The organism is Kitasatospora sp. NPDC004723 (genome assembly GCF_040609255.1).
In the GTDB taxonomy this organism is placed as follows: domain Bacteria; phylum Actinomycetota; class Actinomycetes; order Streptomycetales; family Streptomycetaceae; genus Kitasatospora.
The window spans coordinates 1-57,261 of record NZ_JBEXJT010000040.1 but is presented as its reverse complement, the minus strand read 5'-3'; the positions used below and the strand labels follow the sequence as shown (position 1 = coordinate 57,261).

Sequence of the window (57,261 nt, the reverse complement as noted above, 5' to 3'; positions counted from 1 at the left end):
GCCGGAGAGCGCGACCGCCGCACAGAGCAGCGCGTAGGGGCCGAAGAGCCCGGCCAAGCCGACGCCGATCCCGGCGGCCGCGGTGGCGGCCGGGATCAGCCAGGGCATCGCCCAGCGGTCGGTGAGCGCGCCGAACAGCGGCTGCACGATCGAGGAGAGCAGGGTCGCCGCCAGCACGACCCCGGCGGCGGAACCGTAGTCGAGGCCGCGCTCGGCGACCAGGAAGGGGACGAGCGCGGGCACCACGCCCTGGTAGAGGTCGACGGCGGCATGGCCCGCCGCCAGTACCGCGATCGGGGCGGCGCCGGAGGGGACACGGGATCGAAGAGTGGTCACGGAGCGATCCTCGGCCCGGCAGACGGTGGCGGACTTCCGATAAAATGCCGGACGATGCCGACTTTCCGCCAATCTGACGGTTCACCCGATCTGACGGTCACCCGACCACTGGCCGCCGGTTCGACCGTCTCCGAGCACCGGCACGAGGTGCACCAGATCGTCTACGCGGGCCGGGGCGTGCTCGCGGTGACCACCGCCGCGGGCACCTGGGTCGCCCCGGCGACCCGGGCGCTGTGGATCCCCGCCGGGACCGGCCACCGGCACCGCGCCTACGGACCCACCGTGCTCCACACCGTGGGCCTGCCGCTGGGGCACAATCCGCTGCGGCTGACCCGCCCGGCGGTACTGGCGGTGGGCCCGCTGCTGCGCGAACTGCTGATCGCCTACAGCAGTCCGGGCACCGAGGGCACGCCCGAGGGACGGCGGATGCTGGCCGTCCTGCTGGACCGGCTGCGCCGCGCCCCCGAGCAGCCGCTGCACCTCCCGGTGCCGCGCGACCCGCGGCTCGCGGCGGTCGCCGCCCTGCTCGACGCCGACCCGGCCGACGGCCGCGCCCTCGGCGAGCTCGGCCGGGCGGCCGGGGCCGGTGAGCGCACGCTGAGCCGGCTCTGCCGCGAGGAGCTGGGCATGACCTTCCCGCAGTGGCGCACCCAGCTGCGGCTGCACCACGCCCTGCGCCTGCTGGCCGAGGACGTCCCGGTCACCGCGGTGGCGCACCGCTGCGGCTGGGCCTCGGCCAGTGCGTTCATCGACGTCTTCCGCCGCACCTTCGGCCACACCCCGGCCGCCCACCACCGCTGACGTACGCCCTACGGTGCCAGCCGGACGATCTCCCCGATCTCCAGCGCCGCGTGGACGGCGCCGTCCGGGGTGACGGTGATGCCGTGCGGCTCGGCGCCCTCGACCGGCAGCGGGTGGCCGGCGTAGCGGCCGTCGGGGGTGAGGGAGCCGATCCGGCCGGCTCCCCACTCGGTGAACCAGAGCCGGCCGTCCGGGGCCGCGGCGATGGCGTGCGGGCGGGCAGCGCGGTCGGGCAGCGGATGCTCCGTCACCTCGCCCGCGACGGTGATCCGGCCGATCTGGCCGGCCCCGATCTCGACGAACCAGAGCGCGTCGCCGGCCCGGGCGATGCCGACCGGGGCCGCGCCCTTGGTGGGCAGCGGATGCAGGGCGACCTCCCCGTCCGCGGTGATCCGGCCGACCGCCCCGCCCTGGTTGAGGGTGAACCAGAGGGCCCCGTCCGGTCCGGCCGTGATCATCGACGGGTAGCCGCCGGAGACCGGCAGCGGATGCTCCGTCACCTCGCCGTCCACGGTGATCCGCCCGATCCGGTCGGCGTTGAGCTCGGTGAACCAGAGCGCCCCGTCGGGCCCGGCCGCGATCCCGTACGGACCGCCCGCGGTGGGCAGCTCGTAGCAGCGGGCCTCGCCGTCGACGGTGATCCGGCCGATCCGGTGGTCGCCCGTCCGGGTGAACCAGAGTGCCCCGTCGGGACCCGCCGTGATCACCGAGGGCGCGCACCCGGGCGCGTCGAGCCCGTACCGGGTGACGCTCCCGTCGGCCGCCAGCCGCCCGACCTCCCCGGCGTGCACCAGGGTGAACCACAGGGCTCCGTCCGGCCCGACGGTGAGCCCGTACGGTCCGGCCGCCCCGTCCGACACCACGAACCGTTCCACCGTCGTCCTCCCCACCGTCGTCCTCCCCACCGTCATCCTCCGACCAGCGCCTCTCCTCGGCCCTCCGGCGATCCTCCGCCCCGGCCAGGGCACTCTGCCCCACCCGTCCGGCACCGGCAACCGGAATTTCGCGGCGACGGGCCTCCGGTCCGACCGGCAGGCGCAGGCCGCGGCCGTCCGCCCGCCTACTCCTGATACCCCTCAGCCGGGTCCGCGACGGGTTCGGTCCCGTCGCCGTCCCGGTCCCCGCGCCGCCCGCGGCCGGGGGCGCCGCGCAGGACGGAGACAACCCCGAGCCCGGCGGCGCAGACCGGGACGGCCAGCAAGGCTCCGATGATGCCGGCGATCCCGGAGCCGGCCACCACGGCGACCATGATGGTGGCCGGGTGCAGCTCCACTGTCCGGCTCTGGATCAGCGGCTGGAGGACGTTGCCCTCGACGACCTGGACGGCGACCACCACACCGAGCGCCCAGAGCGCCGTTCCCACGCCGCCGTCGGCGAGGGCGACCAGCACCGCGACCGTGCCGGAGAGGAAGGCGCCGACAAACGGGATGTAGGCGCCCATGAAGACCAGCGCGCCGAGGCCGGGTGCGCCGGGGACTCCGAGGACGAGCAGTCCGACGGTGATGAAGAAGGCGTCGATGAGGGCGATCAGGGTGGTGCCGCGCATGAAGCCGGCCATCGCCTCGAAGGCCCGCTCACCGCAGGCCACCACCGTCTCGGCGGTGCGCTCGGGCAGGTAGGAGCGGATGGTCTCGCCGGTGCGGTGGCCGTCGCGGAGGAAGAAGAAGACCAGGGCGAGCGCGAGCACACCACCGGTGGCCACCTGGGTGGCGAGGCCGAGGCCGGTGAGCACGCTGTCGGTCAGGGTCGTGACGAGGGTGCTGGTCTCGCCCTTGGCGTTGTCCAGCACGTGCCGGATCTTCTCGCCGAAGGGGCCGAGCCACTCGGCGAGCCGGTCGCCGGCCTCCTGGAGGGCGGTGGCGATCTGCGGGGCGCTGTGCACCAGGGAGTTCACCAGCAGGGCGATGACCGTGCCGACGGCGGCCACCAGCACGGCGCAGGTGAGTCCGGCGGCGAGGGAGCGGCTGACGCCGCGTCGGACCATCCACGGCATCACGGGCTGGAGCAGCGAGGTGCCGAGCAGCGCCAGGATCACCGGCACGGTGGCGGCCCGCAGTTCGACGAGGGCGAAGACGACGAGCGAGGCGACGGTGATCAGCAGCACCAGCGCCGCGGACCAGGCGGCAGCCGCCCGGACCGGGGCCGGCAGCATCAGATAGGGGCGTCGGTGGTCGGCGGGTGGCCGTTCGGACGGAGTCTGCCCCGGCATCCGTTCCTCCGTCCGGTCGATCGGTCCAGGTCTGCCCCATCTCAGCAGATGATCCGATCATGCGCCTGTTTTATCCCTTGGGGACGGCGCCCGCCCCGGCGGTCACGGCACGTCCGGGGCGGGCGGGCCGGCGCTCAGTCGCGGCGCTCGAACAGCCAGGCCTGCCGCTGGTCCTGGACCTCCAGCGGCCGCAGCGCGGTGCGCGGCGGGAAGATGTCCAGCACGCTCAGGTCCAGCGCCAGCTCCTGGCCGTCGACCGGCCCCCCGGGGACGACGACATGGAAGGAGGACCGCTCGGCGGCCTGGTAGAGCGCCCATTCGAACGCCTCCTCGGTACCCCGGACCTGCTGGTTCACCTCCGGCGGGCCGTCCAGGCCGACGTGGTCGCCGTGCCGGAGGTTCCTGATGACGACGTTTCCGTTGTCGCGGGCGGTCACCTCCCACTCCTGCTCCCCGGGCTCACCGGTCGGGTTCAGGACGACCACGAACTCCTTGGAGGCCTGGAGGGTGAGCAACTGCTCGGTGGGCTTGGCGATCGCGTAGACGCCATTGTGCACAGGGGCCACGGCCGACTCCACTTCGGTAGGGGTGGGTCGATTCAAGCCAGTCGAGCCGGTACGGACACGGAGCACCGCCGCCGGCCCACTCCAATGAGTCACCGCGCCCGCACCTCCGTCCGGCCGTCGAACGCGCTATCCGGCCTCCTCGAAGCGGACCGGACCGTCGCCGCCCGCGAAGGCGAGCACCCGTTCGGCCTCGGCCAGTGCCGCGTCCCGGTCGGCCCGGCCGAGCGGCGTGAACGGGCGGACCGTCACCGACCGGGCCCCGGTGCCCTCCTCCGACAGCTGCCAGCTCCCGGCGACCAGGCCGTCCACCAACAGGGTGCCGAGCACGATGCCGTTCTGGGTCATCACCCGCGGCCGGTACGCCTCGGGCAGCACCCGGGTGCGGTCGGCGTGCGAGAGCAGCAGGTTGTCGAACGGGGCGACCAGCCGGACCGGGGCCGGGGCGTCCGGGCCGGGCCGGGGCGCCTCGGGCAGGTCGTACAGCAGCCGGCCCTGCTCGTCGCGGAAGGTGACCAGGCCCGGGGCGAGCCGCTTCAGCACCGGCGCGAGCCGGCTGAGGCCGCACCACTTCTGCAGGTCCGCGACGGTGGCCGGGCCGAAGGCGGCGAGGTAGCGCAGCGCGAGGGCGTCCGGCGCGGGCACCGGGTCGAGCGGCCGGCCGAGCCAGGCCTCGGCGGTGGTGTGCGCGGCGGGACCGCCGCGACCCCACAGACCGCGCGGCGGGACCTGCACCAGCGGCAGCAGGCAGCGCGCGGCCTGGGCGAGCGCGGCCGGATCGCGGTCGGGGCGGGTGGCGGCCAGTTCGGTGCCCAGCCGCAGGAAGGTGCGCGGCTCCGCCTCGACGAGGGCGCGCGCCTCGACGGCCAGCGCGTCGAGGTCGAGGCCGGCCAGCCGCTTGCCGTAGGTGGTGCGCAACTGCTGCTCCAGCAACGGCTGCAGCAGGGGCCGCAGGGTCAGGCAGTCCTCGGCGGTGACCAGGTGGATGGTGCCGCGCTGGAGGGCGATCCGCACGGCCCGCCGGGTCTCGATCAGCCCGGTCAGCGCCTCGGGGGTGAAGCCGTCGAGCCGGGCGAGCAGACCGAGGTAGGGCGGCTGCGGGGCGGCCTGGGCCTGGAGGCCGCCGAGGTGTTCGATCATGTCCGCCGGGGTGGCGGCGCTGCGCTCCAGCAGGTGCTGACGGGCCAGCAGCGCGCGGCCGAGCGCCCGTCGGCCCAGCACCCCGCCGTCGTCCCCCCGCGGGCCCCCGGTCACCGGCGGCCGTCCAGGACGGAGCGCAGCAGGGCGATCCGGTTGCTGGTGATCGAGTCGACGCCGGCCTCGTTCAGCTTGCGCATGGTGCGGCGCAGGTCGGCGGTCCAGGTGGAGACGGCCAGGCCGGCCTGGTGGGCGGCGGCGGTGAAGGCGGGGGTGGCCAGGCCGAACGGCGGGTTGATGTACCGCGGGCGCAGGTCGTCGAGCAGGGCGCGCACGGGCAGCCGGGGCTGCTTCCAGGTGAGCGCGATCTCGGCGTCGGGCGCCAGCGCCCGGACGGCCAGCATCGCGGTGGTGGGACCGCAGAAGCCGACCCGCTGCTCGGCGCCGAGATCGGCGACGACCTCCCAGGTGGCGGCGGCCGGGCCCGCGTCGTCGAGGTCGATGAGCAGCTTGGCGCCGGGCGCGGCGGCGGCGGTGGCCTTGAGCGCCTCGGCGAGGGTGGGCACGCGGTACCGGCCGTCGTCGAAGGCGTCGAGCTGTTCGGCGGTGAGCCGGGCGAGCGGGCGCGGGTCGCCCCAGAGGCGTTCGAGGGTGGCGTCGTGCAGCAGGACCGGGACCCGGTCGCGGGTCAGTTGGACGTCGACTTCGACGGCGTCGGCTCCGGCGGCGAACGCGGACTCCACGGAGGGCAGGGTGTTCTCGCGGTGGCGGTACGGGTCGCCGCGGTGGGCGACGGCGAGGACGGGGCGGCGGCGGGCGGCGGAGGCGGTCATCGGTCCGTTCATCGATCCGTTCTTCGGTCCGGTCAGCGGTCGAGCAGCGGTCTCGGCGGGCGGCGGTCCTGACGGGCGGCGGTCCCGGCGGGCGGCGCCTCGGTGCGTGGGCCGGGCGGCCGGGCGGCCGGGGTCAGCGGAGCTTGCGCGCCAGCCACGGGGTCAGGGTGTACAGGGTGACGGCCTCACGGTAGCTCCGCTCGCCCGGCACGGTGACGATCATGGTGCAGGAGGGCGGGAAGACCCGTTGCCTGAGGTGGACCAGGCCGGTCCAGACCGAGTTCAGGAAGGCCGGGACGCTGTCCCGCGGCACGTCGAAGGCGATGGTGTCGACGGTGACCACGGCCTCGTCGTGGACGAAGAGGCGAACGGTCACCTCGGGCGGTCCGGTGATCTCGACCAGCGCCTCGTGCGGGATCCCGGCCGGTTCGTCGGCGCCGACCAGGCCGGCGAAGGTCTGGTCGCGGCCGATGTCATGGCTGGTCCGCACCGAGCGGCCGTGCCGGGCGGCCATCGCCTCGATGGCGAAGACCGCGCTCTGGGTGGACGGCAGCGCTTCGTGGGGCATCGGTGGTCCCTTCCTCGGGGCGCTCAGCGGCGTTCGATCATCACATTGGTGGACTTGATGACTGCCGTGGCCGCCGCTCCCGGCACCAGCTCCAGCTCCTCCGCCGACTCCCGGCTGATCAGCGACACCACCCGGAACGGTCCGGCCTGGATCTCCACCTGGGCGGCGACATCGCCGAGCACCACGTCGGTGACGATGCCCGGGAAGCGGTTGCGGGCCGAGGAGGGCCGGCCCTCCGCGGCGGCCGTCTCGGGGCGGGCCAGTTCCCGCGCGAAGGCGGCCAGCTCGGCGCCGGCGATGATCCGGTGGCCGTGCTCGTCGCGCTCGGCGGTGATCCGGCCGGCGTCCACCCAGCGCCGCATGGTGTCGGCGCTCACGCCGAGCAGCGCGGCGGCCTCGCCGATGCGGTACGGGTTGGCCGGTGCCCCGGGCTGGCCCATGGTTGCGACTCCTGACGGTGGTGCGGACGGTCGGCCGGCAAGCGGGAGCCCCTGGTCCACCCCCGCCCGGTCGCGGCCCGCGGCCCATCCTGCCGTACCGGCCGACCGCCGGCGCACACCCCCGTAGGGGCTGCCCTCGGACTCCCGCCCGCCGAGCCGCGTCCGGGCCCGCACGCCCCCGGGCGGACGACGGGAGTTCGGCGACGGGAGATCGAGGACGGGAGTTCGAGGACGGCGCCTAGGGTTCGCCGAAGAGGTCCCGTCGGGCGGCGTCGCCGGCGGTGAGCACGGCGCCGCCGAGCACCGCGCCGCCGCCCGCCTCGCCGGGGCGGACCTCGGTGCGCAGTGGGGAGAGCCCGGCGAGCCGCCGCTCCACCCGGGCGGCGAGCTCGGCGCCGCCGGCCCGGCCGATCTCGCCGCCGAGTACGACGCAGCCGGGGTCGAGCACCACGCAGACCGCGGAGACGCCGAGGGCGATCCGCTCGGCGAGCTCGTCCAGGAACGGCCCGCCCGGCAGCCCGTCACCGAGGGCGTCGAGGGCCGCGCGGACGGCGGTCTCGGCGGCCGCGGCGTCGTCGGCCGCCCCGGCGGGCAGCCCGTGGGCGCGGGCCAGCGCGCAGACGGCGGCGCTGCCGGCGAGGCTGTGGAAGCCGCCCTCGCAGCTGGTCGCGGAGGGCAGGGAGACGGTGCCGGGGACGGGCAGGAAGCAGATCTCACCGGTGCCGCCGCCGGCGCCGCGGCGCAGCTTGCCGTCGAGGACGACGGCGGCGCCGACGCTGTGGCCGAGCCAGACGAGCACGAAGTCGTCCCGGCCGCGGGCGGCGCCGATCCGGTACTCGGCGCGGCCGGCGAGGTTGACCTCGTTCTCCAGGATCACATCGGTGCCGGGCAGGTCGCGCAGGGCGGCGAGGAGCTCGACGTGCCAGGCGGGCAGCACGCCCGTGGACTGCAGCCGGCCGGTGGCCGGGTCGACCAGGCCGGGGGCGCCGACGGCGACGGTGTGCAGGTGCTCGACGCCGGCCCGGCGGGCGGCGTCGAGCAGGGCGGCGACGATCCGGTCGGCGGCGGCGCGGTGGGCGGCGGCGTCGGGCCCCGGCTCGGCGACGGCGATCTCGGCGGCGGCCAGCGTCTGCCCGGCCAGGTCGGCGACCACCAGGGTGACGCCGCCGGAGCGCACGTCGACGGCCCCGAGGTGGGCGCGGGAGGCGACCAGGGCGTAGAGCCGGGCGTTGGGGCCGCGGCGCTGCTCGCCGCGTTCGCCGACGACGGCGACCAGTCCGGTCCGCCGGAGCCGGTCGAGCAGGTCGGCGACCGTCGGCCGGGAGAGCCCTGTGAGGTCGCGCAGCTCGGTCGCGGTGAGGGGTCCCTGCTCGAGCAGCAGGTTGAGCGCCAAGCGGTCGTTGATCGCCCGGGCGGTGCTCGGCGTGGCCGTACGCGCGGTGGTCATGGCCGGACATCCTTCCAGAGTGTTTCTATCAGGGTCCCTTCCTGATAATTTATCGAACCGTCGCCGCTGCCACGTCGACGGGCACCACCGCACCCCCACACCACCCCCAGGGCACCGCCGCGCCGCGCGCGGCCGGGAGGGAAGAACCGGATGACCACCAGCCCGACCACAGGACCATCATTCGACGACCCGGGCGCCGCACGCCGGGCCCGCATCGCCGTCGCCCTCGCCTTCGCCGTGCACGGCGCCGTCGGCGGCACCTTCGCGAGCCGGATCCCTTGGCTCAAGGACCACCTCGGCCTCTCCCCCGGCCAACTCGGCCTGGCCCTGGTGATGCCGGCCATCGGCTCGTCCCTCGCGATGCCGCTGGCCGGCCGGATCGTGCACCGCTACGGCGGACGGGCGGCGGTGGGCGGACTGCTGGCGCTCTGCTGCCTGGGTCTCCCGCTGCCCTCACTGGCCCCCTCCCTGCCGGTGCTCTGCCTGTTCCTGCTGGCCTACGGCGCGGCGGCGGGCATGTCGGACGTCGCGATGAACGCGCAGGGCGTGGAGATCGAGCAGCGGATCGGCCGCTCCATCATGTCCGGGCTGCACGGCATGTGGAGCGCGGGCTGTCTGGTGGCGGCGGGCGTCGGCATCCTGGCCGCCCATCAGGACTTCGACCCCCGGGTGCAGATCGCCGTCACCGCCGTCGTCCTGCTCGCCCTCACCCGAGCCGCCTGCCGCGCGCTGCCGGATCTGCGGGCGCCCGAACAGGCCGAGGCGCCACCGCGGTTCGCGCTGCCGCCGCGCAGTTCGCTGGCGATCGGACTGGTCGGCTTCTGCGCGGTGTTCGCCGAGGGCGCCTCGATGGACTGGAGCGGCGTCTACCTGCGTGAGGTCACCGGCGCCTCGCCCGCCGTGGCGGCGGCCGCCTACACCGCGTTCTCGCTCACCATGGCGGTCAGCCGGCTGGCCGGCGACGCGGTGATCCGCCGGCTGGGCGCCGTCCGGGCCACCCGGCTGAGCGGTGCGATCGCCACCGCCGGCGGGCTGCTGGTGGTCGCGGCCGACCGGCCCGCGCTCGCCGTCCCCGGTTTCGCCCTGATCGGGATCGGCGTCGCCGTGGTGGTCCCGCTGGCCTTCGCCGCGGCCGGCCGCAGCGGCGGCAACCCCAGCCAGGCCATCGCCGGCGTCGCCACCGTCACCTACACCTCGAGCCTGATCGCCCCGGCGATCGTGGGCGGGCTCGCCCAGGCCACCTCGCTGACCGTCTCCTTCGGTGTGGTCACCGCGCTCTCCGTGGCCCTGCTGCTGAGCGCGGGCGCGCTGCGCCGGGCCGAGGGGCGGGCCACGGACGGCCCCGACCCGGAAAGCGTGATCACTCCGGAATCGAAAAACGCTTTCGGAAAAAATACCCCTGCGATATGATGAGAAATTCCTCGGAGAATTCTCGCTAGCATCTCGAACCGCCGGGCGCGCACACCGCGCGCCCGGCGGTTCCGCTGTTGCGAAGGATTTCCGATGTGCTACGAGGCCGAAGCCGCCCCGCCCGTCTTCACCCCCGCGACCCACACCCTGGCCGAGACCGCCGACCTCACCCTGACCTCGGCCGACGGCACCGCTTTCGGCGCCTTCCTGGCCCGCCCGGAGCACCCGGCCGGGCCGGGCGTGCTCGTGCTGCCGGACAACAAGGGCCTTTCCGCTTTCTACCGGCGAACCGCCGTCCAGCTCGCCGAACAGGGATTCCCGGCACTCGTCGTCGGCTATTACGGCCGCACCGCCGGAGCCGACCCGAAGGGCCGCGCGCCGGAATTCGGCGAGCTGCCGAACCTGCTGCCGCACCTGCTCGCCCTCACGCCCGAGGGCCTCGACGCCGATCTCACCGCGGGCATCGGCCGGCTGCGCGCGCTGGGCGCCGCCAAGGTCGTCGCGCTCGGCTTCTGCTTCGGTGGCCGCCAGGCCTTCCGCGCCGCCGCACCGCGCTTCGGCCTGGCCGGCGCGGTCGGCTTCTACGGCTACCCCGACACCGTCAACGGCGCCCCGGGGCCGACCCAGCTCGCCGCCGGCTTGAGCGCACCGATCCTCGCCTTCTGGGGCGGCGCCGACGAGCACATCCCGCCGAGCACGGTCGCCGCCTTCGACGCCGCGCTCACCGAAGCCGGGTGTGAACACGAGTTCATGACTTTTCCTCAGGCTCCGCACAACTATTTCGAACTGACGGCTGTCCAACACCGCGACGCCGCAAGGGAGTCGTGGTTCCGACTCCTCGGCTTCCTGTCCGAGCGCACCACCCGTCGCACCTCAGGAGGGCATCCGTGACCGAAGACGCCCCCGCGCGAAGACGCCGCCTCGGCGCGGCCCTCGGCGCACTCGCCACCGCCGCCGCGGCCGTCGTGGTCTCACCCGGCGCCGCCCATGTCACCCTGCCTTCCTTCTGACAGCGCCCCCGGTGCCGGGACGCGCCGCCGTCCCGGCACCGGGACCGATCACCCCTGAGGAGTCCCATGTCCATCCGCCCCGCCGCCGTCCTGCTCGCCCTCAGCACGGCACTCGCCCTCGCCGCCCCCGCCGCGCAGGCCGACACCTCCCACCCCACCCCGCCCTCCGAACCGTTCGCCATCACGAACCTCAACTCCGGCAAGTGCCTGGAGGTGGCCGACTGGCGCACCGACGACGGCGCCCCCGTCCGCCAGTGGACCTGCCACGGCGGCGCCAACCAGAAGTGGTTCCGGGTCGCCGGCGGCATCCTGGTCAACGTGAACAGCGGAACGTGCCTGGACGTCCCCGGCTACAGCACCGAGCCCGGCACCCAGCCCGTGGTGTGGCGCTGCAACGGCGGCACCAACCAGCAGTGGGCCGAGAACCTGATGCACTCCGGGACGCGCCGCTACGCGAACGTGAACAGCGCGCTCGTGCTCGACGTCGCCTTCGGCAGCAAGGAGGACGGCGCGCCCGTCATCCAGTGGAACCCGATCGACGTGCCCGTCGCCTACAACCAGATCTGGATCCCCTCGAACTTCACCTCGGGCCCGACCTCCTGACCACCCGCCCCCGGCCGGCAGTGGAGTGCATCCAGTCACCCGGGAGATCACCGTGCGCACCTACCGCAGCACCCGGGCACCCGGGCACCCAGGCCGTCCAGTGGACCTGCAACCGCGGGCTCGACCAGGCCTGGTACGTGCACGACCTGGACGTCTTCGGGAACAACCCGGACGCCGGGCGCCGGTCGGCCGGTGGTGGCGCAGTACCGACGACAACCAGCGCTGGCGCTGACCCCTCCCCGCGCCCGGTCCGCCCCGCACCCGTGTGCCGGACGGGCCGGGCGCCCGGTTAGGCTCGGGCCGTGCCCGAACCCGTGACCTCCCCGCCTCCGCCCGGTCCCGCCCCGGCCGACCCGCCGGAGCGTTCGCCGTGGCCGCGGTTCGCCCTGCTGGTGGCGATCCTCGGCGCGGCGACGGCCTCGCTGCTGCTGTGGAGCCCGACCGCCCTGCTCGACGGCAGTCTGTTCACCGGGACGCCCTGGTACTGGCGCGTTCCGCTGTTCACCGCGGTGTACGCGGTCGGCACGGTGGCCTTCTTCCCCCGGCCGGCCCTGAACGCGGCCGCCGGGCTGCTGCTCGGCGTGCAGCAGGGACTGTTGCTGGCCGTGCTGGGCACCACGCTCGGGGCCGCGGTCGCCTTCGGCCTGGCCCGCTGGCTGGGGCAGGACGCGCTCCGGCGCTTCCTGCGCGGGCGGATGCTGCTGGCGATCGACCGGCGCTTCACCGACCAGGGGTTCCGCAGCGTCCTGCTGCTCCGGCTCCTCCCCGGCCTGCCGTTCCAGGCGGCCACCTACGGCGCGGCCGTCTCCGGGGTCCGCTTCCCGGCGTTCATCCTCGCGACCGCGCTCGGGGTGGTCCCGGTCACGGCGGTCTACGTCGCCGCGGCGGCCACCGCGCGCGAGCCGGGGTCGACCGGTTTCCTGCTCTCGGCCGGGCTGATCGGGCTGATCGGCGTCGCGGGCCTGGTCCCCGTGGTGCGGGCGGCCGTCCGGCGGCGGCGCGCGGTCCAGGCCTGAGCGCGGGGCGCCCGGGGCGGCACGCCGGGCGCGGGACACGCCGATGCGCTCGGCCGGACGGGGCCGTTGTCGGTCCCGTGTGAAATCGTTCCCGCATTGTTGACAGAAGGTCAATTGCCCGGTGGACCCGACCGATATCTTCTACGCGCGCAACCGTACGTCCTTCTCCCGCGTCCTTCTGATGCCCGGGTCCGCCCGGACCGTCGGCGCGGCGCGACTCGTACGGACGGCGCGAGCGGGCACGACACCGGTGATCAGTGCGATACTCGGACAGTTCCGACGAGTGGATGACGTGTCAAAAGGGCACGCGCACCGGGGGACCTGTATCGGAACAGAGGCAGGGAGGCGCGGCATGGGAGCACTTCGCGACGAGCACCACAACGGGTGGCTGATGCCCTCCGGGAGCTACCCGGCCGCGGTGTACGAGGACGAGTGGGTCGAGCAGGAGACGGTACCGTCCTCCCCCGCCCCCACAAAGATCGTCTCCCTGCGGCCGACCGGATTCGAGGCGGCCCGCACGGTCGGCGAGCACATCCGGGCGAGCACCCCGGTGGTCATGGACCTCACCGAGATGGAGGAGGCCGAGGCCAAGCGCATGGTCGACTTCGCCTCCGGTCTGATCTTCGGCACCCGTGGCGGCATCGAGCGGATCGCCCGCCGGGTGTTCCTGCTCACCCCGGCGGACGTCGAGGTGATGGTGATCGACCGCCCGCTCGACGAAACCGGCTTCTACAACCAGAGCTGACCGGCCGGGACGGGCCGGAGGACAGAGAACCGGGGACGGCAACCGCCGTCCCCGGTTCTCTGTCGTCCGGCCCCGGTACGCTCACGCCTCGAACGAGACGCCGGAATCAATTCTGAGACACCCACGTCTCATGTGACGTACACTCGTTCCATGGCCACCGACCGTGACTCCGTGCTCGAAGCCGCCGTCGGCGTGCTCTCCCGCCGCCCGACCGCCCACCTCGACGAGATCGCCCGCGCCGCGGGCATCAGCCGCGCCACCCTGCACCGGCTCTTCCCGGGGCGGGAGGCGCTGATCCGCGAGGTCGGCATGCTCGCGCTGCAGCGCCTCGCCGCGGCGTTCGACACCGCCGCCGTCGAGGAGGGCGACGCGCACGACGCGCTGCGCCGGCTCACCGAGGCGGTCGTCCCGGACGCCATGCTCTGCGCCTACCTGACCGGCGAGAGCCAGCTCTACGACGACGAGGCGGTCAACGAGCTCTGGGAGGCCCAGATGGCCCGGCTGCACGCGCTCTTCCTGCGCGGACAGCAGCAGGGGGTGTTCCGCATCGAGCTCTCCGCGGCCTGGCTCAGCGAGGCGTTCTTCGACCTGCTCGCCGGGATCGGCTGGGCCGTCCAGGACGGCCGGCTGGCCCCGCGCGACGCCACCTCCTCGCTGGCCGAGCTCTTCCTCGGCGGCGCCCTGCGCACCCCGCGACCGCACTGATCCCCCACCCCCCGTCCACCGCACCTCGGCCCGGAAACCGGATACCGATACCCATGAGCAGCACCGTCCACCTCCGGCCCCGCCAGCGCTGGACCGGCCTCGCCGTCCTCGTCCTGGCCGTCACCCTGGTCGCCGTCGACGCGACCGTCCTGTCCCTGGCCATCCCCTCGATCAGCGAGACCCTGCGCCCCAGCGGCACCCAGCTGCTCTGGATCGGCGACGCCTACTCCTTCGTCCTGGCCGGCCTGCTGGTCTCGATGGGCTCGCTCAGCGACCGGATCGGCCGCAAGCGGCTGCTGCTGGCCGGTGCCACCGCGTTCGGCGCCGCCTCGCTGCTCGCCGCGTACGCGCCCAGCGCCGGCTGGCTGATCCTGGCCCGGGTGCTGCTCGGCGTGGCCGGGGCGACCATCATGCCGTCCACCCTCTCGCTGATCCGCACGCTCTTCCCGGACGACCGCGAGCGGGCCACCGCGATCGGCATCTGGGGCGCCGCCGCCTCCGCCGGTGCCGCGCTCGGTCCGGTGGTCGGCGGCGTGCTGCTGGAGCACTTCTGGTGGGGCTCGGTGTTCCTACTGAACATCCCGGTGCTGGCGCTGCTGCTGGTCTTCGGCGCCTGGCTGCTGCCGGAGTCCAAGGACCCGAAGCCGGGCCGCTGGGACGTGCTGAGCGTGCTGCTGTCGCTGGCCGGGGTGATCGGCGTGGTCTACGCGATCAAGGAGGCCGCGGCGCACGGTGTCGCCCGCTGGGACGTGCCGGTCGCGGGCCTGCTGGGCGCGCTGGCGCTGATCGTCTTCGTCCGCCGCCAGCTGCGGCTGGAGACCCCGCTGCTCGACGTCCGGCTCTTCCGCAACCGGCGCTTCACGGCCGCCGTGCTGGCCTCGCTGATCGCGCTGGTCGGGCTCTCCGGCGTGGTCTTCGTGACCTCCCAGTACCTCCAGCTGGTCCGCGGCTACCCGCCGCTGAAGGCGGGGCTGGCCGAGCTGCCCGCCTTCGCCGGCGCGATGGCCGGCGGTCTGCTGACCGCCTGGCTGGTGCGCCGCACCGGGGCCCGGGCGGCGCTCACCCTCGGTCTGCTGGTGATGGGTGCCGGGATCGGCATACTCGGCTGGGTCCAGCAGGACACCACCTACCTGGTGATGGCCGTCTCCTTCCTGCTGGTCGGCACGGCCGAGGGCGTGGTCTACACGCTCGGCGCGGACCTGGTGCTCGGCGCCGCCCCCGCCGACAAGGCGGGCGCCGCCTCGGCGGTCTCCGAGACCGCCTACGAGCTGGGCACCGCGCTCGGCATCGCCCTGGTCGGCTCGCTGGTCGGCACGCTGTACGTGGACCGGCTGGTCGTCCCGGCCGGGACCGACCCGGCGGCGGCCGCACAGGCCGGGGCATCGCTGGGCGGCGCGGTGGAGGCCGCGCACGGGCTGCCGGACACCCTGGCCGGGCCGCTGCTGGCGAGCGCCAAGGAGTCTTTCGTGCACGGCCTGAACACGGCCGGGATCGTGGCGGGCGTGATGCTGCTGGGCGCGGCGGTCCTCGCCTGGCGGCTGCTGCGGGGGCTGAGCGGCGGATCGGCGGCGGAGCCGTCGCAGGAGACGGCGACGGTGCGGGAGCAGACGCCGGAGAAGGCGAGCGCCTGATCCAGAACGGTTCCCCGTACCCCCACCGGGGGTGCGGGGAACCGTCATGTCCGGCGAAGTCCCGGGCAGCCCGGACGAGCGGCTCGGACGGGCTGCTCGGACAGGCTGCTCGGACAGGCTGCTCAGACGGTGCCGAAGGGCAGTTCCAGCTCCGCCCAGACCACCTTGCCGTCCCGGGTCAGCCGGCTGCCCCAGCGCTGGGCGAGCTCGTTGACCAGGAACATGCCCCGGCCGCCCTCGTCCTGCTCGGCGAAGGGGCGCAGCTGGGGCGTCTGGCCGCCGGTGTCGGCGACCTCCACGGTGAGCACCCGGTCACGGAAGAGCCGCAGCCGGCGCGGGGCGTCGGCGTGCAGCAGGGCGTTCGTGACCAGCTCGCTGACCAGCAGCTCGGCGTAGTCGCAGAGCGCGCTCAGGCCCCAGGCGTCGAGCGTGGCGCGGGTGAAGCGGCGGGCCTGGCCCGGCAGCCGGCCGCCGCCGGTGAGCGGGAGGGTGGCGACCCGGTCGGCGGGCAGCGGCAGTACCCGGGCCATGATCATCGCGATGTCGTCGTCGCTGCCGCCGCTGACCAGCGCGCCGAGCACGGCGTCGCAGTTCTCCTCCAGGGTCCGGCCGGAGCCGGACAGGGTGCGGGCGAGCAGGTCGATGCCGTCGTCGAGGTCCTGCCCGCGCCGTTCGACCAGGCCGTCGGTGTAGAGGGTGACCATGCCGCCCTCGGGGAGCGCGAACTCGATCGACTCGAAGGCCACCCCGCCGACGCCGAGCGGCACGCCGGGCGGCATCTCGACCCGGCGGGGCGTGCCGTCCGGGGCGACCCAGACGGGCGGCAGGTGGCCGGCCGAGGCGACCTGGAGGGTGCGCTCCAGCGGGTCGTAGACGGCGCAGATACAGGTCGCGAACTGGCCCTCGCCGATGCCTGAGGCGGTCTCGTCCAGCCGGGTGAGCACCTGCTCGGGCGGCATGTCGAGGGTGGCCAGGGTGCGGGCGACGGTGCGCAGCTGGCCCATGGTGGCGGCGGCCCGGATGCCGTGGCCCATGACGTCGCCGACGACCAGCGCGACCCTGCCGCAGGAGAGCGGGACGACGTCGAACCAGTCGCCGCCGACCTCGCTGGTGACGCTGGAGGGCAGGTAGCGGTAGGCGATCTCCAGGCCGAGGGTGCGGTGGATCTCCTGGGGCAGCAGGCTGCGCTGGAGGGTGAGCGCGGTCTCCCGCTCGCGGCGGTAGAGGCGGGCGTTGTCGATGGCGAGGGCGGTGCGGGCGACGAGTTCCTCGGCGAGGGCGACGTCGGCGGAGGTGAACGGCTCGGGGTTGCGCATGCGGATGAACTCGGCGCCGCCGAGCACCATGCCCCGGGCGGTGACCGGCAGCATCAGGTAGGAGTGGATGCCGGCGGCGAGGCCGGGGGCGACCCGGTCCGGGCTGGCGACCAGTCCGCGCAGCACCTCGGCGTCGACGTGGGCGCGCAGCAGCGGGCGGCCGCTGCGCAGGCACTGGTTGTAGCTGCGTTCCGGGGCGTACTCGGAGACCTCGCCGACGACGTCGACGGCGTGCACGAGCCCGCTCTCGTAGGCCTCGCCGACGGCGAGGGCGCGCAGCTGGACGGGGCGGTCCTCCGGGATGGGGGTGGGTTCGGCGCCGCGCAGCACCGTCTCCAGCAGGTCGACGGTGGCGAAGTCGGCAAACCGGGGGACGACGGCCTCGATGAGCTCCTCGGCGGTGCGCTGGAGGTCGAGGGTGGTACCGATCCGGGCGGTGGCCTCGGCGATGGTGGCGAGGCGTTCCTGGGCGCGGGCGGCGCGGGCCTCGGCCTGGAAGCGCTCGGTGACGTCGATGATCGAGGAGCAGACGCCGAAGACCCGGCCGGCGGAGTCCTCCAGCCGGAAGTAGGAGGCGGACCAGGCGCGGTCGCGGCGCGGGTCGCCGGGGACGCGGCCGTGCGAGCGGGCGTCGACCACGGGCCGGCCGGTGGCCAGCACCTGCTTCATGAGCTGTTCTATCTCGGTGCTGTTGATGCCGGGCAGGATGCTGCTGATCCGCCGTCCGAGGTGGTCGGCGACGGGCAGGCCGTTCATCCGGGCCAGGGACTCGTTGAGCCGGACGTAGCGCAGCTCGGTGTCGTAGACGGCCATGCCGATCGGGGACTGCCCGAAGATGCCGTCGAGGACGGCGAGGTCGGCCTCGACCCGGTGCAGGGCGGCGGTGTCGGAGGCGGTGGCGAGCACCAGCAGGGTGCCGCCGGGGCCGGCGATCGGGTAGGTGCGGAACTCCAGCTCGACGGTGTGGCCGTCGCGGTGGCGCAGTGGGTAGATGCCGGACCAGCCCTTGCCGCCGAGGATGCGCGCGAAGAGTTCGAGGACCTCGGGGCGGCTGTCGTCCTCGGTGAGCAGCCGGGCGGCGTGGCTGCCGACCGCCTCGTCGGCGGTCCAGCCGAGCAGGGCCTCGGCGTCCTCACTCCAGTGCAGGATGAGGCCGTCGTCCTGGAGCAGGGCGGTGGCGAGCGGAAGGAGGCGATGGCCGTCCAGGCGTGCGGGCGTGGCGCCGGCTCCGGGGCCGGTGGCGTTGGTGGCGTCCCACTCGTCTCTCCGCATGATCAGGCTGTACCCCGGTTCGGCTCGTGCCCGGCCGGACGGGCCTCGTGGGTCCGTGCGGCCGGGGTTCTTCTCCAGACTGCACGGACATCGGCCGCCCGGCGACCCCTTGGTGAGGGGCGCGGGTCGTCCAGGTGTACGGGCGTCATGGGCCTACCGGCCGCAGCGTACTCTCCAGAAGGCCCGCCCACTGCCGGATCACTCCGGATCGCCGGGCGCTGTCGTCGGTGAGCAGATTGGCGAGGCCGAGGCCGCGGGCCATGTCGAGGGTGGCCTGCACGGTTTCGCGCACGCCGGGGTGCGTCTCGTCGGCGCCGAGGAACTCGACGGCGGCGCGGTGGGCCTCGCGGCCGACGTGGCCCTCCAGGCCGACGATCCGCTCGCGCAGCGGTTCCTCGGTGGCGGCGGCGACCCACAGGTGGAGGGCGGCGCGGAACAGCGGGCCGGTGTAGAGGCGGACGATCATGTCGACGACCGCCTCGGTGCGGGCCGGCCCGGCGGCGGGCAGTGCGTCGGCGTGGGCCCGGACGGCGGCCAGCCGTTCGGCGGTGACGTGTTCGACGGCCGCGGTGAAGAGGTCCTCGCGGGTCGGGAAGTGGTGCTGGGCCGCGCCCCGGGAGACGCCGGCGCGTTCGGCGACGACGGCGACGGTGGAGCCGTTCCAGCCGAGCTCGGCGAGGCAGTCGACCGCCGCGGCGAGCAGCCGGGCGCGGGTGGCGCGGCTGCGGTCCTGCCGGGGGGTGCGGGCGGCGCCCGGGTGGGTGGTCATCGGCGGCGGCGGTTCCTGTCCGTGCGGCGGTGTCGGCCGGTCGATCCTCGCAGACGGTGGCCCCGCGGACGCTGGTGAGCGGCGGTGCGGCCGGTGGGACGGCCGCACCGGGAGTCGCCGGGCGGCCGGTTCAGCGGGCGGCGGCCGCCTCGCGCTCGCGCAGCTCGCGGCGCAGGATCTTGCCGGCCGCGGACTTCGGGACGGCGTCCAGAAACTCCACGGCCCGCACCTTCTTGTACGGCGCGACCTGGCCGGCCACGAAGGCGGTGACCTCCTGTTCGGTGAGGGCGCTGCCGGGGGCGCGGACCACGAAGGCCTTGGGGCTCTCGGTGCCCTCGGCGTCGCGCACCCCGATCACGGCGGCGTCGGCGATCTGCGGGTGGCTGAGCAGCAGCGCCTCCAGTTCGGCGGGGGCGACCTGGTAGCCCTTGTACTTGATCAGCTCCTTGACCCGGTCGACGATGTAGAGGTAGCCGCGCTCGTCGACGAAGCCGATGTCGCCGGTGTGCAGCCAGCCGTCGTCGTCGACGGTGGCGGCGGTGTCGGAGGGGCGGCCGAAGTAGCCCTTCATCACCTGCGGGCCGCGGATCAGCAGCTCGCCGCGTTCGCCGGTGCCGAGGTCGGCGCCGGTGCCGTCGAGGGCGGTGACCCGCAGTTCGGTGGAGGGCACCATCCGGCCGACCGAGCCCGGGGAGGGGTCCGGGTCGGTCGGGTCCATCACGTGGCAGACCGGGGAGAGCTCGGTCATGCCGTAGCCCTGGAGGATGTGCGACAGGCCGAGCCGGCGGGCACAGGCCTCGGCGAGTTCGCCGTCCAGCGGGGCGGCGGCGCACAGCAGGTACTCCACGGAGGAGAGGTCGAACTGCTCGACGACCGGGTGCTTGGCCAGGGCGAGCACGATCGGCGGGGCGGCGAGCACGGACTGCACGCGGTGGTCCTGCACGGTGCGGCAGAACTGCTCCAGGTCGAAGCGGGGCAGGACGACGACGGTGGCGCCGCAGCGCAGCGGCTGGTGGAGCAGGGCGGCGAGACCGTAGATGTGGAAGAAGGGCAGGACCGCGAGGACGCGCTCGCCGGGCTTGGGGCGGAAGACGGCGTCGGTCTGGGCGAGGTTGGTGGCGATCGAGCGGTGGGTGAGCATCACGCCCTTGGGCAGACCGGTGGTGCCGCTGGAGTAGGGCAGGACGGCGATGGACTCGGCCGGGTCGAGGGCGAGTTCGGGCTCGGGGCCGGTGGCGGCGAGCAGGTCGGCGAGGGAGAGGTGGCCCTCGGCGCCGTCCAGGACGACGATCCCGGCGAGCGGGCGGCCCTCGGCGGCGATCCGCTCGGCGGCGGCGCGGGCGGTGGGCAGGAACGGCGAGACGGTGATCAGCCAGCGGGCGCCGCTGTCGGCGAGCTGGACGGCGAGTTCGCCGTGGGTGGTGAGCGAGGAGACCGGGGTGACGGTGGCACCGGCCCGGGTGGCTCCGAAGAACGCCATCGGGTAGCGGATGCTGTTGGGGCTGAACAGGGCCACCACGTCGCCCTGGCGGACGCCCGCCTCGGCGAGTCCGGCGGCCACCCGCCGGACGGCGTGGGCGAGTTGTGCGTAGCTGACGGTCTCGCCGGTGATCCCGTCGATGAGGGCGGGCCGGTCGCCGTGCCGCTCGGCCTCGCCGAGGACGGCGTCGTGCAGGGCGAGGTCGACGATGCCGACGTCCGGGAACTCGCTGTGGAACACCAAGGCGTGCCTCCTGTGCGGTTGTTGGCGCGGGGCGGGACGGCCGGCTGGAGGTCGTTGCGACCGGCCGTGCGGCGTGCGGACAGGAGCATACGGACAGTGGGCGCCCGGTGCGCCCCAGTGACGGACGTTTGGCGGAGCGCGCGGGGCGCGGGGGTGGCGCGGTATGGCGAATTCCGAGGTGGGGGCGGGTCGAGGGGGTTCCCGCGCGGGGGGTTCGGTCAGATGTCAGAACGATGATGCGACGATCCGTTCGAGACTCCGCGCCGTCGGCGGAGGTCGGTGGACGCAGGCGGGACCTCGGCGGGACACAGGCGGGACCTCGGCGGGACCTCGGCGGGACTTCAGCCGGACCTCAGTAGGACTTCGGCAGGCCGAGGGTGTGCTGGGCGACGTAGTTGAGGACCATCTCGCGGCTGACCGGGGCGACCCGCCCGACCCGGGTGGCGGTGAGCAGCGCGGCGAGCCCGTACTCCTGGGTGAGGCCGTTGCCGCCGAGCGTCTGCACGGCCTGGTCGACGGTGCGGGCGGCGGCCTCACCGGCCGCGTACTTGGCCATGTTGGCGGCCTCCCCGGCGGCGGCGTCCTCGCCCGCGTCGTAGAGCAGGGCGGCCTTCTGGGTCATCAGCCGGGCCAGTTCGATCTCCACCGCGCACTGGGCGAGCGGGTGCGCGAGGCCCTGGTGGGCGCCGATCGGGGTGGACCAGACGGTGCGGGTGCGGGCGTACTCGACGGCCTTGCCGAGCGCCTGGCGGGCGAGGCCCAGGGAGAACGCGGCGGTCATGATCCGCTCGGGGTTGAGGCCGGCGAACAGCTGGAGCAGTCCGGCGTCCTCGTCGCCGACCAGTGCGTCGGCGGGCAGCCGGACGTCGTCCAGGAAGACCTGGAACTGCCGTTCGGGGGCGACGAGTTCCATCGGAATGGGGCGGTACTCGAAGCCGGGCGCGTCGCGCGGGACGACAAACAGCGCGGGCTTCAGCCGCCCGGTGCGGGCGTCCTCGGTGCGGGCGACGAACAGCACGGCGTCGCAGTGGTCGATGCCGGAGACGAACACCTTGCGGCCGGTCAGCAGCCAGTCCGCGCCGTCGCGCCGGGCGACGGTGGAGATCCGGTGGGAGTTGGAGCCGGCGTCCGGTTCGGTGATGCCGAAGGCCATCCGGCGGCTGCCGTCGGCGAGGCCGGGCAACCAGTGGCGCTTCTGCTCCTCGGTGCCGTAGCGGGCGATCACGGTGCCGCAGATCGCCGGGGAGACGATCAGCAGCAGCAACGGGCAGCCGGCGGTGCCGAGTTCCTCCAGGACGATCGCGAGGTCGCCGATCCCGCCGCCGCCCCCGCCGTACTCGGCGGGGAGGTTGACGCCGAGGTAGCCGGACTTGCCGGCCTCGGACCAGAGTTCCTCGGCGGGTTCGTGGGCCCGGGCCCGGGCGAGGTGGTACGCGGAACCGTAGCGGGCGCCGAGGGCCGCGACGGCGCGACGCAGGGCGCGGCGTTCGGGGGTTTCGAGGAGCTGGCTGCCGATGGCGGACATGCGCGGTCCTTCCTCAGACCTCTTCGGGGGACGGTGCGAGCGGCTGCAGGGGCGACGGTGCCGGGGGCTTCACGACGGCGAGCAGGGTGCCGGTCTCGACCTGCCGGCCCGGGGCGGCGCGCAGTTCGACCAGGATCCCGTCGGCGGGGGCGGTGATCCGGTGCTCCATCTTCATCGCCTCCAGCACGAGCAGCGGTTGGCCGGCGGTGACGGCGTCGCCGACGGCGGCGGTGGTGCGCACCACGGTGCCGGGCATCGGGGCGAGCAGCGCACCGGGGTCGGTGCGCACCGGGGCGTCCGCGAAGCGCGGCAGGGCGGTGAGCGCGGTGGCGCCGGCGGGGGTGTCGATGTGCACCCGGTCCCCGTAGCGGGCGACCCGGTAGGCGCGCCGCACCCCGCCCTCGCGCAGCACGACCAGGCCGGGCGCGGCGTCGAGCAGTTCGACGTCCGGGTGGCCCTCGGCCCACAGCCCGGCGCGGGTGAGCCGGTAGCGGACCTCCCGCTCGGCGCCGTCCTCGGTCCGGTAGCGCTTGAGCTGCGGCTGGGAGGGCAGGTTGCGCCAGCCGGAGGGCAGCGCGGTGCGGCGGGCGGCGGCGTCGGCGAGCGCGGCGGCCAGGGCGGCGAGCCGCTCGCCGTGCGGGTCGGGCGGGGCGGTCAGGGCGTCGGCGTGCTCGGTCAGGAAGCCGGTGTGCAGCCGTCCGGCCAGGAACGCCGGGTGGCGCAGCGCACGGACCAGCGACGCCCGGTTGGTCGCGGGCCCGTGGATCCGGGCGCGGGCGAGCGCGTCCGCCAGCCGCCGGGCGGCGGCTGGCCGGGTCGGTGCCCAGGCGATCACCTTGGCGAGCATCGCGTCGTAGTGCGGGGTGATCGCGCAGCCGTCCCCGACGCCGGAGTCCAGCCGGACCCCTCGGCCGGTGAACTCCTCGTGCGGGACGGTGAGTTCGAGGCGGTGCAGGGTACCGGTGGCGGGCCGCCAGTCGTGCGCCGGGTCCTCGGCGTAGAGCCGGGCCTCGATCGCGTGGCCGGTGATCGGCGGGGCGGTCGGACCCGGCAGGGAGCCGCCCTCGGCCACCGCGAGTTGCAGGGCGACCAGGTCGAGGCCGGTGACCGCCTCGGTGACCGGGTGCTCGACCTGCAGCCGGGTGTTCATCTCCAGGAACCAGCCGCGGCCGTCCGGTCCGAGCAGGAACTCGGCCGTCCCGGCGCCGGTGTAGCCGATCGCCTTGGCGGCGGTCACCGCGGCCTCGTGCAGGGCGGCGCGCACCGCCGGGTCGAGCCCGGGTGCGGGGGCCTCCTCGACGACCTTCTGGTGGCGCCGCTGGAGCGAGCAGTCCCGGTCCCCGACCGCCCAGACCGTGCCGTGCGCGTCCGCCAGCAGCTGCACCTCGACGTGCCGGCCGGCGGGCAGGTAGCGCTCGCAGAACACCTCGTCCGGGCCGAAGGCCATGGCGGCCTCGGCGCGGGCGGCGGCGAGTTCGGTCGGCAGGTCGGCGAGGGCGCGCACCACACGCATGCCGCGCCCGCCGCCGCCGGCCGCCGCCTTGACCAGCAGCGGCAGGTCGGCCTCGGTGGGCGCGTCCAGCGCGTCGAGCACGGGCACGCCGGCGGCGGCCATCAGGCGTTTGGCGGCGGTCTTGGAGCCCATCGCCTCGATCGCCGCCGGCTCCGGGCCGACCCAGACCAGCCCGGCCGCCCGCACGGCCCGCGCGAAACCGGCGTCCTCGGAGAGGAAGCCGTAACCCGGGTGCACGGCGTCGGCGCCGGCGGTGAGCGCGGCCTCGACGATCAGCGCTCCCCGCAGGTAGGTGTCGGCGGGCGCCGCGCCGGGCAGCCGGACGGCGGCGTCGGCCTCCCGGACGTGCGGCGCTCCCGCGTCCGGGTCCGCGTACACGGCGGTGGTGGCGATGCCGAGGTCGCGGCAGGTGCGGAAGATCCGGCGGGCGATCTCGCCCCGGTTGGCGACCAGCAGGTTGGTGATCATGTGGTTCTCCCCTACATCCGGAAGACGCCGTAGCCGGTGGCGCCCTCGACCGGCGCGTTGTGGATCGCGGAGAGGCAGAGCCCGAGCACGGTGCGGGTGTCGCGCGGGTCGATCACCCCGTCGTCGTAGAGCCGCCCGGAGAGGAAGGCGGGCAGCGACTCGGCCTCGATCCGCTGCTCCACCACGGCCCGTACGGCGGCGTCCGCCTCCTCGTCGTACGGGCGCCCCTTGGCCGCCGCGGACTGCCGGGCGACGATCGACAGCACCCCGGCGAGCTGCTGCGCGCCCATCACGGCCGACTTGGCGCTCGGCCAGGCGAACAGGAACCGCGGCTCGAAGGCCCGCCCGCACATGCCGTAGTGGCCCGCGCCGTAGGAGGCGCCCATCAGCACGGACAGGTGCGGGACGGTGGAGTTGGCGACGGCGTTGATCATCATCGCGCCGTGCTTGATGATGCCGCCCTGCTCGTAGTCCCGGCCGACCATGTAGCCGGTGGTGTTGTGCAGGAACAGCAGCGGCGTCGAGCGCTGGTTGGCGAGCTGGATGAACTGGGCGGCCTTCTGCGACTCCTGGCTGAACAGCACGCCCTGCGCGTTGGCCAGGACGCCGACCGGGTAGCCGTGCAGCCGGGCCCAGCCGGTGGCGAGACTGGTGCCGTAGCGCGGCTTGAACTCGTCGAAGTCGGAGCCGTCGACGATCCGGGCGATCACCTCGCGCGGGTCGAAGGGCACCTTGAGGTCGCCGGGGACGATGCCGAGCAGTTCCTCCTCGGGGTACTTCGGCGGCTCGGCGGCGGGGTCGGGGCCCGGTCCCGGCTTGCGGTGGTCGAGCCGGGCGACGATCCGGCGGGCCAGCCGCAGCGCGTCCGGCTCGTCGAGCGCGAAGTGGTCGGCCAGGCCGGAGACCCTGGCGTGCATGTCGGCGCCGCCGAGCGACTCGTCGTCGGACTCCTCGCCGGTGGCCATCCGTACCAGCGGCGGCCCGCCGAGGAACACCTTGGCCCGCTCGGCGACCATCACGGTGTGGTCCGACATGCCGGGCACGTAGGCGCCACCGGCCGTCGAGTTGCCGAACACCACGGCGACGGTGGGGATCCCGGCGGCGGACAGCCGGGTGAGGTCGCGGAAGAGCGCGCCGCCGGGGATGAAGATCTCCTTCTGGCTGGGCAGGTCGGCACCGCCGGACTCGACCAGGTTGACCAGCGGGAGGCGGTTGGCCAGGGCGATCCCGTTGGCGCGCAGTGCCTTGCGCAGGGTCCACGGGTTGGACGCCCCGCCGCGCACGGTCGGGTCGTTGGCGGTGATCACGCACTCGACGCCCTCGACGGTGCCGATGCCGGTGACCAGCGCGGCGCCGACCGGGTGGTCGCTGCCCCAGGCGGCGAGCGGGGAGAGCTCCAGGAACGGCGAGTCCTCGTCGATCAGCAGCTCGATCCGCTCGCGGGCGAGCAGTTTGCCCCGCCCTCGGTGGCGTTCGACGTAGCCGGGGCCGCCGCCGGCCAGCGCCTTGGCGTGCTCGGCGTCCAGGTCGGCGAGCCGGGCGAGCATCGCCTCCCGGTGGGCGGTGTACTCGGCGCCGCCGGGGTCCAGGCAGGTGGGCAGGACGGTCACAGCAGGGCCTCCGGGATGTCGAGGTGGCGCGAGCGCAGCCACTCCCCCAGCGCCTTGGCCTGCGGGTCGAAGCGGTGCTGGGCGGCGACACCCTCGCCGAGCAGGCCGGTGATCGTGAAGCTGAGCGCGCGCAGGTTCGGCAGCTGGTGCCGGGTGATCGGCAACCCGGCCGTCTCCGGGAGGAGTTCGCGCAGCCGGTCGGTGGTGAGGGTGCGGGCGAGCCAGCGCCGGCCGGGTTCGTCGCGGGCCCAGACGCCGAGGGTGGCGTCGCCGCCCTTGTCGCCGCTGCGGGCGCCGGCCACCAGGCCGAGCGGGGCGCGGCGGGTGGGGCCGAGGTCCCCGGCTCCGCCCGCCCGCTCCTCCACGGGTGCCGGCTCCGCCGCGGTGACGGGCGTGGTGACCGGCGCGGGCGGGATGCCCACGCGCCGCCCGTCCGGCAGCACGGCGGTGTGCTCGACGGCCGCCGGGTCGACGTACGCCGCCTCGAACACCCCGTACGGCGCGCCCGGTCCGGGTGGCGCGGCGAGGTGGAAGCCCGGGTACCCGGCCAGCCCCAACTCCACGGCCGTCCGGCCGAGTTCCCGGCCCACCCGGTCGGGGTCGCGGTCCCGGGCGGTGAGCCGCAGCAGCGCGGAGGCGGCCTCCTCGGTGGCGGCGTCGGCGTGGTCGGTACGGGCGAGGGTCCAGCGCAGCTCGGCGGGCCGACGCACCAGCGCGTCCTCGAACTGCCGTCGGACGAGTGCCGCCTTCGCCTCGATGTCGAGCCCGGTGAGCACGAACACCACCTCGTTGCGGTGGCCGCCGAGCCGGTTCAGTCCGGCCTTGAGGGTGGCCGGCGGCGGCTCGCCGCGCACCCCGTCGATCCGCACCCGGTCCGGCCCCTGCCCGGTGAGCCGGACGGTGTCCAGGCGGGCCGTGACGTCCGGCCCGGGGTAGCGCGGACCGGCGGTCTCGTAGAGGAGTTGGGCGGTGACGGTGCCGACGGTCACGGCGCCGCCGGTCCCCGGATGCTTGGTGATGACGCTGGAGCCGTCCGGGTGCAGCTCGGCCAGCGGGAAGCCCGGCCGGGTGACGTCGTGCTCGCGGAAGAACGCGTAGTTCCCGCCGGTGGCCTGCGCCCCGCACTCCAGCACGTGCCCGGCCACCGTGGCGCCCGCGAGCGCGTCCAAGTCCCCCGCGCCCCAGCCGAACCACGCGATCCCCGGCCCCACGACCAGCGAAGCGTCGGTGACCCGCCCGGTCACCACCACGTCCGCCCCGGCCCGCAGGCACTCCGCGACACCGAACGCCCCCAGATAGGCGTTGGCGGCCAACAGCCCCTCGGGAAGCCCCAGTTCCGCCCGGCGCGGCAGCAGGTCGTCGCCCTCGACGTGCCCGACCGCCGCGTCCAGCCCGAGGCCCTTCGCCAACTCCCGCACGGCGTCGGCCAGTCGCGCCGGATTGAGCCCGCCGGCGTTGACCACGATCCGCACCCCGCGCTCCAGCGCCAGCCCAAGGCACTCCTCCAGCTGCCGCAGGAACGTCCTGGCGTACCCGAGCGAGGGATCCCTCAGCCGGTCCCGCGCCAGGATGAGCATGGTCAGCTCGGCCAGGTAGTCCCCGGTGAGCACGTCCAGCGGCCCGCCGGTGAGCATCTCGCGCATCGCCGAGAACCGGTCGCCGTAGAACCCCGACGCGTTCCCGACCCGCAGCACCGGCCCCCCGCCCACCGCCCGCACCCGCGACCCCACGTGCACGCCTACCCCCACAGGTGGCCCAACGTTCGCCGTCGGTGAGCAGGTTGACACCCTGTGGCAGAAAAAGCAATCACGCATGCTTGTTTTATGGCCCATCGGCCGGCCCGGGAGGGCCGCTGCGCCGTGTCACCGCATCTGCCGCAACCCTTCGGCCTCCTGCCTGAGCGCGGTGACGCTGAACTCCGGTAGGCCGGCGGCCTCCAGGACGGCCGCGATCTGATCGATGGTGTCCGGGATTCCCGTGGCGCGGACCTGCCGCTCGGCCGCGCTCGTCGCTATCGCGTACTGGTCCGCGCGCCCGACGACGAAGTTGGCGATGGCCTGGGCCGTGGTCGTGATGCCCACGAGCGGGGCCGCGTAGCTCCCGCCACTGGGCACGGTGGTCCCGACGAAGCGCAGGATCGTCCGCAACTCGATCCAGTAGGCATAGGGCTCGCCCTGGTTCTGCGGAGCCACCAGCGACAGCAGCGCGTGGCCCATCTCGTGCAGCGGGACCATGGCGGAACGAAAGTTGACCTCGGCGTCCTGGAGGTTGTCCAGCCAGTCCGGCGGGCACCTCACCAGGATGGCCGGCAGGTGGTACTGCAGCGGTTCCGCGGCGTAGAGCAGGTACTCCGGCATCGGGTACTCCGGAGGAGGGCCGAAGGTCTCGTTGTAGTCGTTCATGCAGGTCTGGATGGTTCGCGCCTGAAGTCGGCCGCGGGGCGTGGCCGGTACGTAGATGGCGTAGTTCGCCTGGCCCAGGTTGACCGAGGAATCCGGACCGAAGCAGAGGAGCCTGACGTTCCCCATGTCCGCCGGCGCGGCGTACAACACGCCGGCGAGCTGGGCGTTCTGGGCGTACCAGGCCCGGAGTCGCGCGTACCGGTCGGTGATCATCTGTGGAAGAGGCATCGCCCACCTCACCTCGCGACGGCTGCGCCCCTCCCCCGCCGAGGAGGCCGGCGGGGCCCTCCATCCATCTACCCACCGGTGGCGGGCGTCCGCATCTCGGCGCGGGAGCGATCGATGTGAGCGTCAACTCCTGGCTCTGCGTAGCCAGTCGAGGCCCCTCCGGATGCGGCGCCGGCCGAATGGGCGCACGCTGGAACGTGACATGGGGGCAGTTGCACTCACCTGCGGCTGTGGAATCCGCGGCCGCACCCGTGCGAACGGAAGGGACGGGGACGTGAGAAGGCAGGCCGAGAGGGTCTACAGCATCATCGAGGTGGCGCGACAGGGCGGGAGGTGGGGGTACTCGGACATCAACTTCTCCGCGCGGCGTCCGGACGGTCCGCCGGAGCCCGGTGCCGGGCCGGGGTGGCGGCAGGTCAGTCCGGTGCCCGTCGCGGGGAGCGGCCTGGCGGCCGCGGGTGCGGCCGACGACCGGCGACGCGTCTACTACCAGGAGCAGGACCGCAGTCTGGTCGGCACGGCGTACGAGCCGTCGTCGCCGGACGGCCGCTGGACCGGGTACCGCGTCCTCACCCGGGAGACCGGCGCCCCGGTCGCCGGCGCGGGCGCCGCGGTGGCGGTGACCGGCCGGATCGGGGCGCTGCGGGTCTACTACCTCGACAGCGGCCCGGGTGAGGAGGGCCGCCACCCGGTCCGGCTGGCGGAACGGGGAGAGGAGTGGACCTACAGCGCGTGCGCCGGGGCCCCGCACGGTTCACCGATCAGCCCGCTGGCCGCGGTCACCACCGAACGGGGAGAGTTCGCCTACTACCTGGACGCTCCGGGACGGCTGATCGAGGCGTCCTGGCTCGGGGAGGCGGGCTGGTCGGTCCGCGACCTGACCTCCGGCGTCGACGGGTGCCCGGCGGCCTCTCCGCTCAGCCGGCTCACCGCCGTCGGGTGCGGGACCGACTCCCGCCTCGTGTACTTCCTCGACGAGGACAACCGCCCCGTCCAGTTGGCGCACACGGTCGTCCCGGCCACGAAGAAGCGCCCCGAGGGCGACGCGGAGTGGCGGGTGCTCCGGCTGTCCGCGTACGGGGCCCCGGCGGCGGCCGCGGGCAGTCCGCCGGCGGTCGTGCTCTCCCCCGAGGGCCACCCGCGGCTCTACTACCTGGACGCCGACCGGACGGTGGTCGAGGTGGGGTTCAACGGCCGCGGCTGGGAGGTCCATCGCGCCGGCACGGAGGCCGACGACGGCGCGGGGGCTCCCGCCGCGGCCGGGGGAAGCTCCCTGGCCGCCGTGCCGGACGGCGACGGCTCGGCGGTCCAGGTGTTCTACCTGGGTGCCGCCGGCCCGGACGAAGGCCCGGACGGATGCGACCACCACCTGATCGAGCTGCGGGGGGCCGGGCGCGGGTGGCGCTCCCGCGACCTGGGCGCCGAACTGGACCTCCCCACCGTCGCCACCGGTGTGCCCAGCCCGTTCGCCGCCATCCGCACCAGTGGCCCGCGGGTCTACTACACCAGCGAGGAGTAGGCGTCGGCCCGCCCGCCCCGCACGCGAAGGAGCCACCCCATGCGCATGAACAAAACCTACCAGGGCGCCCTGAGCGGAACGCTGGTGTCGGTGGACGGGGGCAGCCGGACCAGCATGACGGTCACCAACGGCACCCCGGTGCACCTGCTGGTGTACTGGGTCGGCCTCGACGGCCTCCTGTACGGCCGCAATCCGCGGACCCGGAAGCTCACCCCCGGCCACCCGGGCCAGGTCCTGGACCCCGGAGCGAGCGCGACCTGGACGAACCTCGCCCCCTCGTACTACTTCGTGGCCAAGGCGGGGTACTCGGGCGCCTTCGCCGCGGTCTGGCGGGCCGACCAGGACGACGCCGCGGTGACCCTCACGGGCCGCGACCTGCTGGATCCGGACGACCTCGGGGAGACCCCGGCACCCACCAGGGCCGTGATCGTCCCGCCGAACGGACCCAGGATCCTGGTGGGCGCGGGCACGCTGCCGAACGGCAACCCCGTCACCCGTGAGCAGTTCTGGCAGCGCCTGCCGGAGTCGTACAGTCTCGCGGCGGGTGAGGAGAAGACCGTCAACTACACCCAGACGCAGGGGATGCAGTCGAACTCCTCGGACACCAGAACGGTCACGGCATCGGTGAGCGCGAGCGCCAGTGCCGGCTGGGGGCCGTTCAGCGCCTCGGTCAGCGCCTCGCTGAGCAAGTCCTCGACCAGGACCCAGCAGGTCACCGTGTCCACCCAGACGACGAGCTTCACGTCGAACCAGTACAGCAACGACACCGCCCACGGGCGGATGTGCCTGTTCTGGCAGCTCACGGACGTCCTCACGGTGTTCGATGCGACGGGAACGCCGCTGTCGTCGGTCGTCTCCGCCAAGGGCCCGACAGTCGTCCGGGGGCCGGTCGACGTCGACGCGCTGGACGCCGGGAAGCCGGGCGCGTCCGCGCAGCGCGTCGACGCACCGGACGTGCCCGAGCTCGTCTCCGTACGGCCGGCGGCCGGAGCGCCCCGCCCGACCCTCGCGCAGCGTGCAGGCACGGGCCGCGCTCCGGGCGCGGCGGCGTACACCGGAAGCCGGAGGCCGTCATGACGACAACGGATGCCCGCACCCTGGGTGTGACCCCGGGCGGAGGCTACACGGCGGTCATCGAGGTGGCCCGGGACCCGGACGGCTCGTTCCGGTGGACCAACCTCAACATCGCCGCCGGGAAGGAGGTCGCCCCCGGCATCCTCAGACCCGCCCCCTTCCCCTCCCTGACCGGCGGCTTCGCGGCGACCGGCTGGGGAACGGACAGCCGGCGGGTCTACTACGCGAACACCGACGGTGCCCTCGGCGAGTTCGCGACCGACGGGAGCGGTTGGACCTACCGCAACTTCACCAGTGCCGAGGGAACGCCCGCGGCCGCCTGGAACAGCCCGCCGGCGACCGGTGGGATGCGGTCCGGGGCGATGATGGTCTACTACGCGGACGAGACCGGTCAGCTCGTCATCCTGAAGTTCACCGGTAGTTGGACCTGGGGCGCCAATCCCGCGCTCCCCCGGGTCCCGGAGTGGAGCCCGCTGACCGCGCTGCACAACGGGCGGGGCCGTTTCGTCTACTACTTCGACGCCAACGACCACCTCACCGAGGTGGAGGAGTACGGGGTGGCCGGAAGGTTCACCGATCTCACGACATACCTCGGCCTGCCCGCCGCGTCCCCGGTCAGCGGACTGTCCGCCGTGGGCTGGGGCAACGACAGCCGGCGCGTCTACTACGCGGACCGCGAGGACAACGTCGTCGAACTGGTGGGCTTCGGGGACGAGCGCGGCTGGAGGTGGCAGAGCCTCACCCCGCTGAGCATCAGGCAGGCCAAGGAGGGCAGCCCGCTGGCGGCCGCGGCGAGTTCCCAGGGCCTGGCGGGCGTCGCACTGTGGAACCGGGCGTCCGAACCGTTCTGGGCGGGCCGGGTCGGCGGGTGGCGGAGCCAGGAGATCCGCACGACCGGGGACGGAACCCGTCCGGTGGTGGCCGCCAACAGCTTCGTGGCGTCCGCGGTGGCCGGCGACGGCCGCCCCTGGGTGTCCTACGTGGCCGAGGACAACCACCTCGCCCTGTGGCGGGGGCCGCAGGAGGACCGGCTGTGGTGGGACCTGACCGCCGACCTCGGCCTTCCGGCAGCCGCCAAGGTGGCCACGCAGGGTCCGCTGGCGCTGCTCCACTCCGAGCGCGGTCCGCGGGTCTACTACCTCACCGACGAGCCCGAATTCTGACCGACCCCGCTCCGCGCGCGGACGCGCGGCAGGCGATCGGAGCCCACCATGCGCATGACCGAGACCTACCAGGCGGCCCTCGACGGGACCCTCGCCTCACCCCCGAGGAAGTCCCGGGCCGAGGTCCTCGTCATCAACGACCTCTCGATCCCGCTCGACCTCTTCTACCTCGACCAGTCCGGCAACCTGTGCGGGCCCGCCAACGGGCTGTGGACCGCAGGCATGCCCGGGCTCGTGCTGGAGCCCGACGGCGGCAGCGTGGTGATCAGCGGGGACTGCTGGGCCGACGGCTACTGGCTGGCCAAGTCCCACTACTCCGGTGCCTTCGCCGCCGTCCTGCAGAACCCGCCGGGCAAGAGCACCATGACCTTCTCCGGATCCGACCTGCTGGACCCCAACAACATCGGGCCGGTCCCCGAGCCCACCGCCGACGTGCTCATCCCGCAGGACGGCCCCAGCGTCCTGGTGGCCACCGGTCTGGTCCAGCACGGCGCCACGACCCGCACGCCGGTGACCCTGCCGGGGGACGACCAGGTCGGGCTCGGGAGGGCCGTCACCCGCGAGCAGTTCTGGCACTGCACGGGCGAGTCGTACAGCCTGGCTCCCGGGGAGCGCCGGACCGTCAGCTACACCGTCACCCAGGGCAAGCAGGACAGCAGTTCGGAGTCCGACACCACCAACGCCTCCGTCGGCGTGAGCGCGAGCGCCGGCTGGGGACCGTTCAGCGCCTCCGTCTCCGCCTCCCTGAGCGAGTCCTCCACCACCACCCAGCAACTCACCGTCTCCACCCAGTCGACCTCCTTCGTCTCCAGCACCTACCTGAACCTCGGGCAGTACCCCGAGCTCAACCTCTTCTGGCAGCTGACCGACGTCGCCACCGTCTACGACGGGACCGGACAGCCCCTGGCCTCCGTGATCTCCGGCGAGGCGCCGTCCGTCGTCTCCGGCCCCTGGGAGGTCCAGGAGGTCGAGAAGACGAAGGAGAAGAAGCTGCAGCCGAAGGCCGGCCACGACCGGCCCGCCAGGAAGTGAGCGGACCACGGGTGTGCGCGGCCGTCCCCCGGTCAGGCGCCGTGCCAGGACCTCCAGAGCGCCGCGTAGCCGCCGTCGGCCGCCAGAAGCTCGGCATGGCTGCCCAGTTCGACCACCCGGCCGCCTTCCATGACCGCGACCCGGTCGGCGTCGTGGGCGGTGTGCAGGCGGTGGGCGATGGCGATCACGGTCCGGCCCTTGAGCACGGCCGCGAGTGAGCGCTCGGTGTGCCGGGCCGTGGCCGGGTCGAGCAGGGAGGTCGCCTCGTCCAGGATCACCGTGTGCGGATCGGCCAGGACCACGCGGGCGAGGGCGAGTTGCTGCGCCTGCTGGGCGTCCGGGCGGTACCCGGCGGCGCCGAGTTCGGTGTCCAGCCCGTCCGGCAGCCCGTCCACCCAGTCGATGTCGACGGCGGCCAGCACCGCGCGCAGCTCCTGGTCGGTGGCGTCGGGCGCGGCGATCCGCAGGTTGTCCCCGACGGTGCCGAGGAAGACGTGGTGCTCCTGGGAGACCAGCACGACGTGGCGGCGCAGCAGCGCCGGGTCCAGCTCGGCGACCGGCACCCCGCCCACCGTGACCCGGCCGGCGCGCGGCGCGTCCGCTCCGGCCAGCAGCCGGCCCAGGGTGGACTTCCCGGCGCCGGAGGGGCCGACCACCGCCAGCCGCTCGCCCGGGCGGACCGTCAGGTCGACGCCGTGCAGGACGTCCCGCTCCCCCTGGTAGGCGTAGCGGACGCCGACCACGTCGATCCGGTCGTCGGCGGGCCGCCCGCCACCGGTCGCGGCCGGTGCGCCGATCCCGCCGACACCCTCGACCCGGGCGAAGGAGGCGTGGCCGCGCTGGATCTGGTCGATCCAGAGCATGACCTTGTCCAGCGGCTCGGCGAGCTTCCAGAAGTAGAGCGCGCAGGAGACGACCGCGCCGATGCTCACCGCCCCGGTGCCGCGCAGGGCGCTGCCGGCCAGCAGGATGCCGGCGACGGGGGCGACGTACGAGAAGTCGACCACCGGGAAGAGCACGCTGCGCAGGCGGAGCGTGTGGGTGCGGGTGACCCGGCAGCGCTCGATCGCCTCGGCGGCGGCGGCGATCCGGCGCTCCTCCAGGCCCAGCGCCTCGACCGTCCGGGCCCCGGCGGCAGTGGAACCGAGCACCTCGGCGACCTCCGAGGTGGCGGCGCCCTCGGCGAGGTAGCCGGCGTGGGCGCGGCGCAGGTACCAGCGGGTGGCGAACCAGATCCCGGACAGGCAGAACACCCCGCAGACGCCCAGCAGCGGGCTGACCGCGAGCATGGCGGCCAGGATGAGGACGACCTGGACGAGCGCGACGGACACCTCGGGTCCGGCGTCGCGCAGGGTGGTGCCGACGGTGGCGACGTCGGCGGTGCCGCGTGTCATCAGGTCACCGGCGCCCGCGCGCTCGCCCACCGGGGCGGGCAGGCCGAGCACCCGCTCGACGAAGTCCTCGCGGACCCGGGCCAGGGTCCGTTCGCCGAAGCGGTACGCGGTGTACCGGGCGAAGCGGCCCAGCAGCAGCTGCGCCAGCGCGAAGCCGAGGATGCCCAGGGCGAGCCGGTCGACGTGGCCGGCCCCGGCCCCGCCCCGGACGTCGTCGATGATCCGGCCGAGCAGCCAGGGGCCGCCCAGCCCGGCCGCCGCCGCGAGCCCGTTGAGGAGCAGCATCGCACCGACCGCGCGACCGTCCTGGCGCACCAGGCGCACGGCGGCCCGGCGGACCTCGGCGGCCCCGGCGACCGGGAGGCCCCCGCCGCCCGGCTGGGTCGGAGCGGTCATCGGACGGCCTCCTCGGAGAGCGTGGCTCCGGTGCCGGAGGGTTCCGGCGCGTCCCCACCGCGGGCCACCAGCGCGCGGTAGCCGGGCTGCGAGGCGAGCAGCGCCCGGTGCGGACCGGCGGCCACCAGGCGGCCGTCGGCGAGGTAGCAGACGGTGTCGGCCTGCTCCAGCAGGACGGGGGAGGTCGAGGTGAGCGCGGTGGTTTGCCCGGCCCGCGCCCGGCGCAGCCCGGCCGCCATGGCCGCCTCGGTGTGGGCGTCCACCGCCGAGGTGGGCTCGACCAGCAGCAGCACCTCCGGGTCGGCCAGCAGGGCGCGCGCCAGGCGCAGCCGCTGGCGCTGCCCGCCGGACAGATTGCCGCCCCCGGCTTCGACGGCCGTGTCGAGGCCCTCGGGCAGGGCCTGCACGACGTCCTGCGCGGCGGCGTCCCGCACGGCCCGGGCGATGGCCGCGTCGGTGTGCTCGGAGCGGCCTCCGACCACGGTGCGCAGCGGGCCGGCGAAGAGGTCGGCCTCGTTGTCCGCCACCACGATCCGGCGGCGGACCTCGGCCGTCGCGACCTCCGCGAGCGGAACGCCGCCCCAGGTGGCGGCGGACTCGCCGTACCGGCCGAGCCGGTCGACCACGGCCGCGGACTCGGCCGGGCGGGCGCCGACGATCGCGGTCAGCCGTCCCGGGGCCAGCTCCACGCCGGTGTCGGGGTCGTACAGGGCCGCGGGGCCCTCGGGGGCCGGGCGGAGGGTCGCGGCGTCCTGGACGGCGGGTGCCAGGTCGAGCAGGCGGACCACCCGCCCGGCGGCCACCAGTCCCCGGGTGAGGTCGTACCCGCTCTCGATGAAGCTGGCGACCGGCACCACCAGGACGGCGACGTAGCCGTAGACGGCGACCAGGGTGCCGACCGTGATGGTTCCCTCGGCGGCCATCCGGGCGGCCAGCCAGGTCACCAGGGCGAGGAAGAGGGCGGGCAGCCCGACCGCGAGTGCCTGGATCCAGCTGGTCACGGCGCCGACCCGGTAGCCCTCGGCGCGCAGCTCCCGCGAGCCGTCGCGGTAGCGGCCGGCCAGCAGTTCCTTGCCGCCGATGCCGTTGAGGACGCGCAGGCCGCCGACGATGTCCCCGATCCGGGCGGTCAGCACGCCCTGCTGCTCGCGGTACTGCGCCTCCGCGCCCTGGAGCCGCTCCAGCAGCGGCCCGACCACGACGGCGAGCAGCGGTACGCCGAGCAGGACGACGGCCGCGAGCAGGGCGGAGACGGGAAGCAGCAGCGCAGCCGCGACGAGGTACGCGACGACGGCGCCGACGCCCGGGCCGGTGATCGTCAGCGTCTGGCTGATCCGCGCGACGTCGCCCGTCCCGATGTTGACCACCTCGCCGACCGAGACCCTGCGCGGCAGTTCGGCCCCCAGCCGGGTGGCGTGCGCGACCACGACCTTGACCGTCCGGAAGGTGGCGTCCATCCGGACCCGCGTCATGGTGCGGTGGCGCATGATGCCCAGCCAGGCGTTGAGCGCCGCGACGCCGACCAGTGCGGCCACCCAGCCGGCCAGGACGCCGGTGTTCCCCGGTTGGAGCCCGTCGTCGATCGCGCGCGCCATGAGGTACGGCGGGAGCATCAGGCAGACCATCCAGCAGGTGCCCAGCGCCGCTCCGCCGGCGACCCGCCGGCGCTGACTGACCGCCAGCCACCACAGGTAGCGCGCCGCGCTCCGGTGGCCGGGAGCACCCGGATGCGCGTACGAGTCCATCATGTGGGACACCCTAGGCGCCGCCTCGGAGATCGATCAAGGTCACGGGTGATCGCGATCCAGGGGCCGTTCTGACAGATGCTCAGGTAAAAGGCCTGGTCAAAGGGTGGTCAACCCCCAGCCCCAGTAGGCGATCGGGTGATCCGATCACGCTAAGATCATTTCGCAACACGACGCGAAGGAGAGCTTGTGGCGCGGGTTGCGGTGATGGGCGCGGGCATCAGCGGGCTGGGGACGGCACTGATGCTCGGACGGCGGGGCCACACGGTCACGGTGTTCGAACAGGACACCCGCGAGGCCGGGGACGACCTGCACGAGGACTTCTACCACTGGGACCGGCCGCGGGTGCCGCAGGCCGTCCAGCCGCACTCGTTCCTCGCCCCCGTGCGCACCGTGCTGCGCGCCGAGGCCCCCGACGTCCACGCGGACCTGCTGGCGCGCGGGGCCCAGGAGTACCACGACTTCGACTGGTTCGACGAGCATCCGCCGCACCGCGACGGGGACGAGGAGCTGGTGACCCTGCGCACCCGCCGCATCGTGCTGGAAGCGGCCCTGGCGGCGGCCGTACGGCGGGAGGCCGGCGTCGAGGTGCGACGGGGCAGCCGGGTCCGCGGCCTCACCGTCGAAGCGGGCCGTCCGCCCCGGGTCACCGGCGTACGGGCGGACGCCGGACCGCACCCCGCAGACCTCGTCGTCGACGCGGCCGGCCGCCGCTCGCCCGTGCCCGGCTGGCTGGTCGCGGCCGGCTGCCGCCCGCCCGTGGTCGAGAGCCACCGCGCCGGGATCGCCTATCTGTGCCGCTGGTACCGGCTGCGCGCCGACGGCCCGCGCGACCCCGGCCGGGTGCCGCCCGGCTCGGCCGCGCCGTTCGCGCTCGCCGGCGTCTTCCCCTCCGACAACGGCACCTTCGCGGTGAACCTGGTGCTCTCCACCGGCGATCCGACCCGCGGCGCGCTCACCGACCCCGCCGTGTTCGAGGCCGCCGCCCGGCGCTTCCCCGCCACCGCCGCCTGGCTCGACCTGGCCCCCGAACCGCAGTCCCCCGTCCTGGCGATGGCCGGCCTGGACAACCGCTGGACCTCCCTCCTCGACGACGCCGGTCCCGTCGTCACCGGCCTGGTCAACGCGGGTGACAGCCTCATGCACACCAACCCCACCCTGGGCCACGGCGTGGCCCTCGGTCTGCGCGCCGCCCAGCACCTCGCCACCCACGCCGACCGGATCGCCGCCGACCCCACCGGCTACCACGCCTGGACCGCCGAAGCCCTGCGCCCTTGGTACGACGCGCAGGTGACGGCCGACCGGGCCAACGAGCAGCGCCTGGCCGACGACGCACCCCTCCCGGACCGCCGCGCCGCCGCACTGGCCGCCTGCGCCTTCGACGACCCCGTCGTCATGCGGGCCCGCGCCCAGGTCCGCCACCTCCTGCGACCGGCCGCCGACGCCTACGGCACGGACGAGGTCGACCGCCATGTCACCGCCTGGCTGGCCGCCCGCCCGGAGTTCGCCCCGACGCACGACGGCCCGACCCGCGACCAGTGGGACGCCCTGATCCCGGCCTGATCCCCGCCTGATCCCGGCCTGAGCACGGCCTGAGTACGGCCTGGGCGCGCCGACAGCGGGAGCCGCGGGAGCCGCGGGAGCCGCGGGAGCGGCAGGGACGCGTGACGGGCGGTGGGGCCAGGGGGCAGGATGGGGCGCATGTGCGGTCGCTTCGTCTCCACCACCACCCCGTCCGATCTGGCGGACCTGCTGCGCGCGTCCGTGTGGCCGGCGGCGGAGGCACTGGCACCGTCCTGGAACGTGGCGCCGACGGACCGGGTCCCCAGCGTGCTGGAACGGGTCGACCGGGAGACCGGGGAGATCACCCGGCAGGTGCGGTCGCTGCGGTGGGGGCTGGTGCCGTCCTGGTCCAAGGATCCCGGCTCCGGGGCGCGGATGATCAACGCGCGGGTGGAGACGGCCCACGAGAAGCCCGCGTTCCGCAAGGCGTTCAAGGAGCGGCGGTGCGTGGTGCCCGCCGACGGCTACTTCGAGTGGCGGCCGGTCCCGGCGGCCGAGGGGCGCAAGGCGTACAAGCAGCCGTACTACCTGCACCGGCCCGACGGCGGTCTGCTGCTGATGGCGGGGCTCTACGAGTTCTGGCGCGACCGCGCGGTGGAGCACGACGACGACCCGGCCGCGTGGCTGGTCACCTGCACCGTGCTGACCACCGAGGCGACCGACGCGGCCGGCCGGATCCACGACCGGATGCCGGTCACCCTCGCCCCCGACGCCCTGGACGAGTGGCTGAACCCGTCCGTCACCGACCCCGGCGAGGTGCGCGGCCTGCTGCACGCGCCGACCGGTGAGCTGCTGGTGCGCCCGGTGGCCACGACGGTCAACAGCGTGCGCAACGACGGCCCGCGGCTGCTGGACCCGGTCGAGGACCCGCTGCCGGAGGTCACCGGGGGCCACTACACCTGAGCGGCGGCCGCTCTATGACCTATCCGCGTCGTTCTTAGAATGGCCGGATGGAGGACATCGACGCGATCGCGCTGCTGCAGGACCCGGTACGCCGCCGCCTGTACGAGTACGTGGCGGCCCAGGGCCGCGAGATCGGCCGCAACGAGGCCGCCGAGGCGGCCGGAGTGGCGCGCACGCTCGCCGCGCACCACCTGGACCGGCTGGCCGAGGCCGGACTGCTGGAGACCGGCAGCCGCCGGCTCACCGGCCGTTCGGGCCCGGGGGCGGGCCGGCCCGCCAAGGTGTACACCCGGGCGCGGGCGGAGCGAACGGTGTCACTGCCCGCGCGCGACTACCGTACCGCCGCCGAACTGCTCGCCGAGGCCGCCGAGGAGGCCGGACTGGACTCCGGGCTCGGCGCGGCCGCGCGCCGCCGGGGCGAGGCCCTGCGCACCGCGGCGGGCCCCTGCGACGGCCTCGCCGGGGCGGTGGAACTGCTGGCCGCCCGCGGCTACGAGCCGTACCTGGAGCGGGTCGGGGACGCGGGCCCGGAGGTCCTGCGGATGCGCAACTGCCCGTTCCACACCGTCGCCGAGCACTTCCCGCCACTGGTCTGCGGCATGAACCTGGCCCTGCTGGAGGGGCTGATCGGCACGAGCGGCCCGCTGCGCGCCCGGATGGACGCCCGCCCCGGCGAGTGCTGCGTGATCGTCGAGGCTTCTAAAAACAATGCTGATTGACATAGAAATCCGGGCCGTGCTGGAATGCGGGACATGACCGCGCCCACACCCACGCCTGCCGTGCCCGCCGCCCACCTCGCCCAGCTCAACATCGCCACGCTCAGCCACCCGCTCGCCGACCCGCGGATCGCACCGTTCGTCGAGCTGCTGGACCCGGTCAACACCGCCGCCGACGGCGCACCCGGCTTCGTCTGGCGGCTGGTCGGAGACGGCGCCGCGGACGCCACCGGACTGCGTCCGGCGGGCGAGGACGTCATCGTCAACCTGTCGGTGTGGGAGAGCCCGGAGGCCCTCTGGGACTTCACCTACCGCAGCGGGCACCTGGAGGCGGTGCGGCGGCGGCGCGAGTGGTTCGAGCGGCACGTCCAGGCGCACCTGGTGCTCTGGTGGGTCCCTGCCGGGCACCGGCCGGGCGTCGAGGAGGCGCTGGAGCGGCTGGCAGACCTGCGGGCGAACGGGCCCTCCCCGCGGGCGTTCACCTTCGCCTCGGCGTACCCGGCGGCCGACGCCCCTGTCAGTGGTGCGCGCTAACGTCGGGGCATGTCGATCACCGCGGTGTCGGTCACTGCACATCTGCGCGCCTCGGCGGAGCTGCCGGACGGCGCCGCACTGGTCAACGGCTTCGCCCTGGAGCGCCGCGGAGGCGGGTCGCGCCGCGCCCTGCTGCGGCACGGGCGGGAGTTGGAGGTGTACGACCTCGACGAGCTGTTCGCCGGGGAGCGTGCGCCGGCCGCCGTCTTCCCGGTGCCCCGGCCCGAGTGGGAGCGCGGCGGCCCGTCGGTGAGCCCCGACGGCTCGTTCGCGGTCTTCGCCGACCAGCGCGCCGTGCGGGCCGTCGCGCGGGACGGGTCGACGCTGTGGGAACACCCGCACGACTGCTGGGGATTCGGGGGCAGCCACCCGCACACCGGCGACGAGCGGGAGCCGTGCCCCGGCCCCGAGCACGGTTCGTGCCGGATCTCCGACGACGGCCGGCTGGTGTGGGCGCACATCGCCTCCGCTTCGGCGGCGCGGAACTGCCGCGAGCACTGGGTCGTCCTGGACGCCGGGGACGGCGGGGAGTTGGCCCGGCTGCCCCTGCGGAGCGAATCCTCCGGCTCGTTCCAGCTCTCCCACCCGGACGGCGCCCACGTCGGCCTCGGCATCGGCATGGGCCAGGACGGCGTCCTGCTCCACTGGGCCCGCTGGGACGGCGCGGAGCTCAGCAGCTGGGGCGTCAACCAGGAGCTGAACCGCATCCTGGCGGACGTCCACCCGGCCCATCCGGGGTTCCTGACGGTCGAGCACGGCGGCGCGGACCTGCGGCTGCACGCGCTGGACGGCACCGTGCTCGCCGAACGGACGCCCGAGCAGGACGAGGACGAGGACCCGCCCTGCTGGGACCACGGCTGCGGCTTCGTCGACGCCGGAACCGTCATCGCCTCCACGCTCGACTCCGACTACGACACGGACCGCGCGCGGCACTGGCTGCTGGACGCCCGCACCCTGGAGATACGGGGCACGGTCGACTATCCCGGTCCCGTCGACAGCTATGTGCGCCCGCTCGGGGACGGCACCTGGCTGACCTACGACGACGCGTACGGGACGCTCGACCGCTGGAGCACGACCGAGGAGTGAGCGCGTCAGTCCAGCGGGAGGGCCATCTCCAGCTCGCTGGCGGCCGGGTCGAGCGGGTACGGCTTGGTGGTGCCGGTGAAGGCGAAGCCGCGGCGGCGGTAGAAGGCCGCGGCCCGGGCGTTGTCCTCGTGCACGGTGAGCAGCAGGCGCCGCGCCCCCGCCTCGTCGCGCGCCCAGGCGACGACGGCGTCCAGCAGCAGGTCCGTCACCCCGCGCTCACGACCGCGGTGCTCCGGGGCGACCCAGACGCCGACCAGCAGCGCCGCACCGGGCTCGGGGGTGAAGCCGATCATCGTACCGACCCACTCCCCCGGCGTCCCGGTGACGGCGACCAGACCGACGCTGCCAGGCTCGTTCACCCGGCGGACCCGGGCCCGCCACTCCTCGTCGCCGTGGGCGAGCGCCGTCTCGTGGGTCTCCAGGAAGGCCATGGGCGTGTCGAGCAGTTGCGCGAGACGCACCTCCCGCAGGCGCTCCCCGTCCTCCAGGCCGATCCGTTCGATGCGGTAGCTCATGGCCGTGCCTCCCCGTGAAGACGATCATTCTGTCGGCTCAGGAGCCTAGGTCACCGGCCAGGGCCACCGACAGGGCGTCGGCGCAGGTCAGGGACGGCCCGGTGGATAGGGTGCAAAAGGGCACGCGGACCGTCCGTCCCGTTCCCCGTACTCGCACCCGCGCCCGTCTCAGAGGAGCCCGCCATGCCGACCGCCCCCGCCGCCGAAGCCGCCGAACCGTCGATCGCGCGGTTCGGGCTGGGCACCGCGGCCGTCGGACGGCCCGGCTACATCACGCTCGGCCGCGACCTCGACCTGCCCGCCGAGCGCACCGTCGACGCCCTGCGCGAGCGCACCCACGCCCTGCTCGACGCCGCCTTCGCCGCCGGGGTGCGCTACTTCGACACGGCCCGCTCCTACGGACGCGCGGAGGAGTTCCTCGGCGGCTGGCTCGCCGCCCGGCCGCAGGCCGCACGGGAGGTGACGGTCGGCAGCAAGTGGGGCTACACCTACACCGCCGACTGGCGGGCGTCCGGCGTACCGGTGCACGAGGTCAAGGAGCACTCGACGGCGGTGTTCGAGCGCCAGATCGAGGAGACCCGGGCGACGCTCGGCGGCCTCCCGGACGTCTACCTGGTGCACTCGGTCACGCCGGACAGCCCCGCCCTCACCGACCCCGCGCTGCACGCCGGGCTCGCCGCGCTGGCCGCCGAGGGCGTCCGGGTGGGCCTGTCCACCAGCGGCCCGGCGCAGGCCGCGGCGGTGCGGGCGGCTCTGGAGGTGACGGTCGACGGGCGGCCGCTGTTCGCCGCCGTGCAGTCCACCTGGAACCTGCTGGAGCCGTCCGCCGGCCCCGCCCTCGCCGAGGCCCACCAGGCCGGGTGGCTGGTGGTGGTCAAGGAGGCCATGGCCAACGGCCGGCTCGCCGACCGCAACGCCACCGGCCCCGACACCGCCGCGCTGCGCACGCTCGCGGCCCGCACCGGCGCGTCCTGCGACGCCCTCGCGCTGGCCGCCGTCGCCGCGCAGCCCTGGGCGGACGTGGTGCTCTCCGGCGCGGCCACCACCAGCCAGCTGGCCTCCAACCTGGAGGCCGTCGGGCTCACCGTGGACACCGCCGGCCCGGCCGGCCTCGCGGCGCTCGCCGAGCCGGCCGAGGAGTACTGGCGCACCCGCTCCGCACTGCCCTGGGCCTGACGGCACCCGGCCCGCCCGGCCCCACCGCCGCCCCCTCAGCGCGGGGAGCGGCGGACCGTCAGCATGTCCTGGGTGTGGCCGATGGCGTAGCCACCGTCCGGCCGGGTGAAGTGGCGCCGGACGTAGGCGGCCAGCTCGGCCCGGTCGGGCAGCGGGTCCAAGGCGGCCAGGTCGGCCACGTTGACCATGAACTCGGCGACGTCCACCGCCTCGTCCAGCCGGTCGGTGCGGTAGTGCAGGTCGAGGGCCTCGAGCGCGTACGCGTACTCCGGGGTGGTCCCCTCGGCGTCCTGGGCCGCCAGTTGCCCGGCCAGCGGCCGCAGGTCGTAGCGCGTGCCGGTGAAGTGCGCGGCCATCCGCATGCAGGGGCTCTCCGGGTTCTGGAGCACCACCAGCAGCGTCCCGCCGGGCGCCACCCAGTCCAGCACCCGGCGCACGGTGGGCAGCCAGTCCCGCGGCGGCACGTAGTACAGCACGTGCGAGAGGTGCACCAGGTCCGCCGGCCCGGGCGGCTCGGCCGCGCCGACCGGCTCGGGCAGCACGAGCGCGTCGGGGCAGGCCAGCCGCAGCTTCTCGCGCATCGCCGCACTGGGTTCGACGGCCACCGTGCGCTCGAAGTACTGCGCCAGGTACGCGGTGGTGCGCCCCTCGCCGGCGCCCACGTCCAGCAGCATCCGGCGCTGGTCCAGCCCGGCGACGACCTCGCCCAGCCGAGCGTGGGTGAGCGGCTTCTCGTCGGTGCCCGCGAGGAACAGCTCGAAGGCCCGGCGGTAGTCCGATCCGGCGACGTCCAGCACCCGGACCGGCCCGGCCCCCGCCGCCCTCGTTCCCGTCTCCGTCCCCATGCGACGACCTCCTCCTCGACGGCATGACCTGCCGGCCAGTGCACCCCGCCGGGGCGCCGTGCCGTTGCAGGCACGTTCCTGCCCGCGTGTCCCACAGCCGACCCCGGCCGCCCCCGCTGGACCCCCACCGTCCGACGCCCGTGCACGCCACGGCCACGTCCGCGATCGCCTCGCCCGGCACGCTCGGGGCAGCCGGAGAGCGCCACCGCGCCGACCACGCCGCAGCACCGCCCCTCCGCACCACCCCGCCGGAAGGAAGACGACCGCCCGTGTCCCGTACCGCCCGCCCCCGCCACTACCTGATGTGCCGTCCGGCCCACTTCACGGTCGACTACTCGATCAACCCGTGGATGGAGCCGGCGAAGCCGACCGACGCCGCCCGCGCCCTCGCCCAGTGGGAGCAGCTGTACACGCTCTTCCGGGACCTCGGCCACACCGTCGAGCTGATCGAGCCCGTCCCCGGCCTGCCCGACATGGTGTTCGCGGCCAACGGCGCCACCGTCGTCGACGGCACCGCCCTGGTGGCCCGGTTCCGGCACGCCGAGCGCGCCGAGGAGGCCCCGGCGTACCGGGAGTGGTTCGACTCGCGCGGCTACCGCAGGGTGGTGCAGGCCGAGTTCACCAACGAGGGCGAGGGCGACTACCTGCTGGTCGGCGAGCGGCTGCTGGCCGGAACGGGCTTCCGCACCGACCGCCGGGCGCACGCCGAGGCGCAGCGCGTGCTCGGCCGCCCGGTGGTCACCCTGGAGCTGGTCGACCCGCGCTACTACCACCTGGACACCGCGCTCGCGGTGCTCGACGACGACGAGATCATGTACTACCCGGCCGCGTTCTCGCCGGAGAGCCGCGCCACGCTCGCCGCGCTGTACCCGGACGCCGTGCTCGCCTCGGACGAGGACGCCGCCGTCTTCGGTCTGAACGCCGTCTCGGACGGCCGCCGGGTGGTCCTGCCCGAGGCCGCGGTCGGGCTGGCGGCCCGGCTGCGCGCGCGGGGCTTCGAGCCGATCGGGATCGACGTCACCGAGCTGCTCAAGGCGGGCGGCAGCGTGAAGTGCTGCACCCTGGAGCTGCGCGGCGCACCCGCCTGACCTGCCGTTTTCCCGGCGCGACCGCCGGCGGAAATCCGGTGTCCTGCGACGGCCGGCCGGTGTTAGGGTCGTCCGGCCGGCCGCGGGACTCCGGCGCGACTTCCGAAGCGTGCCTCTACAGCGATGATTCGCAGTTCGTGCCCCCATTCCCCGGCCGGCATCCATCACGGAACCGCACGGACGGGACCGCACGGACGGAGGGGGTCGGGCCGGTGGAGACGTACGGCGACCTGGTCGCCGCCGAGGACGTGCTGCTGTTCGTCAACGCCGCGATCACCGGCACCGGCCAGCGCGAGTTCCACTCCGGGGCGGCCGAGCAGCAGCTCTCGCTGGACTTCCTGCACACGTACATGTGCGTCAACTACCGGGGCCCGTACGCCGCCGCGCTCGCCCTCGACATCAACGACCACAACGCCGCCCTGATCGTCCGCCGGCTGCTGGAGACCTCCCGGGAGGCCACCGAGGAGCAGCGGCGCACCGAGGGCCGGCTGATCGCCCGCCGGCTGGAACTGCTGCCGCCGCAGCGGGTCTACCGGCTGATCGGCGAGCTGCGCCGGGCCAAGGTCAACAACCGCCGCACCCGCGCCATCCTGCGCGACTGGCTGGCCGCGCGCCCCGACCAGACCCTGGACGCCGTCAAGTACCGCGCCGGGCTCAAGCGGGCGCTGCGCCACGCCCACCTGCGGCCCGCCGAGGCGGAGACCGGCGACTTCCTGTACGCCCCGGGCCGGCGGGCCAAGTACCGGGCGCCGCTGCTGGACGCCTGGCGGCGCGCCCACCACCAGAAGGCCGCCGTCTTCGAACTCCCCTACACCGTCGCCGAGTCCTTCGCGCAGCGGCACGGCATCCCGCGGGCCGCCTTCCTGGATCGGATCGCACCCCGGCTGACCGCCCTGGAGCGGCTGCGCCTGCAGGAGTCGGCCCGCGCCCACGGGGCCGACGCCGTCGCCGCGGACCTCGCGGGGATGCCGCTCACCCGGCTCGCCTCCTACGTGCTGGGCCTGCCGCCCGCCGACCGGATCGCCCGCCGTGCGGAGCTGACCGACGCCCTGCGCGGCTCGGCCCGCCGGGCCGCCCGCGCGGCCGGGTCGGCAGGGAGTGCGTCTGCCGGAGGCAGTTGGGGCCGGGTCACCGCCGTGCTGGACGACAGCTGGTCGGCGTACGGCTCGGGCGTCAAGCGCCGCCGGCCGCTGGCCGCCGCGCTCGCCTGCCACTTCCTGCTGGAGGCCCTGGCCGACGAGTACACGGCGCTGTGGACCTCCGGGCGCACCGACGCGCTGCTCGCCCGCCCGTCCGGCCCGACCCCGCTCGGCCGCCGGATCCTGGACGCGCTCGACACCGCGCCGCAGCGGCTGCTGATCGTCTCCGACGGCTGGGACAACGCCCCGCCCGGTCTGGCCGCCGAGGTGCTGCGGGTGTGGCGCACCCGGCTGGACCCGGAGCGCCGGACCAGCATCGTGCACCTCAACCCGGTCTACGACGCGGAGGGCTTCGACGTGCGCCGGCTCGCCCCGACGGTACCCACGGCCGGGCTGCGCGACGCCGAGGACCTGCCGGCCCTGGTCGAGTTCGCCCGCTTCGCCGAGGGTCGTACCGACCTCGCGGAGCTGACGGCGCACCTGGCGGCCCGCACCGCGCGCTTCCTGTCCGCCGCTCCGGAGGGAACCGTCCGATGAGCCCCGCGTTCCCCGCCGGCCCGCCCGCCTTCCGGCTCGACCTCACCGGCCTCGAGACCCGGCCCGCCCAGGTGTGGGGCGGGGTGCGCCTGGTCCCGCTGGTCCGCCCGGAGCCGATCGCCGACCTGCGGCTGCACCAGGAGCTGTACGAAGCCGAGTACGCCGCCGTCCCGGTGGGCCGCCGCACCACCTACCACTCCTACATCCCGCACGGCTTCGTCGCCGACTGGACGCACGACGGCACCCCGGCGGCCGCGTACGGCACCCGGCTCGACCCCGCCGCCGGCCCGTCCGGCACGCCGTCCGCCGCCCTGCCCGCCGCGCCGCCCGAGCGCGTCCGGGTCCGGGTGCCGCGCCGGCTGGCCAAGCGCGAGGGCCGCACCCGGCTGCGCTTCCTGCCCCTGCACCTCGCCCTGGAGGGCTACCTCGCGCTGCACTTCGGCGGCCCGTCCATCGCCTGGGAGCAGTGGTCCGACCGGGCCCTGCGGCGCGGTCTGTCCCCGCGCGCCGAGGAGGCCTACTCCGGCGGCCAGGTCCGCGGCCTCGCCGACGCCCTGCGCGTCTTCGAGCTCCACCCCGGCCAGTGCGGCCTGCTCGTATACGTCGCCGACGCCCTCGCCGTCGCTTCTGTCGTCCCGCACCCCGACGACTACCGCGCCCTGCACCGCACCCTGCTGCTGGACCTCTACGGCGAGCTGATCCACCACTACGCCGTCCTGTCCGCGCCCGTCCCGGACTTCCGCGCCGACCTGCGCGGGGCCGGCCCGATCAACTCTGTCGCCGACCTGCGCGCCGCCGTCGCCCAGCAGGAGCACGCCTGGACCGCCTTCCACGACGGCACCATGGCCGGCGGCCTCCTGGACACCGCCTACCGGGCCCGCACCGTCCGCCGCCTGGGCCGGTTCACCCTCAGCCGCTTCCTGCCGGAGTTCCGGCCCCGCCAGGAGAACCACATCGGCGAGGCGATCACCGACGAACAGGGCCGCATCGCCTACCTCAAGACCTTCCGCCTCTCCGAACCCCAGATCCGCCGCGGCTACCTGCTGGACCGCCTCGCCGCCCACGACTGGCACCTGCCCACCACCGCCACCGCCCTGAACCTCACCGAACCCCAGCTCGCCCTCCGCCTGGACGCCGCCGGCTTCGCCGAACTGCTCCGCCAGGATGTCCTCGACCACCACCGCCGCGCCGCGCGCGGGTAGCGCCCGGCCCCCTCGTCCACGCCAGAATCCCCACCGGAGCGGGGCCGAAGGCCTGGAAGTCACAGAGTCCCGGGCCATCCCGGGCCGTTCACGCCCAGGTGGATCGATGCTATCCGTTCCCGCACCCGGCCGACGAGGCCCAGTGTTCGAAATCGCCCGCCCGGTCAGGGTCGGCGTACGAGCACAAGACCGCAGCTGTAGGCACGACCGGACCCGAGGCCGTCGGCCAGGGTGGCCCGGAACGCCTCCGGGTCCGTGACAGTCAGATGGCCACGGATCTCCGAGCGGCTGATCCTGAGGCCGGCATGGTGATTGCTGGTGACCGCGGGCAGCGCACGGATGGCGAGGGTGGTCGGGTCGAACACGGCGCCGACGTGCCGAGTCCCGTTGTCCTCGGCCGGAATCCCGTCCTCGGTCGCCGGCTGCGTACGCTTCATCAGCCACTCCCGGACATGGCCCGGGCGGACCTCGGGGAGCTTGCGGGTCCCGCGTTCGGGGTGTTTGGGGTCACGACGAGCGGTGAGCGGGGCGAGCACCGCGCGAACGCTGAAACGGTCACCCCGTCGGAGCGGCTGATCGACGCCGAGGGTCTCCACCTTCGCCGTCAGCACCTCCCCCGGCAGGTGGGACCAGTCGGGGTTGACCTTCGACTGGACAACGAGGACCAGGACGTTGTTTCGCAGGTCCACGCTCCAGGTCGACAGAACGCCCATCTGGGCGCGGGCGTCCGGCTGTCCGTCCTCGACCCAGCCGCGGAATCCGCTCATCACCAGGCGATGCATGTCCTGCGCATCGAGCAGGCAGCGCGCGGCCAGGGGGTGCCGGGCGTCCAGTTGGAGGATGCTGTGGCAGGCGATCAGTCGGGCCGTCACGGGATCAGATCCTCCCAATGAATGGTGGGCTCGGGGTCGAGTGCGAGCCTGGATCGGGTCTCCCAGCGGTCGGCGTGCACGCGCCGTGCCGGGTCGAAGGAGACCGGCTGGTCTGCGGTCCGGATGGCACCAGGAGTGCCGGGCGGGACCTCCCACCACGTCCACGGACGGGAATCATCAGCCCCTGGCAACAGGCTGGTCGCCGCGAGCACGCTCTCCAGCGTGCCGTCGTGGACGCCGCCGGAGATCGTCCCGGACGGCGGGCATGACTTCCGGCCCAGCCAGAGCAGTCGCCGCGGATGCTCGAGCGCATGGGCGATCTCCTCCAGCAGAGTGCGGGAGGAGTGTTCGAGGGCAGCCACGAAGGCGGCGTCCGCGAGGTACCAGCGATAGGTCTGCATGGGGTCGCGGCGCAGGTTTCCCGCCACGAGGGTGCCGGTACGCTCGTCCGGGGAAATCAACTTGGGCGCGCCGTACCACGACGCCAGGGCTGTGGCGGCCGCCGCGCCGAAGGCAGGACCCGTACCGGCGTCGAGCCCGGCGGCGGCGGCCTCGGCACGCCCGTGATCAGTGATCAGGTCTCGCGGTCGCAGCGGCATAGGGCCACCACCGACGATGTGGTAGTCGTGCACGGGCGTGCCGGACCGGTCGGCCCGGACGCCGAAGCGCAGGGCCGCGAGGTCGTCGATCCTGTCCGTACGGTCACGCCCGAGAGCGGCGGCGACCATGCCGACGAAGCCGGACTTCGTGGGGTGCGGCTGGGTGTCCCGGCGTTCGAACCGCGATCCGACGCCCCAGGCCTGCACCGGGGCCGCGAGCCGCGCCAGGAGAACCGCCTTCGCGCCGCGTTGCGGCGCCGCCCCGTGCTGCGGCACGGACTCCGTCACGGGCGCTGTCACTGCTGGTCCAACTCCCCGACAGGGCGGGTCAGGTGCTCGACCCTGTCGACCGCGTGGCCCGGCAGCGTCCCGTTCGCGGCCGCCTCGGCGAGCAGCCGCTCGACCGCCAGGTCGTAGGTCAGCAGACGCGCCGGGGTGATGTCATCGCGCTTGCGGATGACCAACGCGTGCTGGTCGAGCAGGCGGTGGGTGGCCTGGAGGGAGGCGGGGCCCTCGTCCTCCTCGAAGATCGCGGACTCGAAGGCAAGACCGTAGTTGAACGGACGCTTGCCGTCGAACGCCATGACGAGTTTGGGGAGCGAGCCGTTCGACGCGGTGGTGTTGGTCTTCGCCCGGGGCTGGGAGTTGACGAACCCGTCGACGACCTCCCGCTCCGCAGCCTCCGCCGCGGCATCGACCTTGTCGGCATCCATCCCGGAGGCAAGCAGATTGGCGCGCAGCTTGACACGATCCAGCACGGCGTGACGGTAGAAGGTTCCGGAGACAAGGGATTGGTAACCGGTCATTCCCGCGCCGGCGTCCTCGGCGGCGTCCAGGTAGTCGAGGGCGCCCGCCCGCGAGCGATCCCTACGGTCGAGTTTGGAGTCGTCGGCAGCCGAGTAGAAGTCGTCGATGTGCTCGGCCGGCTGAACCGTGAAGGCATGCGCCGTCTGAACGGCACCGTCGACGTTCGGCGAGTCGGCGATCTCCGCCAGGAACCGGCCGTAGAGGGCGATGTCGATGGCGTCGCGCGGTGCGAGGGCGGTGAGGACGGCCTCGCGTACGGCCTTGGGCAGGCGAGGGAGCTTCTCCTCCGCTCCCTGCTCAGCGATGTCACCGTCGGGCCCGGGCTCGTCGACCGCAAGGACGCCGTCCTTGCGGGCCTTGGCCTGCGACCGGCGCTTCGCCGCGGCGCGCGCCTTCTTCTCGGCAGCGACCGTCTGCGCCGCCAGGAACTCGGCTGTCCAAGCGGAAACGACGTCCTGGTTGTCGTCGAGGTACCGCGCGAGCACCTGCCCGGCGTCCTCGGGCGCGAACAGCAGAACCTTGGTGAGGTCGGCGGTGTTGGGTTTGTCTCCGAACTTGAGGCCGACCCCGGTCAGCACCCCCTTCGCCGTCGAGATCGCCTCGGCGGGCCGCCAACCGCGGGCCTCCAGGGCGGTGGCGGTGATCTTCGCCCACTCCCGAGTGCGCAGGCCCATGGCGTAACCCGCCAGCGGGCCGTCCCCGGCGTTGGCGCGATTGCGTGAGTGGGTGCGCTCGGCACGGCGGCGGGCCTGCGAGGTGATCATCGTACGCAGATCGCCGCCAAGGCTGATCGCCTTGGGCATGCCGTTCTCGTCCCGGACCGGAAGGACAGCGACCAGGGTCTCGAGGAGGTGCAGGGAGAGGTACTGGTCCCCGGTGAACGGGGCTGGGACAGTCGTCACTTCGTTTCTCCGATCCGGTCCGGGGCGGGAGCCTCCGGGGAGGTGGGCTTGAGGTAGAAGGAGCGGGCCCACTCGTACTGCACCGGACGGCGCTTCCCGGCCCAGTTCGCCAGGTCCTCGGTGAGTCCTGCCCAGGACGGCGGAACGGTCTCGCAGGAGCGGGACCGCTCCACGGCATGCTGGAGGTGGCGCCACGGCGGCCGACGAGCAGCGACCAGCCGACTGAACAGTCGTACCGCGCCGGGATTGCCCGGCCCGCGCCCGGCGGGCGTGCCGATCCGGCGCAGCGCCGAACCGACGTTGCCCGAGCCGGGCGAGGGCTCGAGGCGTCCGGCGTGGTAGCGGGCGAAGAGGAAGGCGACTTGGAGGAAGATCTCCCGTGTCTCCTCGGTCGGTGCGAATCCCTCCGCACGCATGCGAGCCTCGCTGAGGGACGAGGGATGGCGAAGGGCGGCGAGATGACCGTTCTCGCGTGCGCGGACCAGGCCGCACAGCCAGAAAGTGAGCTGCTGGCCGGGGCTGGATGCCGGGGTGGCCGTGGTCTGAACGGGCCTTGCCCCCTCGGGGGTCGTCACGCCCGGGGCGAGGTTGCTCACGAGATGGCCTCCCTCAACGGAGCAGGTGCGGTCCAGTGGTTCAGCTCAGCCTCCAGACGGTCGCGCGCGATCACGCGGACCCGCTGATCGGTCCCGCTGCGGAACCGGAGCCCGCTGGCGAGCGCGGATGTGGCCAGGCGCCTCACGGCCCGTCCGTACCGGGCGAGGCAATCGTGAACGGGCCGGCCTGCCGCGACGTCCGCCAATAGGTCGTGGAACTCCGTCCCGGCGCCGGCCCAGAGTGCCTTCTCGCCGTTGAAACGGGCGAGTTGGCCGGGCCGTTCGGCCGTCCTGGAGTTCGGGAACCCGATCTCGCAAGCAGCCTCCGCCGCCTTCCGGAGCGCGGTCGCCGCGTATTCGGCGATCGCCGAGCCCTGCTCGGCCGTGTGTCTGAGATCGGCCTGACGGCCGGGGACGTAAGGGAAGCAATCGCTCACCCAGGCGACGGGGGAACCCTTGTCGGCGAGCAGCCCGACCGCCCACAGCTCCGGGCGCCGGCCGCGCAGAGTCGCGAGCCGACCGTAGAGGTCCTGGCCCTTGGTGCGTTCGGCGGGTGTGGCAGCGTACAACGCGTGGGCCTCACGCCAGAGTTCGCGCGATGGCTGGGGCTTGAAGGTCACCGCCTTCTTGCCCTGCATGGTCAGCACCTCGTCGTCCCGGTACACCGCGTCCAGGTCGCCGAGCGTCTCGCCTGGTCCGACCAGGACCCGGTCGACGCCGATCGTCCCGTCGGACATCCGCACCGGGCGCAGCGCGACGGAGCGGCCGAGCACGGTGTGGTAGTCGGCGGGCCCGTCGGGCGTGCGAGTCTCGTGGATGCCCGTCCGCGCGAACGGCCGACGGTTCCGATCGCCCCACGTGAGGTTGAGGGTCCCTGCCCTGCAGTCGGCCTCGCGGTCGGGATCCGGTTCCCAGGGAGCGAGGTTGAGACGGAGCGTGTCGCCGAGCGTCGGGCCGAGGGCGAAGGTCCGGACCCGGGCCCCGAGCCGGCAGGTGGAGAGGTTGGTGAAGGGGGCGGGCAGTCCCATCTCCTTCGCGGGGATCCGGGCCCGGCGCCCCTGGCCGAAGGCGTGCTGGGCGAGCATGGCACGCCAGGCCGCGGCGGCCGGCAGCGGGGCGGCGTGGTGCAGATGCCGGTGGTCGAAGTGCTGGTTGTAGTCACCGGCATGCTCGATGACCAGTTGGGCCGGGCCCACACCGTAGGCGGCGAGGTGGGGCAGCAACTCCGCGTTCTGTCCGAGCGGGCGGACGGGATCGAAGAGATTCCACACGCCCGGGTGTCCGGCCAGCCATGAGGCGGCGGGGGCGAGGGACTTCTCGCCCTTGACCCAGTCAACCCACTCGTCGTCGTCGGTCGGGTGGTGTCCCGCGGCGTACAGCAACCCGAGCAGCCATTCGAGCAACGCGGCGGTCTCGCCAGGAGTGTCACCGTGGACGGCGGTGATCCGGTCGGCGTCGTGCAGCGCTTCGACGGCGGTCACGTCACCCCATCGGCCATCGGTTGTCAGTGCCGGGATGCATGCTTGCTCCCGAGGGTCCCATCGCATGGGTGCTCCTCCGCCCCGCCGGACTCCTCGGCCCGTCCGGGGCAGGTCGGTTGCAGGAGAGCGCTAACTCACACAGACCATTGGGCCCGTGGTGCGAAGCACGACAATAGCAGCTTCCGGAGACGCACTTGACAGTCGATCAACCCGCCAAGGTACCCACGCATCACGCCATTTGGGCGAAGACCGATCAACGTGCACGGTCGCGGCGCACGGGCGGTCCGGCGTGGAATCCGCTCACCGCACACGCACTCGACACCGCGGCATGCGTCGGGCAGTTGTGGGACCGCTACCTCACTCCCGCGCTCCACGCGCGCTTCGCCGAGGCATTCGGGGCCGGCAACGCGGCACTCGCCCGGAGGGTGGTCATGCTGCTGGCCGCCCTGCACGACCTCGGCAAGGGTTCCGGCTGCTTCCTCCGAAAATTCGGCCGCGGGCGCTACGACGACGCCAACCTGCTGCGCGGGAAGGCGCTACGGGACTGGAAGGAGCTCGCCCGAGCCGTCGATCTCCCGCGGGATCCAGACGACAACGCTCAGGTCGACGCCCGCCACGAGCACATCACCGCCGCCCACCTGCCCCGGCTGCTCGGCTGTGCCGGCGAGGACTGTGCCGGCGTCGGCCCGTGCACCGCCGGACTGCACGCCGTCGCACTGCTCCTCGGCGGCCATCACGGTCACATTCCCGGCGCCGAGTCCGTCGACCGGGCCTTCGGCGCGGCTCCCTTCGAACGGTGGAATCACGTCTACCGGCCGTTCGTTGCCGAGTTGGCCGAACTCATCGGCGTTCCGCTCGACCAGATGCCGCGACTCGTCCGGCCCGAACGTCCCTCCGTGCTGCCACTGTTCGCCGGACTGGTGATCCTGGCGGACTGGCTGGCCTCGAGCGAGGACCACTTCGCGTTCCGGCGCCTCGAGGACCCACCCATGAACTGGTGGACGGCGTCGCTGCGCGAGGCGGAGAAGGCCATCGGCGAACTGCTCCTCGACAGGTGGGCGCCCGAGCCCGCGAGCTGGCACGACCTCTTCCCCGGTACCGAACCGCGCCCGTTCCAGGTCGCCGCGCTCGCCGCGCTCCCCCGGAACGGACCGGCTCTCGTGATCGTCGAGTCGGACACAGGTTCCGGCAAGACCCGGCTCGCCTTTGCCGCCGCCCACTCGCTCGCCCTCCGTTGCGGTCACCAGGGACTGTTCCTGGCAATGCCGACCCGAGCCGCCACCGGCCAGATCGGCGCCGAACTGAGGGCGTTCGCCACCCGGGCATCGGGCGGCACCGGCACAGCCCACCTCGCTGTCGTCCACGGTGGCGCGGAGGGGACGGAGTTGGCCCACCGGCTGCTCGACGGCACCCGGACGCCACACCAGGGTGTCCTCGAAGCCCTCCACGACTCGATCGAGGCCGGCATCTCGACCGACACCGCGCCAGATCGGGAGAACGGCTCCACCCGCGTGGTTCTCCACCCCTGGTACCTGCGTCGCTGCCTAGGCCTGGTCTCCACGTTCGGAATCGGCACCGTCGACCAGCTCGCACTCGCACCACAGCGCACTCGGCACTGGATGCTGCGACTGCTCGGGCTCGCCGGAAAGGTCGTGGTCATCGACGAGGCGCACGCCTATCAGTTGTTCCAACAGCGCATGCTCGGCGCCGCGGTCGAGTGGCTCGCCGACGCCGGCGCCTCCGTGGTGGTCCTCTCCGCCACCCTGCCCTCGGCCGTTCATCGGTTGCTCGTCGAGGCCTGGTGCACTGGGCAGCAGCGCCCCCTCGACGACCTCGGTCAGCGCGGGCCGATCACGGTGGTCGACCAAACGGGTGTGCTCACACGGGCCGGCGCGGCAAAGCCGAGCGAGCCGGTTCGCACGGGAGTGCGCCTGGCCCCGGATCCCGGGCCGGAACGGCTCGCCCGACACCTCCTCGCCGAGGGCACACGAGGCGGGATCACCTCCGTCATCCGCAATCGCGCGGACTCGGCCATCGAGCTGTACGGAGCCACTGCGAGCTTGGCCGAGCAGTACGGGTGGGGCGAGCACGAGATCGTCCTCCTGCACGGGCGACTCATGGGACGGCACCGGCTGCCGATCGAGGACCGGCTCATCGGAAGCCTCGGGCCCGGGAACGACCGCGCACGAACCAACCCCTCGCGCCCCGCCCGGCTGCTCGTCATCGCCACGCAGATCGTCGAGCAGTCCCTGGATATCGACGTCGACCGCATGTACACCGACCTCGCGCCCGTCGATCTGCTGCTCCAGCGACGAGGCAGGCTGTGGCGGCACCCCGCCAACCGGACTGCGGAGCAAGGCGATTGGGCGCCGCTGACCGTCTTGTGGCACCCCGACCCGGCCGGCCTGCCGATCGTCGAACCACCCGGCAACAATGACGGCCTCGTCTACGCGCCGTACACGCTCGCCGCCACCTGGCACGCGCTCACCCGCCGCCGGCGGAACGCGGACGGTGTCTACCCCATGGCCACTCCCGGACACAGCCGCGCACTGGTCGAGGAAGTGTACGGCGACGACGGCCCGACAGATCCGGGTTCGCTCGCGGCCCTGCTGGGCCGCACGCGGGCTGCCTGGCGGGCAGGTCTCGACAGCGAGTACGCGGAGTCCGACACCAAGCCGTTCCGACCCTTCGGCAGGAGCCGCACCAAGCCGGTCAAGGCCGGCAGCCTCACCTCGGGTCGGGCCCACGGCGACGGCGACGGCGACGGCGGATTGGCCACGGGCGCTCCCGGCATCTCCGGCCTGTCCCGCCTCGGCGAGAAGTCGCTCGAGTTCCTCGCCTTCTACCGACAGGCCCAGAACCGGCTCACCTACGACCGGGCCGGACACCTCCCGGTGGACGGCCGCTACTACGCCGACGATGCCGCCGAGCGACGCCGGCAGCAACGCGACTTCCAACTCAACACCCTCGCCATCCCGGCCCGCTGGGTGACCGACGAACGGGCGGTCCCTGCCCCCGACCGATGGCCGGTCATCGATCACCCAGCCCTGAAGTACCGCTCTACGGCCCTCTTCCATCCCCGGACGGGCCAATGTGTCAGCGGGCCGGTAGGCCTCGCGTACGACGAGCGAAGAGGCTACCGACGCTAGGCGGAGGAAGGTGCGGGATCACTGCTGACGAATTGTCAACACGTGCCGCTCCACGCCTTGACGGTGTGCGGACAGCGCTCTACAACGTAGTCAACTGCCGGGCGCCGGGCCCCACTTCCTTCGGCGCAGCCGGCCGTCCGCCCGCTCGTCCCCTCACCGAGAACGAGGCACCCTCATGCGCATGCACCCCTGCCTTGCCCTGGCCGCGGCCGCTGCCACCCTGGCCGTCGGCGCGCTCCCGGCCGCCGCGGCGCCCGCCGCCGGGTCCGTGCTGACCGCCGGCGGAACGGCCGTCGCGGTCGGCGACGTCCTGCAGGCGCCGCTCGCCGCCGGCACCCGCGCCACCTTCTCCTCGGACACCACCGGCTCGACCGGGGTCTTCTGCGGCACCTCGCCGCTGACCGCCAAGGTCCTGAGCAACCCCGCCGCGCCGGGCACCGCCACCGCCTCCCTGACCGGCCTCACCTTCGGCTCGTGCACGGCCAACGTCACCGGCGTCACCTCGGTCAAGAGCCTCACGGTCGGCAACCTCGCCTACGGCGTCACGGTCGCCGACTCCGCCGGACTGCCGGTCACCCTCACCGCCGGGCCGGCCGGACCGATCCAGGCCTCGGCCGTGCTCAACAGCTGGTTCGGCACCCTCACCTGTACCTACCAGCTCAGCGGCGCCTTCACCGGGAGCGCCGACAACACCGCGCACGCCCTGGTCTTCCGCAACGCGCACTTCGTCAAGAGCGCCGGTTCCAGCCTCTGCCCCGGCGAGGGCTACTTCTCCGCGACCTACGGCCCGATGGCCGACTCCACCCAGCCCGGCGGCCCGGCCGTCTCCGTGAACTGAGCCCACCCGGACCCGGGGCGGGGGGGGGGGGGCCCCCCCCCCCCGCCCGCCGCCCCGCGCGGAAGGGGCCGCCCCGCGAGTGGTTGTGGGGGGGGGGCGGCCGGGGGCCA

The 57,261-nt window shown here is 74.2% G+C and carries 50 protein-coding genes (1 of these 50 only partly in view); 24 read left to right on the top strand and 26 right to left on the bottom strand.

What is annotated here, in order from left to right; genetic code table 11:
* Positions 1–336, bottom strand: partial view of an MFS transporter gene (locus tag ABZW10_RS29530; RefSeq protein WP_355371741.1) — the start only. The gene continues 918 nt to the left of window position 1, outside the view; 336 of the gene's 1,254 nt are visible here — the first part of the coding sequence; its start codon is at positions 334–336; the stop codon falls past the left edge of the window.
* A 54-nt stretch (positions 337–390) separates the two neighbouring features.
* Between ABZW10_RS29530 and ABZW10_RS29525 the strand changes: the two genes are divergently transcribed.
* Positions 391–1,137, top strand: coding sequence for a helix-turn-helix transcriptional regulator (locus ABZW10_RS29525; protein WP_355371738.1), 747 nt, complete (start codon positions 391–393; stop codon positions 1,135–1,137).
* An 8-nt stretch (positions 1,138–1,145) separates the two neighbouring features.
* On the opposite strand, the gene ABZW10_RS29520 is transcribed toward ABZW10_RS29525, so the two are convergent.
* The 8 genes from ABZW10_RS29520 to ABZW10_RS29485 form a co-directional block, all read right to left on the bottom strand.
* Positions 1,146–2,048, bottom strand: a complete 903-nt coding sequence (locus tag ABZW10_RS29520; protein WP_355371735.1) for a virginiamycin B lyase — start codon at positions 2,046–2,048, stop codon at positions 1,146–1,148.
* A gap of 149 nt (positions 2,049–2,197) precedes the next feature.
* Positions 2,198–3,346: an AI-2E family transporter gene (locus ABZW10_RS29515; protein WP_355371732.1), complete on the bottom strand. Its 1,149-nt coding sequence runs from the start codon at positions 3,344–3,346 to the stop codon at positions 2,198–2,200.
* A gap of 134 nt (positions 3,347–3,480) precedes the next feature.
* Positions 3,481–3,912 carry a hypothetical protein gene (locus ABZW10_RS29510; protein WP_355371729.1) on the bottom strand — a complete coding sequence of 144 codons (432 nt, stop codon included), beginning with the start codon at positions 3,910–3,912 and terminating at the stop codon, positions 3,481–3,483.
* 126 nt (positions 3,913–4,038) lie between these two features.
* A complete protein-coding gene (locus ABZW10_RS29505) occupies positions 4,039–5,163 on the bottom strand; it encodes a winged helix DNA-binding domain-containing protein (RefSeq protein ID WP_355371727.1) in 1,125 nt (374 codons plus the stop codon).
* Positions 5,160–5,891 (bottom strand): glycerophosphodiester phosphodiesterase, encoded by a 732-nt coding sequence (locus tag ABZW10_RS29500; protein ID WP_355371724.1) that lies wholly within the window; start codon positions 5,889–5,891, stop codon positions 5,160–5,162. The genes ABZW10_RS29505 and ABZW10_RS29500 overlap by 4 nt, the downstream gene beginning before the upstream one ends.
* 121 nt (positions 5,892–6,012) lie before the next feature.
* Positions 6,013–6,447 (bottom strand): hypothetical protein, encoded by a 435-nt coding sequence (locus ABZW10_RS29495; protein ID WP_355371722.1) that lies wholly within the window; start codon positions 6,445–6,447, stop codon positions 6,013–6,015.
* 23 nt (positions 6,448–6,470) lie between these two features.
* Positions 6,471–6,887, bottom strand: coding sequence for a TOBE domain-containing protein (locus ABZW10_RS29490; protein WP_355371720.1), 417 nt, complete (start codon positions 6,885–6,887; stop codon positions 6,471–6,473).
* Between the two features lie 238 nt (positions 6,888–7,125).
* Positions 7,126–8,334 carry an ROK family transcriptional regulator gene (locus ABZW10_RS29485; RefSeq protein WP_355371717.1) on the bottom strand — a complete coding sequence of 403 codons (1,209 nt, stop codon included), beginning with the start codon at positions 8,332–8,334 and terminating at the stop codon, positions 7,126–7,128.
* Positions 8,335–8,484: 150 nt separating this feature from the next.
* Here ABZW10_RS29485 and ABZW10_RS29480 point away from each other — a divergent pair, with 150 nt between their 5' ends.
* From ABZW10_RS29480 to ABZW10_RS29445, 8 genes are all read left to right on the top strand, one after another.
* Positions 8,485–9,744, top strand: a complete 1,260-nt coding sequence (locus tag ABZW10_RS29480) for an MFS transporter (protein WP_355371715.1) — start codon at positions 8,485–8,487, stop codon at positions 9,742–9,744.
* 93 nt (positions 9,745–9,837) lie between these two features.
* Positions 9,838–10,635, top strand: coding sequence for a dienelactone hydrolase family protein (locus ABZW10_RS29475; RefSeq protein WP_355371713.1), 798 nt, complete (start codon positions 9,838–9,840; stop codon positions 10,633–10,635).
* Positions 10,632–10,754, top strand: coding sequence for a hypothetical protein (locus tag ABZW10_RS29470; protein WP_355371711.1), 123 nt, complete (start codon positions 10,632–10,634; stop codon positions 10,752–10,754). The genes ABZW10_RS29475 and ABZW10_RS29470 overlap by 4 nt, the downstream gene beginning before the upstream one ends.
* 66 nt (positions 10,755–10,820) lie before the next feature.
* Entirely contained in the window at positions 10,821–11,357 is a 537-nt protein-coding gene (locus ABZW10_RS29465; protein WP_355371708.1) for an RICIN domain-containing protein, read from the top strand.
* Positions 11,358–11,659: 302 nt separating this feature from the next.
* Positions 11,660–12,373: a VTT domain-containing protein gene (locus tag ABZW10_RS29460; RefSeq protein ID WP_355371705.1), complete on the top strand. Its 714-nt coding sequence runs from the start codon at positions 11,660–11,662 to the stop codon at positions 12,371–12,373.
* A 352-nt stretch (positions 12,374–12,725) separates the two neighbouring features.
* Positions 12,726–13,118, top strand: a complete 393-nt coding sequence (locus ABZW10_RS29455) for a cell division protein SepF (RefSeq protein ID WP_355371702.1) — start codon at positions 12,726–12,728, stop codon at positions 13,116–13,118.
* A gap of 150 nt (positions 13,119–13,268) precedes the next feature.
* Entirely contained in the window at positions 13,269–13,823 is a 555-nt protein-coding gene (locus ABZW10_RS29450; RefSeq protein WP_355371699.1) for a helix-turn-helix domain-containing protein, read from the top strand.
* Positions 13,824–13,876: 53 nt separating this feature from the next.
* Positions 13,877–15,454: an MFS transporter gene (locus ABZW10_RS29445; protein WP_355371696.1), complete on the top strand. Its 1,578-nt coding sequence runs from the start codon at positions 13,877–13,879 to the stop codon at positions 15,452–15,454.
* A gap of 122 nt (positions 15,455–15,576) precedes the next feature.
* On the opposite strand, the gene ABZW10_RS29440 is transcribed toward ABZW10_RS29445, so the two are convergent.
* The 8 genes from ABZW10_RS29440 to ABZW10_RS29405 all read right to left on the bottom strand — a co-directional run bounded on the left by ABZW10_RS29440 (position 15,577) and on the right by ABZW10_RS29405 (position 28,280).
* Positions 15,577–18,042, bottom strand: coding sequence for a SpoIIE family protein phosphatase (locus ABZW10_RS29440; RefSeq protein WP_355371693.1), 2,466 nt, complete (start codon positions 18,040–18,042; stop codon positions 15,577–15,579).
* 145 nt (positions 18,043–18,187) lie between these two features.
* The gene (locus ABZW10_RS29435) at positions 18,188–18,811 is read right to left on the bottom strand and encodes a TetR/AcrR family transcriptional regulator (protein WP_355371690.1); all 624 of its coding nucleotides are present in this window, start codon (positions 18,809–18,811) and stop codon (positions 18,188–18,190) included.
* Between the two features lie 130 nt (positions 18,812–18,941).
* Entirely contained in the window at positions 18,942–20,534 is a 1,593-nt protein-coding gene (locus ABZW10_RS29430; protein WP_355371687.1) for a 4-coumarate--CoA ligase family protein, read from the bottom strand.
* Positions 20,535–20,886: 352 nt separating this feature from the next.
* Positions 20,887–22,059: an acyl-CoA dehydrogenase family protein gene (locus ABZW10_RS29425; protein ID WP_355371685.1), complete on the bottom strand. Its 1,173-nt coding sequence runs from the start codon at positions 22,057–22,059 to the stop codon at positions 20,887–20,889.
* A 13-nt stretch (positions 22,060–22,072) separates the two neighbouring features.
* On the bottom strand, positions 22,073–24,040 hold the full coding sequence (locus ABZW10_RS29420) for a biotin carboxylase N-terminal domain-containing protein (RefSeq protein ID WP_355371682.1): 1,968 nt from the start codon (positions 24,038–24,040) through the stop codon (positions 22,073–22,075).
* 11 nt (positions 24,041–24,051) lie between these two features.
* Positions 24,052–25,650: a carboxyl transferase domain-containing protein gene (locus ABZW10_RS29415; protein ID WP_355371679.1), complete on the bottom strand. Its 1,599-nt coding sequence runs from the start codon at positions 25,648–25,650 to the stop codon at positions 24,052–24,054.
* Complete coding sequence (locus ABZW10_RS29410) at positions 25,647–27,386, bottom strand: acyclic terpene utilization AtuA family protein (protein ID WP_355371676.1); 1,740 nt, start codon at positions 27,384–27,386, stop codon at positions 25,647–25,649. Before ABZW10_RS29410 ends, ABZW10_RS29415 begins: the two co-directional genes overlap by 4 nt.
* Positions 27,387–27,512: 126 nt before the next feature.
* Positions 27,513–28,280: a hypothetical protein gene (locus ABZW10_RS29405; RefSeq protein WP_355371673.1), complete on the bottom strand. Its 768-nt coding sequence runs from the start codon at positions 28,278–28,280 to the stop codon at positions 27,513–27,515.
* Positions 28,281–28,554: 274 nt separating this feature from the next.
* On the opposite strand from ABZW10_RS29405, the gene ABZW10_RS29400 reads away from it, so the two are divergent.
* Genes ABZW10_RS29400 through ABZW10_RS29385 form a run of 4 tightly spaced genes read left to right on the top strand, consistent with a single transcriptional unit; the run spans position 28,555 to position 33,068 of the window.
* A complete protein-coding gene (locus ABZW10_RS29400; RefSeq protein WP_355371671.1) occupies positions 28,555–29,799 on the top strand; it encodes a hypothetical protein in 1,245 nt (414 codons plus the stop codon).
* Between the two features lie 39 nt (positions 29,800–29,838).
* On the top strand, positions 29,839–30,876 hold the full coding sequence (locus tag ABZW10_RS29395; protein ID WP_355371669.1) for a hypothetical protein: 1,038 nt from the start codon (positions 29,839–29,841) through the stop codon (positions 30,874–30,876).
* Entirely contained in the window at positions 30,873–32,036 is a 1,164-nt protein-coding gene (locus ABZW10_RS29390; protein WP_355371666.1) for a hypothetical protein, read from the top strand. Before ABZW10_RS29395 ends, ABZW10_RS29390 begins: the two co-directional genes overlap by 4 nt.
* Positions 32,037–32,084: 48 nt before the next feature.
* Positions 32,085–33,068: a hypothetical protein gene (locus ABZW10_RS29385; protein ID WP_355371663.1), complete on the top strand. Its 984-nt coding sequence runs from the start codon at positions 32,085–32,087 to the stop codon at positions 33,066–33,068.
* Positions 33,069–33,100: 32 nt separating this feature from the next.
* Here the strand turns inward: ABZW10_RS29385 and ABZW10_RS29380 are convergent, their stop codons facing one another.
* Together ABZW10_RS29380 and ABZW10_RS29375 are read right to left on the bottom strand one after the other, a co-directional pair.
* A complete protein-coding gene (locus ABZW10_RS29380; protein WP_355371660.1) occupies positions 33,101–34,858 on the bottom strand; it encodes an ABC transporter ATP-binding protein in 1,758 nt (585 codons plus the stop codon).
* Positions 34,855–36,606 carry an ABC transporter ATP-binding protein gene (locus ABZW10_RS29375; protein ID WP_355371657.1) on the bottom strand — a complete coding sequence of 584 codons (1,752 nt, stop codon included), beginning with the start codon at positions 36,604–36,606 and terminating at the stop codon, positions 34,855–34,857. The genes ABZW10_RS29380 and ABZW10_RS29375 overlap by 4 nt, the downstream gene beginning before the upstream one ends.
* Positions 36,607–36,792: 186 nt before the next feature.
* Between ABZW10_RS29375 and ABZW10_RS29370 the strand changes: the two genes are divergently transcribed.
* The 5 genes from ABZW10_RS29370 (at position 36,793) to ABZW10_RS29350 (ending at position 41,405) form a co-directional block, all read left to right on the top strand.
* The gene (locus ABZW10_RS29370; RefSeq protein WP_355371654.1) at positions 36,793–38,166 is read left to right on the top strand and encodes an FAD-dependent oxidoreductase; all 1,374 of its coding nucleotides are present in this window, start codon (positions 36,793–36,795) and stop codon (positions 38,164–38,166) included.
* 138 nt (positions 38,167–38,304) lie between these two features.
* The gene (locus ABZW10_RS29365) at positions 38,305–39,069 is read left to right on the top strand and encodes an SOS response-associated peptidase (RefSeq protein ID WP_355371652.1); all 765 of its coding nucleotides are present in this window, start codon (positions 38,305–38,307) and stop codon (positions 39,067–39,069) included.
* Positions 39,070–39,116: 47 nt separating this feature from the next.
* Complete coding sequence (locus ABZW10_RS29360) at positions 39,117–39,788, top strand: transcriptional regulator (protein WP_355371651.1); 672 nt, start codon at positions 39,117–39,119, stop codon at positions 39,786–39,788.
* Positions 39,789–39,821: 33 nt separating this feature from the next.
* Positions 39,822–40,319 (top strand): DUF3291 domain-containing protein, encoded by a 498-nt coding sequence (locus ABZW10_RS29355; protein WP_355371649.1) that lies wholly within the window; start codon positions 39,822–39,824, stop codon positions 40,317–40,319.
* 9 nt (positions 40,320–40,328) lie between these two features.
* Complete coding sequence (locus ABZW10_RS29350) at positions 40,329–41,405, top strand: hypothetical protein (protein ID WP_355371646.1); 1,077 nt, start codon at positions 40,329–40,331, stop codon at positions 41,403–41,405.
* Between the two features lie 5 nt (positions 41,406–41,410).
* On the opposite strand, the gene ABZW10_RS29345 is transcribed toward ABZW10_RS29350, so the two are convergent.
* Positions 41,411–41,920, bottom strand: coding sequence for a GNAT family N-acetyltransferase (locus tag ABZW10_RS29345; RefSeq protein WP_355371643.1), 510 nt, complete (start codon positions 41,918–41,920; stop codon positions 41,411–41,413).
* Positions 41,921–42,103: 183 nt separating this feature from the next.
* Between ABZW10_RS29345 and ABZW10_RS29340 the strand changes: the two genes are divergently transcribed.
* Positions 42,104–43,096: an aldo/keto reductase gene (locus ABZW10_RS29340; RefSeq protein WP_355371640.1), complete on the top strand. Its 993-nt coding sequence runs from the start codon at positions 42,104–42,106 to the stop codon at positions 43,094–43,096.
* Between the two features lie 35 nt (positions 43,097–43,131).
* Here ABZW10_RS29340 and ABZW10_RS29335 read toward each other — a convergent pair whose 3' ends face one another.
* A complete protein-coding gene (locus ABZW10_RS29335; protein ID WP_355371638.1) occupies positions 43,132–43,941 on the bottom strand; it encodes a class I SAM-dependent methyltransferase in 810 nt (269 codons plus the stop codon).
* 269 nt (positions 43,942–44,210) lie between these two features.
* On the opposite strand from ABZW10_RS29335, the gene ddaH reads away from it, so the two are divergent.
* The 3 genes from ddaH to ABZW10_RS29320 all read left to right on the top strand — a co-directional run bounded on the left by ddaH (position 44,211) and on the right by ABZW10_RS29320 (position 47,907).
* Positions 44,211–45,029 carry a dimethylargininase gene (gene ddaH / locus ABZW10_RS29330; RefSeq protein WP_355371635.1) on the top strand — a complete coding sequence of 273 codons (819 nt, stop codon included), beginning with the start codon at positions 44,211–44,213 and terminating at the stop codon, positions 45,027–45,029.
* A 212-nt stretch (positions 45,030–45,241) separates the two neighbouring features.
* Positions 45,242–46,705 (top strand): hypothetical protein, encoded by a 1,464-nt coding sequence (locus ABZW10_RS29325; protein WP_355371632.1) that lies wholly within the window; start codon positions 45,242–45,244, stop codon positions 46,703–46,705.
* Positions 46,702–47,907: a hypothetical protein gene (locus ABZW10_RS29320; protein WP_355371630.1), complete on the top strand. Its 1,206-nt coding sequence runs from the start codon at positions 46,702–46,704 to the stop codon at positions 47,905–47,907. The genes ABZW10_RS29325 and ABZW10_RS29320 overlap by 4 nt, the downstream gene beginning before the upstream one ends.
* Positions 47,908–48,071: 164 nt before the next feature.
* On the opposite strand, the gene ABZW10_RS29315 is transcribed toward ABZW10_RS29320, so the two are convergent.
* The 5 genes from ABZW10_RS29315 to ABZW10_RS29295 form a co-directional block, all read right to left on the bottom strand.
* Positions 48,072–48,779 carry a type I-E CRISPR-associated protein Cas6/Cse3/CasE gene (locus tag ABZW10_RS29315; protein ID WP_355371627.1) on the bottom strand — a complete coding sequence of 236 codons (708 nt, stop codon included), beginning with the start codon at positions 48,777–48,779 and terminating at the stop codon, positions 48,072–48,074.
* Entirely contained in the window at positions 48,776–49,666 is an 891-nt protein-coding gene (cas5e, locus tag ABZW10_RS29310) for a type I-E CRISPR-associated protein Cas5/CasD (RefSeq protein ID WP_355371624.1), read from the bottom strand. The genes ABZW10_RS29315 and cas5e overlap by 4 nt, the downstream gene beginning before the upstream one ends.
* 8 nt (positions 49,667–49,674) lie before the next feature.
* Positions 49,675–51,087, bottom strand: a complete 1,413-nt coding sequence (locus ABZW10_RS29305; RefSeq protein ID WP_355371621.1) for a type I-E CRISPR-associated protein Cas7/Cse4/CasC — start codon at positions 51,085–51,087, stop codon at positions 49,675–49,677.
* A complete protein-coding gene (gene casB, locus ABZW10_RS29300; RefSeq protein ID WP_355371618.1) occupies positions 51,084–51,503 on the bottom strand; it encodes a type I-E CRISPR-associated protein Cse2/CasB in 420 nt (139 codons plus the stop codon). Before casB ends, ABZW10_RS29305 begins: the two co-directional genes overlap by 4 nt.
* A gap of 176 nt (positions 51,504–51,679) precedes the next feature.
* Entirely contained in the window at positions 51,680–53,230 is a 1,551-nt protein-coding gene (locus tag ABZW10_RS29295; protein WP_355371615.1) for a type I-E CRISPR-associated protein Cse1/CasA, read from the bottom strand.
* Between the two features lie 128 nt (positions 53,231–53,358).
* Between ABZW10_RS29295 and cas3 the strand changes: the two genes are divergently transcribed.
* Entirely contained in the window at positions 53,359–56,313 is a 2,955-nt protein-coding gene (cas3, locus tag ABZW10_RS29290) for a CRISPR-associated helicase Cas3' (RefSeq protein WP_355371612.1), read from the top strand.
* 181 nt (positions 56,314–56,494) lie between these two features.
* Positions 56,495–57,151 carry a Tat pathway signal sequence domain protein gene (locus tag ABZW10_RS29285; protein WP_355371610.1) on the top strand — a complete coding sequence of 219 codons (657 nt, stop codon included), beginning with the start codon at positions 56,495–56,497 and terminating at the stop codon, positions 57,149–57,151.
* Positions 57,152–57,261: the final 110 nt, after the last annotated feature.

Bases quoted from the DNA above. Each gene is read 5' to 3' on its own strand.
- ABZW10_RS29525 (WP_355371738.1), top strand. From the start codon at position 391: ATGCCGACTTTCCGCCAATCTGACGGTTCACCCGATCTGACGGTCACC.
- ABZW10_RS29520 (WP_355371735.1), bottom strand. From the start codon at position 2,048: ATGACGGTGGGGAGGACGACGGTGGGGAGGACGACGGTGGAACGGTTC.
- ABZW10_RS29515 (WP_355371732.1), bottom strand. From the start codon at position 3,346: ATGCCGGGGCAGACTCCGTCCGAACGGCCACCCGCCGACCACCGACGC.
- ABZW10_RS29500 (WP_355371724.1), bottom strand. From the start codon at position 5,891: ATGAACGGACCGATGACCGCCTCCGCCGCCCGCCGCCGCCCCGTCCTC.
- ABZW10_RS29495 (WP_355371722.1), bottom strand. From the start codon at position 6,447: ATGCCCCACGAAGCGCTGCCGTCCACCCAGAGCGCGGTCTTCGCCATC.
- ABZW10_RS29490 (WP_355371720.1), bottom strand. From the start codon at position 6,887: ATGGGCCAGCCCGGGGCACCGGCCAACCCGTACCGCATCGGCGAGGCC.
- ABZW10_RS29485 (WP_355371717.1), bottom strand. From the start codon at position 8,334: ATGACCACCGCGCGTACGGCCACGCCGAGCACCGCCCGGGCGATCAAC.
- ABZW10_RS29480 (WP_355371715.1), top strand. From the start codon at position 8,485: ATGACCACCAGCCCGACCACAGGACCATCATTCGACGACCCGGGCGCC.
- ABZW10_RS29475 (WP_355371713.1), top strand. From the start codon at position 9,838: ATGTGCTACGAGGCCGAAGCCGCCCCGCCCGTCTTCACCCCCGCGACC.
- ABZW10_RS29465 (WP_355371708.1), top strand. From the start codon at position 10,821: ATGTCCATCCGCCCCGCCGCCGTCCTGCTCGCCCTCAGCACGGCACTC.
- ABZW10_RS29455 (WP_355371702.1), top strand. From the start codon at position 12,726: ATGGGAGCACTTCGCGACGAGCACCACAACGGGTGGCTGATGCCCTCC.
- ABZW10_RS29450 (WP_355371699.1), top strand. From the start codon at position 13,269: ATGGCCACCGACCGTGACTCCGTGCTCGAAGCCGCCGTCGGCGTGCTC.
- ABZW10_RS29445 (WP_355371696.1), top strand. From the start codon at position 13,877: ATGAGCAGCACCGTCCACCTCCGGCCCCGCCAGCGCTGGACCGGCCTC.
- ABZW10_RS29440 (WP_355371693.1), bottom strand. From the start codon at position 18,042: ATGCGGAGAGACGAGTGGGACGCCACCAACGCCACCGGCCCCGGAGCC.
- ABZW10_RS29435 (WP_355371690.1), bottom strand. From the start codon at position 18,811: ATGACCACCCACCCGGGCGCCGCCCGCACCCCCCGGCAGGACCGCAGC.
- ABZW10_RS29425 (WP_355371685.1), bottom strand. From the start codon at position 22,059: ATGTCCGCCATCGGCAGCCAGCTCCTCGAAACCCCCGAACGCCGCGCC.
- ABZW10_RS29420 (WP_355371682.1), bottom strand. From the start codon at position 24,040: ATGATCACCAACCTGCTGGTCGCCAACCGGGGCGAGATCGCCCGCCGG.
- ABZW10_RS29405 (WP_355371673.1), bottom strand. From the start codon at position 28,280: ATGCCTCTTCCACAGATGATCACCGACCGGTACGCGCGACTCCGGGCC.
- ABZW10_RS29395 (WP_355371669.1), top strand. From the start codon at position 29,839: ATGCGCATGAACAAAACCTACCAGGGCGCCCTGAGCGGAACGCTGGTG.
- ABZW10_RS29390 (WP_355371666.1), top strand. From the start codon at position 30,873: ATGACGACAACGGATGCCCGCACCCTGGGTGTGACCCCGGGCGGAGGC.
- ABZW10_RS29385 (WP_355371663.1), top strand. From the start codon at position 32,085: ATGCGCATGACCGAGACCTACCAGGCGGCCCTCGACGGGACCCTCGCC.
- ABZW10_RS29380 (WP_355371660.1), bottom strand. From the start codon at position 34,858: ATGACCGCTCCGACCCAGCCGGGCGGCGGGGGCCTCCCGGTCGCCGGG.
- ABZW10_RS29375 (WP_355371657.1), bottom strand. From the start codon at position 36,606: ATGATGGACTCGTACGCGCATCCGGGTGCTCCCGGCCACCGGAGCGCG.
- ABZW10_RS29365 (WP_355371652.1), top strand. From the start codon at position 38,305: ATGTGCGGTCGCTTCGTCTCCACCACCACCCCGTCCGATCTGGCGGAC.
- ABZW10_RS29360 (WP_355371651.1), top strand. From the start codon at position 39,117: ATGGAGGACATCGACGCGATCGCGCTGCTGCAGGACCCGGTACGCCGC.
- ABZW10_RS29355 (WP_355371649.1), top strand. From the start codon at position 39,822: ATGACCGCGCCCACACCCACGCCTGCCGTGCCCGCCGCCCACCTCGCC.
- ABZW10_RS29350 (WP_355371646.1), top strand. From the start codon at position 40,329: ATGTCGATCACCGCGGTGTCGGTCACTGCACATCTGCGCGCCTCGGCG.
- ABZW10_RS29345 (WP_355371643.1), bottom strand. From the start codon at position 41,920: ATGAGCTACCGCATCGAACGGATCGGCCTGGAGGACGGGGAGCGCCTG.
- ABZW10_RS29340 (WP_355371640.1), top strand. From the start codon at position 42,104: ATGCCGACCGCCCCCGCCGCCGAAGCCGCCGAACCGTCGATCGCGCGG.
- ABZW10_RS29335 (WP_355371638.1), bottom strand. From the start codon at position 43,941: ATGGGGACGGAGACGGGAACGAGGGCGGCGGGGGCCGGGCCGGTCCGG.
- ABZW10_RS29320 (WP_355371630.1), top strand. From the start codon at position 46,702: ATGAGCCCCGCGTTCCCCGCCGGCCCGCCCGCCTTCCGGCTCGACCTC.
- casB (WP_355371618.1), bottom strand. From the start codon at position 51,503: ATGCGTGCGGAGGGATTCGCACCGACCGAGGAGACACGGGAGATCTTC.
- ABZW10_RS29295 (WP_355371615.1), bottom strand. From the start codon at position 53,230: ATGCGATGGGACCCTCGGGAGCAAGCATGCATCCCGGCACTGACAACC.
- ABZW10_RS29285 (WP_355371610.1), top strand. From the start codon at position 56,495: ATGCACCCCTGCCTTGCCCTGGCCGCGGCCGCTGCCACCCTGGCCGTC.